Genomic DNA, 52,917 nt, shown 5'->3' on the forward strand with positions numbered 1-52,917 from the left:
GCGCGCGGTCGGGTCGAGGAACTTCTTGCGCAGCCGGATGGACTGCGGCGTGACCTCGACCAGCTCGTCCTCGGCGATCCACTCCAGCGCCGCCTCCAGGCTCAGCTCGCGCGGCGGCGTCAGGATGACGTTCTCGTCGCGGCCGGCGGCGCGGATGTTGGTGAGCTTCTTCTCCTTGCAGATGTTGAAGTCGAGGTCGTTGTCGTGGCTGTGCTCGCCCACGATCATGCCCGGGTACACCTTGTCGCCGGGCCTCACGAACAGCGCCCCGCGCTCCTGCGCGTAGAAGCAGGCGTAGGCGACCACGTCGCCGATCCGGTCGGCCACGATGGCGCCGCTCTTCCGCTTCTCGATCTTGCCCTGCCACGGCTCGTAGCCGTCGAACTGCGAGGACATGATGCCCTCGCCGCGGGTGAGCGTGAGGAAGTCGCCCCGGAAGCCGATCAGGCCGCGGGCGGGCACCCGGAACTGGAGGCGCGTGCGGCCCGAGCCGAGCGGCTGCATGTCCACCATGCGGCCCTTGCGCGAGCCCATGCTCTGGGTGACGCCGCCCACGCCGTCGTCGGGCAGGTCGCACACGAGCAGCTCCATCGGCTCGTGCACCTCGCCCTCGACCGTCTTCAGGATCGGCTCCGGGTTCGAGACGGTGACCTCGTAGCCCTCGCGCCGCATGTTCTCGACGATCACCGCGAGCTGCAGCTCGCCGCGGCCCACCACCTTGAACGCGTCCGGGGTGTCGGTGTCCTCCACGCGGATGGACACGTTGCGGTACGCCTCGCGGTAGAGCCGCTCGCGGATGTTGCGGCTGGTCACGTACTTGCCCTCGCGTCCGGCGAAGGGCCCGTCGTTGACCTTGAAGACCATCGACATGGTGGGCTCCTCCACGCTGATGCGCGGGAGCGCCTCCGGTGCGGCCGGGTCGGCGATGGTGTCGCCGATCCCGATCTCCTCGGCGCCGGCGATGCAGACGATCTCGCCCGGGCCGGCGTCCTTCACCTCGACGCGCTTCAGGCCGTCGTAGGCGTACAGCCGCACGATCTTCGCGGGGACGACCTTGCCCTCCTCGCGCAGCACCGAGATGGCCATGCCCTCGCGCGCCAGGCCGGAGGCGACCCGGCCGATGGCGAGGCGGCCCACGTAGTCGTCGTAGTCGAGGTTGTCCACCAGCATCTGCAGCGTCTCGCGCTCGCCGGCGGGCGGAGGCGGGACGTGGGTGAGGATCGCGTCGAACAGCGGCTTCAGCGACTCCGCCGCGAACGCGCCCTGCACGGTGTGGGCGGCCTTGCCCTCGCGCGCGATCGCGTAGATGACCGGGAAGTCGATCTGCCGCTCGTTCGCGCCGAGGTCGATGTAGAGCGAGTAGACGAGGTCGAGGACCTCCTTCGCGCGCGCGTCCTGCCGGTCCACCTTGTTGACGACCAGCACCGAGGGCAGGCCCATCGAGAGCGCCTTGGAGAGCACGAAGCGGGTCTGCGGGAGCGGCCCCTCGGCCGCGTCCACCAGCAGCAGCACCCCGTCGACCAGGCGCAGCGCGCGCTCCACCTCGCCGCCGAAGTCGGCGTGGCCGGGCGTGTCCACGATGTTGATCTTCACGCCCTGGTACGTGACGGCGGTGTTCTTCGCGAGGATGGTGATGCCCTTCTCGCGCTCGAGGTCGTTCGAGTCCATGACCCGCTCGACCACCTGCTCGTTGGCCCGGAACACGCCGGCCTGGCGCAGCATGAAATCGACGAGGGTGGTCTTGCCGTGGTCGACGTGGGCGACGATCGCCACGTTGCGGATCTGCTCGCGGGGGGTCATTGGGCTCCGGCCTGGAAAGGGCCGGTACGGACGCCGGCCTGCAAAGGGCCGGAACTTATAGTCCTTTGATGCCGCGCGGGCAAGGGGAAGCGCGGCGCGCCGCGGACGAGGCCGGCGCGGGCGCTACATGAAGCCGATCCGGCGGGTCGACGCGAGCACGCGCTCCACCTCGTCGAGCACGCGGAGCGTGCGGCAGGCGGCCAGGAACGCGCGCGCGTCGCGCGCCGGCAGCTCGGTGAGCCGCAGCAGGTCGTCCACGCTCTTGGTGCCGTCGGCGAGCGCGAGGAGCCGCGCCTCCTCCGGCCGCAGCCGCAGCGCGTACAGCTCGAAGGCGGGATCCGGGACCGGGGCGAGGTGCGCCGCGCCGGGCAGGTCCTCGCGCAGCCGCTCGGGGGAGGCGGTGCGGCGGATGCCGTCGAGGATCACCTCGGCCGGATCCAGCCGGAGCGGCACCCGCCCGGCCGGCGGGCGGCCGTGCTGGAACGCGTAGGTGCCGTCGCGCCACTCGAAGGTGGACCAGGCCACGGCGCGCACCAGGCCGGTGAGCAGCTCCACCCGCTGGTCGGGGGTGATGACGCCCGCCTCGACCAGCAGGTCCGAGGTGCGCGCGCCGGGCGGGGCGGCGCGCCGGAGCGCCTCCAGCCGCTCGGCGGTCACGGCGCCGCGGCGCACCGCCACCGCGCCGAAGCGCTCCGCCGCCACATTCGAGGCCGCGTACACCGGCGCGCCGCGCTCGACCACCACGATGCGGCGCACCGGCCCGCGCGCGAGCGTGAGCGCGCCGCTGGCCTGGCCGACGTGCAGGGCCACCAGGAGGCGCGGCACCCGCGTGGCGGAGAGCTCGCCGGCAGACGCCGGCGCCGCCTCGGGCGCGGTGGCGCGGGCGTGCCGCGTCTCGGGCAGCGGGGTGAGGAACGCGTCGTGCGCCGCCGGCGGGGCCGGGCGCGCGGCGGCCGGCGGCAGGTCGAGCGCGGGCAGCGGCGGCGCCGCGAGCGGCGCGGGATCGCCCTCGCCGGGCGGGAGCGGCAGCGCCCCGGTGACCTCGTCGGGCGCCTCCTCCGGCGCGGGCGACGGGCCGTGCTTCCCGAGCCGCCGCGCCACCGCGGCCGCCAGCGCGTCCACGTCGAACGGCTTCTCGAACACCTCGCGCGCGCCGAGCCGGCGCAGCGCCGCCTCGCCCTGCCGCCCCCGGTACACGCCGGACACCACCAGCGCCGGCACGCCCGCGCGCCCGAACGCCGCGAGCAGCTCGCCCGCGCCCACGTCGGCAACCGGCAGGTCCAGCACCGCCGCGCGCGCGCCGCCGCGGGCCAGCGCCTGCAGCGCGGCCCGGCCGCTGCCGACCGCCTCGGCGGCCGCGCCCAGCCGCACCGCCGCGCCCGCGACGAGCCCCGCCAGCGCGGCGTCCTCGGAGAGCACCAGCAGTCGCCTGGGGAAGGGGGAGGGGTTCACGGCCCGCCGAGGCTATCACGGGTGTGGTGGCGTCCGGCCAGGGCGAGGGGTTACCCTCCGCGCGTGCCGCCCGCGCTCCACCACCTCGCCATCCAGTGCGCCGACCTGTCCCGCTGCGAGCGGTTCTACCGGGAGGTGCTGGGCCTGGAGGTGCTGAGGCGCTGGCCGCGCGAGGAGGGCGGGGGCGACCGGAGCGTGTGGCTCGCGCTCGGGGAGGGGCAGTTCCTGGCGCTGGAGCGCGCCGAGGAGGCGCCGGCCCCGCGCCCCTGGCGCGACGGCAAGCCGGGGCTGCACCTGGTGGCGCTGCGCATCGGGCCGGACGAGCGGTGGGCCTGGGAGGACCGGCTGGAGGAGGCGGGCGTGCAGGTGGTCCACCGGACCCGCTGGACCATCTACGTGCTCGACCCCGAGGGGAACCGCATCGGGCTCAGCCACCACCCGCACGACGCCGCGGGTGGGGAGCGGCCGTGACCTTCGACCGCCGCCGGTACGGGAAGGACAACTACACCTACCTGCTCGCCGCGGGCGGGGACGCGGCGCTGGTGGATCCCGGCGATCCGGACGCCGCGCTCGCGCTCGCCGCCGCGCACGGCGTCCGCCCGCGCTGGATCCTCCACACGCACGGCCACGCCGACCACACCGGCGGCACCGCCGCGGTGGCGCGCGCGCTCGGGGCTCGGGTGCTCGGGCACGGCGGCGACGCGGAGCGCTTCCGGCCCGACGTGGACCTGGCCGGCCGCGCCGAGGTGGCGCTCGGGGCGCTCGCGCTGCGGGTGCACCCGGTCCCGGGCCACACGCCGGGCTCGGTGCTGCTGGAGTGGGAGGGGCGGCTGCTGACCGGCGACACGCTGTTCTGGGCCGGGTGCGGCAACTGCCGGCACGGCGGCGATCCCGCCCGGCTGGCGGAGAGCTTCCTCGGCCCCATCGCGCGGCTCGACGGCGCGCTGGAGGTCCACCCCGGCCACGACTACGCCGCGCCCAACCTCGCGTTCGCGCTCGCGCTGGAGCCGGACGGCGCGGCGGCGCGCGCGCGGCTGGCGGAGGTGGAGGCGGCGCACGCCGCCGGGCGCGAGCCCGCGCCCGGCACGCTCGCCGGCGAGCGCGCGGTCAACCCGTTCCTGCGGCTCGACGCGCCCGGCGTGGCCGCCGCGGTGGCGCGCGCCGACCCGGCCGCCGCGGCCGCCGGCCCGGTGCGGCGCTTCGTGGCGCTGCGCGCGCTGCGCGACCGGGCGTGAGGCGTCGTGAGCGTCCCGCCCCCGCGCCCGCTCGACGACGAGCCCCGCCCGGCCGAGGACGAGGGCTCGCCGGTGAACCTCGCGAACGCGCTCACCGCGCTGCGCATCGCGCTCGCGCCCGCGTTCCTGGTCCTCTACGTGGGCGGCGACCGGCCCCGCGCGCTGGCCGCGTTCGCGGCGGCGGCGGCGACCGACGTGCTCGACGGGCTGGTGGCGCGCGCGCTCCGGCAGCGCACCCGGCTCGGCGCGTTCCTCGATCCCATCGCCGACAAGTTCCTGGCCGCGTGCGCGCTGGTGGCGCTGGCCGCCACCGGCCGGCTGCCGGCGTGGCTCCCGGCGCTGGTGGTGGCCCGCGACCTGGCGCAGCTCGCCGGCGCGGCGTTCCTGCGCACCGTCCACCGGGTCATCCCGGTCGCCCCCACCCGCATCGGCAAGTACGCCACCTTCGCGCTCGCCGCGACCGTGCTCACCGCGCTCGCCGGCGACTACGGCGGCTACCCGCGCCGCGCCGTCGAGCCGTACGTGGCCGCCCTGGGGCTGCTGGCGGCGCTGTGCGTGACGGTCTCGTTCGCGCAGTACTTCCTGTTCTTCCTGCGCGCCGCGCGCGCGCCCGGCCGTTGACACCGATTCCCGTTCGGCTATAACCGCGCCTCATCGAAGGGCGCGTGGCTCAGTGGTAGAGCACCTGCTTGACACGCAGGGGGTCGCTGGTTCGATCCCAGCCGTGCCCACATCGCGGGCGTCCCCCGCCACCGAGGGCCAGCCGCCAGGCTGGCCTTTTTTTTCGACCGCAGATAGGCATACCGACATGTCCGACCTCGTGAAGGTGACGCTCCCGGATGGCAGCCAGAAGGAGGCGCCGCGGGGCACCCCGGTGATCGACTTCGTGAAGGGGCAGATCGGCCCGGGCCTCGCGAAGGCGGCCTACTTCGCCAGGCTGGACGGCGAGCCGGTGGACCTCTCCCGCGCCATCGAGCGCGACGCGCGGCTGGAGATCGTCACCACGAGGAACCCGGAGGCGCTCGAGGTCGCGCGCCACGACGCGGCGCACGTGATGGCGAGCGTGGTGCAGAAGCTCTACCCCGGCACCCAGGTCACCATCGGCCCGGCCATCGAGGACGGCTTCTACTACGACTTCGCGCGCGAGACCCCGTTCACGCCCGAGGATCTCGAGCGGATCGAGAAGGCGACCAACGAGGCGATCAAGGCCGACCTGCCGTTCGTCCGCTCCGAGATCTCGATGGAGGCCGCGCTGGCGCTCTTCGAGGGCATGGGCGAGCGCTACAAGGTCGAGATCGTGAAGGACATCGCCGCGAAGGGCGCGAAGACGCTCACGCTCTACAAGCACGGCGACTGGGTGGACTTCTGCCTCGGGCCGCACGGGCCGTCCACCGGGCGCATCGGCGTCGTGAAGCTGCTGAACGTGGCCGGCGCGTACTGGCGCGGCGACGCGAAGAACGCGATGCTCCAGCGCATCTACGGCACCGCCTTCTTCGACAAGAAGGAGCTGGACGCGCACCTCGCGAAGCTCGAGGAGGTGAAGAAGCGCGACCACCGCCGCCTCGGCCCGCAGCTCGGGCTGTTCACGTTCCACGAGTTCGCGCCCGGCGCGCCGTTCTGGCTGCCCGCCGGCACCGTCCTCTACAACGTGCTCGAGGACGCGATGCGCCGCCTGGTGCTGAAGAACGGCTACCAGGAGGTGAAGACGCCGCTGCTGTTCAACAAGCGGCTGTGGGAGACCTCCGGGCACTGGGGCAAGTACCGGGAGAACATGTTCCTGGTGGTCGACAGCGAGTCGGATCCGGCGCTCCCGCTGGAGGACCGGTGCAGCTTCTCGCTGAAGCCCATGAACTGCCCGTCGCACCACCTCATCTACAGGATGGACAAGCGCTCGTACCGCGAGCTGCCGGTCCGCTACTTCACCACCGACGCGCTCCACCGCAACGAGGCGTCCGGCTCGCTGGGTGGCCTCACCCGCGTGCGCCAGTTCGAGCAGGACGACGCGCACATCTACCTGCGCGAGGAGCAGGTCACCGACGAGGTGCTGCGGATCTTCGAGCTGATGAAGGTCGTCTACGGCGCGTTCGGCCTGGGCTTCGAGGCCACCTTCTCCACCCGGCCCGAGCAGCGCATCGGCGACGACGCGCTCTGGGACCGCGCCGAGGCGCTGCTGCGGAAGTCGCTCGACGCGACCGGGCTGAAGTGGACGCTCAACGCGGGCGACGGCGCGTTCTACGGCCCGAAGATCGACATGCTGGTGACGGACTCGCTGGGCCGGAAGTGGCAGACCTGCACCATCCAGCTCGACTACGCCGCGCCCGAGCGCTTCGACCTCACCTTCGTGGGCGAGGACAACAAGGAGCACCGGCCGGTGGTGATCCACCGCGCCATCTACGGCTCCTTCGAGCGCTTCGTCGCGATCCTGGTCGAGCACTACGCCGGCGCGTTCCCGGCCTGGCTCGCGCCGGTGCAGGCGCGGGTGGTGACCGTCTCGGATCGCTTCGAGGCGTGGGCGCGCGAGGCGGGGGAGGCGCTGCAGGCGCGCGGCTGGCGCGTCGAGGTGGACGCGTCGTCGGACAAGCTCGGCGCGAAGATCCGCAACGCGCAGCTCGCCAAGATCCCGTTCACGCTGGTGGTCGGCGAGAAGGAGGTCGAGGCGAAGGGCGTCTCGCCGCGCCGGCACGGCGGCGAGGACCTGAAGACGATGCCGCTCGAGACGTTCGCCGAGCTGATGGCGCGCGAGGCGACGGCGCCCTTCTGATCCGACGAGGGCTGCGCCCTCGCCCGCCGAGCGGAGCTCGGTGGGGCCCACTGCTGCTGCGCGGGGCCCGTGACCTCGCGCGCCCGCGTTCGCGGGCACGCGCGAGGTCCCCGCGGAGAGGGGTTGCACCCCTCCCCAGCCTGCGGCGGGGGCCCTCCCGCTGCGCGTGTCGATGGGCGACGCCCGCCAGGGTGCGGTCGAACGCCCATTTACGGGTGTTCGATGGGTACACATCGCCGGACGTTTCTGGTACCCTTCGCGGTTCCCGTTTCAGCCGAGCCGGTCAGACCGAGTCAAGGTCCCGGAAGGAGAGACGAAACCGTGAGCGACGCAGGCCAAAGGGTCACCATCTTCGACACCACCCTCCGCGACGGGGAGCAGTCGCCGGGGGCGTCGATGAACCTGGGGCAGAAGCTCCAGGTGGCGCGGGCCCTTCGGGATCTGGGCGTGGACGTGATCGAGGCCGGCTTCGCGGCCGCCTCCCCCGGCGATCTGGAGGCGATCCAGGCGGTCGGCCGGCAGGTCGAGGGGCCGATCGTCGCGAGCCTGTCGCGCTGCAACAAGGGCGACATCGAGGCGTCCTGGAAGGCGCTCGCCGACGCGCCGCGGCGCCGCTGCCACGTCTTCCTCGCCACCTCGCCCATCCACCGCGACTTCAAGCTGAAGCTCGCGAAGGACGAGATCATCAAGCGCTCCGTGGACGGCGTGAAGCTCGCCCGCGAGAAGTTCGACGACGTCGAGTTCTCCGCCGAGGACTCCGCCCGCACCGAGCTCGAGTTCCTGGCCGAGGTGGTCGAGCGGGTCATCGAGGCGGGCGTCGGCACCGTGAACATCCCGGACACGGTCGGCTACGCGCTCCCCTCGACCTACGCCGAGACCATCCGCTACCTGCGCAAGCACGTCCGCGGCATCGAGAAGGCGGTGATCTCGGTGCACTGCCACAACGACCTGGGCATGGCGGTCGCGAACAGCCTGGCCGGCGTGCTCGAGGGCGCGCGCCAGGTCGAGTGCACCATCAACGGCATCGGCGAGCGCGCCGGGAACGCCTCCCTCGAGGAGATCGTCATGGCGTTCAAGACGCGCCACGACGTCCTCGGGGTGACCACCGGCGTCCAGACCGAGCGGCTCTTCCCCACCAGCCGCCTGGTGTCGCAGGTGACCGGGCTGCACGTGCAGCGGAACAAGGCCATCGTGGGCCAGAACGCGTTCGCGCACGAGGCCGGCATCCACCAGCACGGGATGCTCACCAACCGCGAGACCTACGAGATCATGCGGCCCGAGGAGGTCGGCTTCGCCCGCAGCCAGCTCGTGCTCGGCAAGCACTCCGGGCGCCACGCGCTGAAGGACCGGCTGCTCGCGCTCGGCTACCAGCTCGACGAGGCGCAGATCGACAAGGTCTTCGCCGACTTCAAGGTGCTGGCCGACAAGAAGAAGGACATCTACGACGCCGACATCGAGGCGCTCGTGGTCCACGGGCAGATCCTGGGGAAGGGGAGCGTGGCCTGGGAGCTGGAGGCGCTCTCCACCACCTCCGGCACCGGCACGCTGCCCTGCGCCTCCGTGGCGCTCCGCTCCGCCGCCGGCGAGCGGATCCAGGAGGCCGCGGCCGGCGACGGCCCGGTGGACGCGGTGTACCGCGCCATCGAGAAGGTCACCGGCATCAGCCTCAAGCTCCGCGACTACCAGATCGCGAGCGTGTCCCGCGGAGAGGACGCGCAGGGCGAGGTCTCCATCGAGGTCGAGCACCCGACCGGCGTGTACCGCGGCCGCGCGCTCTCCACCGACATCATCGAGGGCAGCGCGCGGGCGTTCCTCGACGTGGTCAACCGGATCGCCCTGAAGATGCCACCGCCCACCGAGAGCGAGGCCCGCGCGGAGATGGGGACGCCCTGATGTCGAAGCGCAGCGACGGCAGCCAGCCGAGGACCATCGTCGACAAGGTCTGGGACGCGCACGTGGTCCGCGCGGAGACCCCGGACGCGCCCGCGATCCTCTACATCGACCTGCACCTCGTGCACGAGGTGACGAGCCCGCAGGCGTTCACGGTGCTCCGGGAGCGCGGCCTGAAGCTCCGCCGCCCCGAGCGCACGCTCGCCACCATGGACCACTCCATCCCGACGCTGCCCCGCGGCGCGGATGGGCGGTGGCCGTTCGTGGACGCGCAGGCGGCGGCGCAGGTCTCGCAGATGGAGCGCAACTGCGCCGACTTCGGCGTCGAGCTTCACGGGCTCGGCGACGACGCGCAGGGCGTGGTCCACGTGTTCGGCCCGGAGATGGGCGCCACCCAGCCCGGCATGACGGTGGTGTGCGGCGACAGCCACACCGCCACGCACGGCGCGTTCGGCGCCCTCGCGTTCGGCATCGGCACCTCCGAGGTCGGCCACGTGCTCGCCTCGCAGTGCCTGCTGCAGCGCCGCCCCCGCACGCTGGCGGTGCGGGTGGACGGGGAGCTCGGCCCCGGCCTCTCCGCCAAGGACCTGATCCTCGCGATCATCGCGAAGCTCGGGGTCGGCGGCGGCACCGGCCACGTCATCGAGTATCTCGGCCCCGCGGTCCGCGCGCTCTCGATGGAGGGCCGCATGACCCTCTGCAACATGTCGATCGAGGCGGGCGCCCGCGCCGGCCTGGTCGCGCCGGACGACACCACCTTCGAGTGGCTGGCCGGCCGGCCCCGCGCGCCGAAGGGCGCCGCGTGGGACGAGGCGGTGGCCCGCTGGCGCGCGCTGCCGTCGGACGACGGCGCCACCTACGATCGCGAGCTCCGCCTGGACGCCGCCGCGCTCGAGCCGATGATCACGTTCGGCACGAACCCGGGGCAGGGCATCGCCGTCACCGGCCTGGTGCCGGACCCGGTCGCCGAGCGGGACGCCTCCGCGCGCGCCACCCTCGAGGCCGCGCTCCGCTACATGGGGCTCGTCCCCGGCAAGCCCATCGCCGGCCAGAAGGTGGACGTGGTGTTCATCGGCTCCTGCACGAACGGCCGCATCGAGGACATGCGCGAGGCGGCCCGGGTGCTGAAGGGGCGCAAGGTGCGGACCCGCACGCTGGTGGTGCCCGGCTCGCACCGGGTGAAGAAGGACGCCGAGGCCGAGGGCATCGACCGCATCGTGCGCGAGGCCGGCGCCGAGTGGCGCGAGCCGGGCTGCTCGATGTGCATCGCCATGAACGGCGACAACCTCCAGGCCGGCCAGTACTGCGTCTCGACGTCGAACCGCAACTTCGAGGGGCGCCAGGGCCCCGGCGGGCGGACGCTCCTCGCCAGCCCGCTCACCGCCGCGGCCGCCGCGGTGACGGGCGCCGTCGCCGATCCCCGCCGCGTGCTGGAGGGCCGGTGATGGAACCGATCCGCGTCATCGAGAGCCGCACCGTCGTCCTCCCCCGCGAGAACGTCGACACCGACCAGATCATCCCGGCCCGCTTCCTCAAGGTCACCGACAAGAAGGGGCTCGGCAAGGCGCTGTTCTCCGACTGGCGCTACGCCGCCGACGGCGCGCCCAGGCCCGACTTCGTCATGAACCGGCCGGAGGCCCAGGGCTGCTCGATCCTGGTGGCCGGCGACAACTTCGGCTGCGGCTCGTCGCGCGAGCACGCGCCCTGGGCGCTGGTGGACGCCGGCGTCCGCGCGGTGATCTCCACCCGCATCGCGGACATCTTCCGCAACAACGCGCTCAAGAACGGCCTCGTCCCGGTGGTGCTCGACGCGGCCAGCCACGCGAAGCTGCTCGCCGCCCCCGGCGCCAGCGTCCGCGTGGACGTCGAGGCGCAGACCGTCACGCTGCCCGACGGGTCCACCGCGCAGTTCCCGCTGGACGGGTTCGCGCGCTACTGCCTGCTGAACGGCGTGGACGAGCTCGGCTTCCTGCTCGCGCAGGAGGCGGACATCGCCGCGTTCGAAGGGGGCCGCCGGTGAGCGAGGGCGCCAAGCGCCTCGCCGTTCCCGGCGGCGCCGCCGCGTCCGCGCCGTCGCGCGGCTCCGCGGGCCGCGGCATCCGCGCCGTGGCCGTATGACGCGCACGGTCCGCGCCGTCGCCGCCCCCCCGGGCGGCGACGCCGGGTCGTGCGTCGGCGTTCCGCTTCGACGACAGCGCAGCTCCCTCGAACACTCGTGAATCGAAGGTGACGGCATGGCCAAGGAGAAGATGACGGGCGCGAAGGCGGTCCTGCGCGCCCTGGACGCGGAGGGGGTCGAGGTCCTCTTCGGCATCCCGGGCGGCGCGATCCTCCCGCTCTACGACGCGCTGTACGGGGTCGAGCGGCCCAAGCACGTGCTGGTGCGCCACGAGCAGGTGGGCGGGCACGCCGCGGAGGGCTACGCCCACGCCACCGGCAAGGTGGGCGTGTGCATGGGCACCTCCGGCCCCGGCGCGACCAACCTCGTGACCGCGATCGCCGACGCGTACATGGACTCGGTGCCCATGGTCGCGATCACCGCGAACGTGTCCTCGAGCCTCATCGGCACCGACGCGTTCCAGGAGGCGGACATCACCGGCATCACCATGCCGATCACCAAGCACAACTGGCTGGTGACCGACGTGCGCGAGCTGCCCCGCATCCTCAAGGAGGCGTTCTACGTGGCCCGCACCGGCCGGCCCGGCCCGGTGCTGGTGGACATCCCCAAGGACGTCCTCAACGCCGAGCTCGAGTTCGAGTGGCCGGAGACGGTGGAGATCCCCGGCTACCACCCGCCGGTCCGCGAGGAGCCGCGGCTCAAGGACGCCGCGCAGCTCATGCGCGCGTCCAGCCGGCCGGTGGTGTACCTGGGCGGCGGCGTCCGTACCGCCGACGCGCACAAGGAGGTCTTCGCCTTCGCCGAGTTCCTCGGCGCGCCGGTGGTGACGACGCTCCACGGCAAGGGCGCGTTCCCGGAGACCAGCCCGCTGTGCCTGGGCATGTTCGGCATGCACGGCTCGCGGTTCGCGAACTACACGGTGCAGGCGTCCGACCTGATCATCGCGCTCGGCGCCCGCTTCGACGACCGCGTCACCGGCAAGCTCTCCACGTTCGCCCCCGAGGCGAAGGTGATCCACCTCGACGTGGACCCGGCGGAGATCTCGAAGCTGGTGACCGCGACGGTGCCGCTGGTGGGCGACCTGAAGCGCCTGCTGCCGCAGCTCCACGAGGAGGCGCGGCGCGCGTTCGCCGACCACGGGCGCCCGGACCTCGCGCCCTGGCGGAAGCGGGTGAACGACTGGCGCGAGAAGCACCCGCTCCGCTACCGCCAGGATCCCAAGCAGCCGCTGCTCCCGCAGTACGTCATCGACACGCTCTGGAAGAAGACCGGCGGCAAGGCCATCGTCACCACCGGCGTGGGCGAGCACCAGATGTTCGCGGCGCAGTGGTGGAAGACCGCCGAGCCCCGGACGTTCGTCACCTCCGGCGGCCTCGGGACCATGGGCTTCTGCCTCCCGTCCGCGATCGGCATCCAGCTCGGCCGCCCGGACGCGCTGGTGATCGGCATCGACGGCGACGGCTCGTTCCAGATGACGCTGCAGGATCTCGCCACCGCGTCGGAGCTCCGGCTGCCCATCAAGATCTTCGTCCTGAACAACCTGTTCCTGGGGATGGTCCGCCAGTGGCAGGAGCTGTTCTACGAGGAGAAGTACGCGGAGACGCCGCTCGCCGACCTCCCGGACCTGGTGAAGCTCGCCGACGCCTACGGGTGCCTCGGCCTGCGCGCCCGGACCCCGGAGGAGCTGGACCAGGTCATCGACCGCGCGCTCGCGAACCAGGACGGCCCCACCATCGTGGACGTCCGGATCCGGCGCGAGGAGAAGGTGTACCCGATGGTGCCGGCCGGTGCCCCCCTCAACGACATGATCGACGGTGAGTGACATGGAACGGACCGAGACCCCGCAGCCGAACGGCTCCACCCACACCATCAGCCTCCTCGTCGAGAACAAGCCGGGCGTGCTGCACCGGATCGCCGGGCTGTTCTCGCGGCGCGGCTACAACATCGCGAGCCTCACCGTGGGCCCGACCGAGCGGGCCGAGTACTCGCGCATGACCATCGTGGTCCGGCTCTCCTCGAGCCCGGTGGACCAGGTGGTCCGGCAGGTCCAGAAGCTGGTCCCGGTGGTGGAGGTGCGCGAGCTCTCGCCCCAGGACCTGATCGAGCGCGAGCTGCTGCTCGCGAAGATCCGCACGCCGGAGCGGAACCACGCCGAGCTCCGGGCGCTGGCCGAGACCTACGAGGCGGTGATCGTGGACGTCTCTCCCGACGCGCTGGTGGTGGAGGCGAGCGGCACCGCCGGCAAGCTCGACGCGCTGGAGGAGCGGCTCCGCCCCTTCGGCATCCAGGAACTCTGCCGCTCGGGGCGCATCGCGCTCGAGCGGGGCTTCAAGACGCTGGCTCCCCCCTCACTGAAGTAGAGGAACGAACATGGCGACCATCTATTACGACAAGGACGCGAACCTCGACCTCCTGAAGAAGCGGAAGGTCGCGATCATCGGCTACGGCTCGCAGGGCCACGCCCACGCGCTCAACCTGCGCGACTCCGGCGTGGACGTGCGGGTGGGCCTGGCGGCCGGCTCGAAGTCGAAGGCCAAGGCCGAGGGCGCCGGGCTGCGCGTCCTCTCGGTCGCGGAGGCCTCGAAGGAGGCCGACGTGATCATGGTCCTCATCCCGGACCAGACGCAGAAGAAGGTCTACGACGAGGAGATCGCGCCGCACCTGTCCAAGGGCAAGGCGCTGCTCTTCGCGCACGGCTTCAACATCCACTTCGTGCAGGTTCGCCCGCCGCCCGACGTGGACGTGCTCCTGGTCGCGCCGAAGGGCCCGGGCCACATGGTCCGCCGCCAGTACCAGGACGGCCGCGGCATCCCCGGCCTCGTCGCGGTCCACCAGGACGCGACCGGCCAGGCCAAGGCCGTCGGCCTCGCCTACGCCCGCGGCATCGGCTGCACCCGCGCCGGCGTGCTCGAGACCACGTTCAAGGAGGAGACCGAGACCGACCTGTTCGGCGAGCAGGCCGTGCTGTGCGGCGGCGCGGCGGCGCTGGTGAAGAACGGGTTCGAGGTGCTGGTCGAGGCCGGCTACCAGCCGGAGAGCGCCTACTTCGAGTGCCTCCACGAGCTGAAGCTCATCGTGGACCTCATGTACGAGGGCGGCCTGGCCTGGATGCGCCACTCCATCTCCGACACGGCGGAGTACGGCGACTACACCCGCGGTCCGCGGGTGGTGGACGGCCGTTCCAAGGACGAGATGCGGAAGATCCTCAAGGAGATCCAGGGCGGCCACTTCGCCAAGGAGTTCATCCTCGAGAACCAGGCGGGCGGTCCCACCATGGCCCGCTACCGCGCCGCCGAGGCCGCTCATCCCATCGAGGAGGTGGGCAAGCGCCTCCGCGACATGATGAGCTGGATCCGCGAGGCGAAGAAGGACTCGTCGGACCCGGGCAGCCGCTAGGACCCGTCGCGCCGTCCCCTTCCCGCACGAGGGGAAGGGGACGCGCGCGCACGGGCGCACGGCCGCGTTGACATTGCGGCCGAAATCCTTATTCTACAGCGTCTTTTTCCGAGGGCCGGAGGAGCATGGCGATCCAGCACAGAGATCCGCGGGGCGGCGGCGGCAGCCGCGATGCGCGCACCAACCGCCGCATCAAGGCCCGCGAGGTACGCGTCATCGGGGCCGAGGGCGAGCAGCTCGGCGTGCTCCCGATCGACCAGGCGCTGGCGCGCGCGCAGGAGCTGGGCATGGACCTCGTCGAGGTCAGCCCGATGGCGAAGCCGCCCGTCTGCAAGATCATGGACTACGGCCGCTTCAAGTACCTCGAGAAGAAGAAGCAGAACGAGGCCAAGAAGAAGCAGGTCGTGGTGCAGCTCAAGGAAGTGAAGCTCCGCCCGCGCACGGAGGAGCACGACTACGACACCAAGATCAAGAAGGTGCGCGCGTTCCTCGGCGAGGCGAACAAGGCGCGCATCACCGTGATGTTCCGCGGGCGCGAGATGTCCCACCGCGAGCTGGGCCAGAAGGTCCTGCAGCGGGTGATCGAGGATCTGCGCGACGTGGCGGTCATCGAGTCGGCGCCCCGCATGGAAGGGCGCCAGATGTTCATGATCCTCGCGCCGAACCCGAAGATGCTCCAGTCCCAGCGCGACAAGGCCAAGGCCGCGGCCGCCGCGGCGCCCGCCGCTGCCCCCGCCGCCGGCGCGCCCGCGCCGGCCCCGGCTCCCGCCGCCCCGGCGCCCGCGCCGACCGCCGCGGACCCGGCGGCACAGAGATAGACAGCACCGCCGCGCGCAGGCGCGGCGCACGACGCAGCAGCGAACAGGAAGCGACAGGACCCATGCCCAAGCTGAAGACCAAGAGCGGCGCCAAGAAGCGCTTCGTGCCGAAGAAGAGCGGCAAGGTGAAGTTCCGCCGCGCCGGCGTCCGCCACCTCGCCACGTTCGGCAAGACCAAGAAGCAGAAGCGCCACCTGCGCGGGACCGATCACCTCACGCCGATGGACGAGAAGAAGATCAAGGAGTGCTTCCCGTACGCCCGCTAGGGCCGGAGAAGCCGTAACGCCCAAGCGGGGTTCCGAAGCGTACCCGGCCCGTCACGCAGCGTGACGGGCCGACGTGCCTCCCGCCGGCAAGGAGAAGGAAGATGCGCGTCAAGAAGGGATTCAAGGCCCGTCGCCGTCGCAATCGCGTCCTCAAGCTCGCGAAGGGCTTCCGTGGCCGTCGCAAGAACTGCTACCGCCGCGCGAACCAGGCGGTGGAGCGCGCCCTCAACTACTCGACCCGCGATCGCCGGCTGAAGCGGCGCGAGTTCCGGGCGCTCTGGATCGTCCGCATCAACGCGGCCGCCCGCCAGAACGGCACCACCTACTCGAAGCTGGTCGCCGCGCTCCGCAAGGCCGGCATCGAGATCGACCGCAAGATCCTCGCCGATCTCGCGCTCGCCCTCCCGGGCGACTTCGCCGCCATCGTCAAGACCGCCCAGGCGTAGGGGAGGGGTCCGATGGCCGACCTGCTCTCGCAGCTCGAGGCGCTCGCACGGAGCGCCCGTGAAGCCATCGCCTCCGCCGCGGACGAGAAGGGGCTCGAGGAGCTCCGCGTCCGCTTCCTCGGCAAGAAGGGCGAGCTGTCCCAGGTCCTCCGGGGCATGGGGCAGCTCCCCGCCGAGGAGCGCCCGCGCGTCGGCGAGGTCGCGAACCGCGTCCGCGACGAGGTCGAGGCGCTGCTCGCCGGCGCCGCGCGCGGCGTCGCCGCGCGCGCGCTCGAGGCCGAGCTCGCCGGCCCGCCCATGGACGTGACGCTGTCCGGCCGCCGGCTCCTGCCGCGCGGGCACCGGCACCCCGTCACGCGCGCCACCGAGGACATCTCCGCCATCTTCGCGCGCCTCGGCTACGAGGTCGCGAGCGGGCCGGAGATCGAGCTCGACTGGTACAACTTCGAGGCGCTCAACATCCCGCCGGACCACCCCGCGCGCGACATGCAGGACACGTTCTACGTGGACGAGTCCACCCTGTCGCCGGGCGGGCGCACCGGCGTTGCGCCGGGCGGGCCCGCGAGGCCGGGGGCGGTGCTGCTCCGCACGCACACCTCGCCGGTGCAGATCCGCGCCATGAAGCGGATCGGCGGACCGCCCATCCGCATCATCTGCCCGGGCCGCGTCTACCGGTCGGACTACGACCAGACCCACTCGCCCATGTTCCACCAGATCGAGGGGCTGTGCGTGGACGAGGGCATCACCTTCGCCGACCTGAAGGGCACCCTGGCGGCGTTCGCCCGCGCCTACTTCGGCCCGGGCACCCGCACGCGCTTCCGGCCCAGCTACTTCCCGTTCACCGAGCCGAGCGCCGAGGTGGACGTGTCGTGCTCGATCTGCGGCGGCACCGGGCGCAAGGACGGCAAGCGCTGCGGCACGTGCAAGGAGACCGGCTGGCTGGAGGTGCTCGGCGCCGGCATGGTCCACCCGCGCGTGCTCGAGAACGGCGGCGTGGATCCGCGCCGCTTCACCGGCTTCGCCTTCGGCATGGGGGTCGAGCGCATGGCGATGCTCCGCTACGGCATCGACGACCTGCGCCTGTACTTCGAGAACGACCTCCGCTTCCTCGAACAGTTCTGAGAACGCCGTGCGCATCTCGCTCAAGTGGCTATCGGAGTACGTGGACCTGCCCGCGCCCGAGGAGCTGGCGCGGCGCCTCACCGCCGTGGGCTTCGAGATCGAGGCGGTGGAGCGCACCGGCGCGGGGCTGAAGGGCGTGGTGGCGGCGCGCATCGCCGCCTCCGAGCCGCACCCCAACGCCGAGAAGCTCTCGGTGACCCGGGTCGACGCGGGCGGCGGCGAGCCGCTGCAGGTGGTGTGCGGCGCGAAGAACTACCAGGTGGGCGACGTGGTCCCGCTCGCCACGGTGGGCGCCGAGCTGCCCGGCGGCACGAAGATCTCCAAGGCGAAGCTGCGCGGGGTGGAGTCCTTCGGGATGCTCTGCTCGGCGCGCGAGCTCGGGCTCTCCGCCGACGCGACCGGCCTGCTCATCCTCCCGCCCGGCACGGTCCCGGGCACGCCCATCGGCGAGGCGCTCGGCCTCGACGACGTGCTGTTCGAGGTGAACGTCACCCCGAACCGGCCGGACGCGCTCTCGCACGTGGGCATCGCCCGCGAGGTGGCGGCGCTGCTGGGCCAGAAGGTCCGGCTGCCGAGGCCGGGGCTGGTGGAGGGCGGCGGCGCCGCGGCCGACGCGGTGAAGGTCCGGATCGAGGCGCCGGAGAAGTGCGCCCGCTACGCCGCGCGCGTGGTGGAGGGCGTGAAGATCGGCCCGTCCCCGACCTGGCTCGCGCAGCGGCTGGAGCGCTGCGGCATCCGCTCCATCTCCAACGTGGTGGACGCGACGAACTACGTGCTGCTCGAGCTCGGGCACCCGCTGCACGCGTTCGACCTCGACGAGGTGGCCGGCCACGAGATCGTGGTCCGCACCGCGCGGCCGGGCGAGCGGATCACCACGCTCGACGGGAAGGACCGGGCGCTCGAGCCGGACGACCTGCTCATCGCCGATCGCGACCGCGGCAGCGCGCTCGCGGGCGTGATGGGCGGCGGCGACTCGGAGATCTCCGGCGGCACCACCCGCGTGCTGCTGGAGTCGGCCTGGTTCGCGCCGAGCGGCGTGCGCCGGACCTCGCGCCGTCACGGCCTGAAGAGCGAGGCGTCCTACCGCTTCGAGCGCGGCGCCGACCCGGGGATGGTGATCCCGGCGCTGGATCGCTGCGCGGCGCTCATCGCCGGGCTGTCCGGCGGGACGGTGCGCGCCGGGGTGGTGGACGCGAAGGCGCGCGAGGTCGCCTCGCCCGAGGTGCGCATGCGCTGGGATCGCCCGGCGCAGGTGCTGGGCATGCCGGTGAGCCGCGAGGACGCCCGCCGCATCCTGCTCTCGCTGGGCTTCGAGGAGCGCGCCAGCGACGGCGACGCGGTGAGCTTCGGCGTGCCGAGCTGGCGCGTGGACGTCTCGATCGAGGAGGACCTGGTCGAGGAGATCGTCCGGACGCTGGGCTACGACGCCATCCCCGAGACGCTCCCCGGCCCCGCCGTGCGCACGCCGGCCGAGTCCGCCGAGGCGCAGGGGGTGGGCCGCGCCCGCGCCGCGCTGGAGGCGGCCGGGTTCAGCGAGGCGGTGAACTTCAGCTTCGTGGCGGCGCGCGACCTCGAGCCGCTCGCCGGCGGGCTCGCCGCCGGCGGCATCGCGCTCCGGAACCCCATCAGCGCCGACCTGGCGGTGATGCGCACCAGCCTGGTGCCGTCGCTGCTCCGCAACGCCGCGCACAACCGGCGGCAGCGGGTCGAGGACGTGCGCCTGTACGAGATCGCCCGCGCCTACGGCCCGCGCGCGGCCGGGGCCGCCGGGGACTCGCCCGGCCACGAGGCCACCGAGGTCGCCGGCGTCCTGCTGGGGCGGCGCAGCCCGGTGGGCTGGGCGGTGGGCGGCGACGTCGCCGACTTCCACGACGCCAAGGCGGCGGTGCAGGGGCTGCTGGAGGCGCTCGGGGTGGAGGCGTCCTGGTCCGCACCGGGGCCCGGCTGGCTGCACCCGCGCACCTCGGCGGCGCTCCGCGCGCCGGGCGGCGCGGCGCTGGGCGAGCTCGGCGAGCTGCACCCCCGGGTCGCCGAGGCGTTCGAGCTCCCGCGCGGCGTGCTCGCGTTCCGGCTCTCGCTGGACGCGCTGCTCGCGGCCGCGCGGCTGGTGCCGCAGTACCGGCCCATCCCGAGGCTCCCGGCGGTGCTCCGCGACGTGGCGGTGGTGGTGGAGGATGCGGTGACCGCCGCCGCCGTGGAGGTGCTGGTGCGCGAGGAGCCGCTCGTCGAGGCGGTGATCCTGTTCGACGTGTACAAGGGCGCGCCGCTGCCGGCGGGGCGCAAGAACCTCGCGCTCGCCATCACCTACCGCGCGCCGGACCGCACGCTCACCGACGCCGAGGCGGACGCCGCGCACGCGCGCATCGTGGCGCGGCTGCGCGAGCGCGTCGGGGCGGAGCTCCGGGGATAGCGTGACGCCCGCGGGCCGGCGCGCCTGGGCAGCGGCGGCGTTCGCGCTCGCGGCGGCGTTCGCGTCGTGGAACCCGCTCGCCGCGCCGTTCGGGCTGGTGGTCGGGCTCGTCTCCCTCGTGCTCTGCATCCGCGCGCTGGTCCAGGGCGGCGCCCGCCGCGTCGCCGCCGCGGGGCTGGTGCTGGCGACGATCGCCGTGGCGGCGAGCGGGGTGGTGCTGGCGCTCACCGCCGGCGTCGGGCGCGACCCGGCCGGCGAGCCGGTGGTCCCTGGCCCGGGCGCGGACGAGGTGCGCCGCACGCTGGACGCGGCGGGCGAGCCCACCCGGCCCGCGCGCGAGCGCGCTCGCGACGAGCTCGAGGCGGCCGGCGGCGCGAAGCCGCCGGCCGAGCGCGGCGGATCGCCCGCGGGGCGCTAGCGAAGGTTTGACACGTTGGGGCAAATAGGCTAACGAATTCGGGACTTAGCCGACGCCGCCCGCGGGGATGGGAGCGACACCGTGACCAAGGCCGACATCATCGAGAGCGTCTACGAGAAGGTGGGCTTCTCCAAGAAGGAGGCCGCCGAGATCGTCGAGATGGTCTTCGACACCATCAAGGAGACGCTCGAACGCGGCGAGAAGATCAAGATCAGCGGCTTCGGCAACTTCATCGTGCGGGACAAGAAGTCCCGCGTCGGCCGCAACCCGCAGACCGGCGAGGAGATCGAGATCAGCGCGCGCCGCGTGCTGACGTTCCGCCCGAGCCAGGTGCTGAAGAACGCGCTCAACGGCGAGGTCTCCGACGAGACCACCGAGGGCGCGGACGACGACGACGACGAGGAGGGCGAGGGCGACGAGTAGCGCCCCCGCCCCCGGTCGCCAGCCCCTCAGATACCGTTGACGCGGCCGGCGGCCGCCGCCGGCGCGTCCACGCCGTTCACCGGCGCGACCGCGTCGGGCTGCCGCACCGGGACCGCGCCGATGAGCCGGTAGAGCGTCTTGCGGTCGATGCCCAGGATCTCGGCCGCGCGCGTCTTGTTCCCGCCGGTGGCGCGCAGGACCTCGCGCGCGTAGCGCCGCTCGATCTCCGACAGCGTGGGCCGGCGCGCCGGCTGGCCATCGGCCGACGGCGCGGCCCGGGCGGCCTCGAGGAGCGCGGCGGCGAGGTCCGCAGAGATGGTGACGTCGAACCCGGACGCGACGAGCAGCTGCGAGAGCTGCTGGCGGCGCTCCGGATCGGCCTCGATGACGATCGTGCGGTTGCGTTCCACGTGGCTTCCCTCCCCGCTGACAAGACGGCCACCGCGGAGGACCGTTACGCCCCCGCCTGTCCTGCTGCGAGGGGACGCGCAGCCCCGGCCGGTGCGTGCAGGTGGGCCCGTTGCGCCGTGCGCTCCGCGGAAGGGGGCGAACGGACGGGCGATTCCCCGGCGGGGCGGGCGGGCGCGCCGTAGATCCCGGCCCGTGAGACACCGCGTCGGACGCCTCCAGGACCTGCCCGACGGGCACGGGTGGCTGGTCGAGATCGAGGGCCTGGAGATCGCCCTGTTCCGGCGCGGCGAGCGCGTGCACGCGCTCGACAACGTCTGCCCCCACCGCGGCGCGGCGCTCGCGTTCGGCGACGTGCGCGGCGAGGTGGTGTACTGCCCGCTCCACGCCTGGCCCTTCCAGCTGGCCACCGGCGCCTGCCCGGAGTTCCCCGAGGCGTCGGTGCGCACGTTCCCCGTGCACGTCGGCGAGGGCGGGGACCTCGAAGTGGAGCTATAACGAGGACACCGATGGCGCCCATCGACTACACCGACCGCCGGCGCATGCGGCTCGACGTCGAGTTCTACTTCGCCGCCGCGCACCGCCTGCCGCGCTACGAGGGCCCGTGCTTCCGCATGCACGGCCACAACTACCGGTTCTTCGTCGCCCTGGAGGGCGAGGTCGATCCCGCGACCGGGATGATCGCCGACTTCGGGGACGTGAAGCGGATCGTGCAGGAGCACGTGCTCGCGCGCGTGGACCACCGCACGCTGAACGACGTCCTCGACAACCCCACCGCCGAGAACATCGCCCGCTGGGTGTGGGAGGTGCTCGAGCCGCACCTGCCCGGCCTGTGCGAGATCCGGCTCTACGAGATCCCGGACTCGTGCGTGACGTACCGGGGGCCGGGTGGCCGCTAGGCTCCGCGCCCTGCGGCCGGCCCGCCCGCGCGCCTCGGCCCCGGCCGCCGCCGAGGCGACCGCCCGCTTCCTCGACGCGCTGGGGCTGCCGCCGGAGGTGCGGGCCTCGCCCGAGCTGGCCGGCACCCCGCGCCGCGTGGCGGAGGCCTGGCTCGAGGACCTGGTGGACGGCTACCGGATCGAGCCGGCCGAGGTGCTGGCCGACGCCATGCCGAGCGCCGGCCGCGCGCTGGTGACGCTCACCGGCATCGACTTCCACTCCGTCTGCCCGCACCACCTGCTGCCCTCGCGCGGCGTCGCGCACGTCGCGTACCTGCCCGGCGGCAGGGTGGTGGGCTTCGGGCAGCTGGTGCGCCTGGTGGACTGCCTCGCGCACCGGCTGGTGCTCGCGGAGGACCTGGCGCAGTCGGTGGCCGACGCGCTGGTGGAGCACCTCGGCGCGCGCGGCGCGGGGTGCGTGCTCGACGCCGAGCACCTGTGCCTGACCGTGCGCGGCGAGCGGCGCGCCCGCGCCCGCGCGCACGCCGAGGGCTTCGCCGGGGCGCTGGCGCGGAGCGGCGTGGCCCGGCGCAGCTTCGCCCAGGCCATCGCGCGCGCGGACGGCCCGCGGCCGGCCCGCCGCGGCGCGCGGCGCGGGCGGGTCCGCGGGGCGGGCCCGAGGGCGCGATGACCGCCGGGCGGACCGCCATCGTCACCGGCGGCGGCCGCGGCATCGGCGCGGCGGTGGCGCGGGCGCTCACCGCGCGCGGCCTGCGCGTCACGGTGTTCGCCCGGACCGAGGCGCAGGTGCGCGCGGTGGTGGCGGAGGGTGGGGCGGCGCGGGCGGTGGCTGGCGACGTGCGCAGCGCGGCCGCGGTGGAGCGGCTGGTGGCCGGCCACGAGGCGGCGCTCGGACCGGTCGACGTGCTGGTGAACGGCGCCGGGATCCTGGCCCGCGGGCTCGCCGAGCACACCGCGCCGGAGACGTTCCGCGAGGTGCTGGACGTCAACCTGGTCGGGCCGTTCCTGTGCGCGCGCGCGGCCATCCCGGGCATGAAGGCGCGGGGGAGGGGACGGATCGTGAACGTCGCCTCCATCTCCGGCACCATCGGCACCGCCGAGGCGGCCGCCTACAACGCGTCGAAGTGGGGGCTCATCGGGCTCACCCGCTGCCTGGCGGAGGAGCTGCGCGACCACGGCGTGCAGTGCGTGGCGGTGTCGCCGGGCTCCACCGACACCGAGATGCTGGCCCGCACGCCGTTCCCGCCGCGGATGAGCGCGGACGAGGTCGCGCGCGTGGTCGTGTTCGCGGCGCTGGACGCGCCCGACGCCATCACCGGCGCCAACCTGGAGGTGTACGGATGACCGCCGCCCGCGACGCCGCGCTGCGCGAGCTCGAGGCCGCGTTCCCGCGCGAGCGGCTGGTGCGCGATCCCGGGCGGCTGGAGGCCTACGGGCGGGACGAGTCCGACCTGGGCGCGCGGCCGCCGGACGCGGCGGTGCTGGTGGAGTCCGCCGAGGAGATCCGCGCGATCTTCGCCATCGCGAGCCGGCACCGCGTGCCGGTGATCCCGGTCGCGGCGCGCAGCGGCAAGTCCGGCGGCGTGCTGGCGCTGCACGGCGGGATCGCCGTCTCGCTCGAGCGCATGAACCGGATCCTGGAGATCTCGCCGGAGGACCTGGTGGCGCGGGTGCAGCCGGCGGTGGTGACCGGCGTGCTCCAGGCCGAGGTGGAGCGGCACGGGCTGTTCTACCCGCCCGACCCGAACTCGCTGGAGATGTGCACCATCGGCGGGAACGTGGCGGAGAACGCCGGCGGCCCGCGCGCGCTGAAGTACGGCGTCACCCGCGAGTACGTGCTGGGCCTCACCGCCGTGCTCCCCACCGGCGAGATCCTGCGGCTGGGCAAGCGCAGCATCAAGGGCGTGGCCGGCTACGACCTCACCGCGCTGCTGGTGGGCAGCGAGGGGACGCTCGGGATCGTGACCGAGGCGACGCTGAAGCTGCTGCCCCGCCCGCGCCACGTGGCCACCGCGCTGGTGGTGTTCGCCTCGGTGGCGGAGGCGGCGCGCGCGGTGAACGAGGTGCTGCAGGGCGGCATCCTGCCCCGCTGCCTGGAGCTGCTCGACGACGTCTCGCTGGCCGCCGCCGCGAAGACCTCGCCCTACCGCTTCCCGCCCGGCGCCGGCGCGGCGCTGCTGGTGGAGACCGACGGCAACGACGAGGAGCAGGTGTTCGCCGAGATCGTGCGGCTGGCCGAGAAGGTCCAGGTGCACGCGCAGGGCGACGTGATCGTGGCGCAGAACGAGGCGCAGCGGCGCGACGTGTGGGAGACGCGCCGTTACCTGTCGGTGAACCTGAAGGCGCTGCACCCGCTGAAGCTCTCCGAGGACGTCGCGGTCCCGCGCTCGAGGATCCCGGAGATGATCGCGCGGGCCAAGGCGGTGGGCGGACGGCTCGGGCTCACCGTCGCGACCTACGGCCACGCCGGCGACGGGAACCTGCACTGCAACGTCCTGTTCGACCGGCCCGAGGAGCGCCCGAAGGTGGACGAGGCGGTGGCGGCCATCCTGCGCGACGCGGTGGACCTGGGGGGCACCATCACCGGCGAGCATGGCGTCGGCGTCGCCAAGCGCGACTTCCTCGAGTACGAGCAGGGCGCCGAGGTGGTCGCGCTGGAGCGCCGGCTCAAGGCCGCGTTCGACCCGCTCGGCATCCTGAACCCGGGGAAGATCTTCCCGGAGCGCTGACGCCATCGAGGCACGGTCGGTGCGGGCCATGCGCCGGCGATCGCGCCGCGCCGCGTGCCCCTTGGAGTCGCCGGGAGCGAGGCCCGTCGGGGTTGACCCCGCGCAAGTCGCTGAGGTGGCTCGGTTCTTTGCGCCAGATCGCCGCACCGCAGGTATTGGGGACGGGTCCGGTCCACAATAAACCGAGTCGTTTCGCGGCGTTGGCTCATCAGGTCGGCTTGACAAGCCATGCCGCGGTCCGGCATAGCTGTGGCCCCATTTTAGATCCCCGTCAGGAATTGGCGGGGCGCGCCGAGGGTACATCCAGCGGCGCGGCGGGATCCGGCAGGCGCACGCACGGTCACAGCAGGCAGGCACCTCACAGGGAGACGAAGGGCGACATGTCCACACAGACGGCCAAGCACAAGGTCGAGCAGGTCGAAACCGTCACGATCCGCTTCGTCGGCGACTCGGGCGACGGCATGCAGCTCACCGGCACCGAGTTCACCAAGGCCAACGCGCTGGCCGGCAACGACCTCGCGACCTTCCCCGATTACCCCGCCGAGATCCGCGCCCCCGCGGGCTCGCTGTTCGGCGTCTCCGGCTTCCAGCTCTCGTTCGGCGCGAACGAGGTCCTCACCCCGGGCGACCAGCCGGACGTGCTCGTCGCGATGAACCCGGCCGCGCTCAAGACGAACCTGGCCGATCTACGCCACGGCGGCATGCTGATCGTGAACGCGGGCGCCTTCACCGAGTCGAACCTCGAGAAGGCGAACTACAAGTCGAACCCGCTCGAGGACGCCGCGCTGCAGTCGAACTACCGGGTCGTCCTCGTGGACATGAACAAGCTCACCGAGGCGGCGCTGGAGGGGACGGGCCTGTCGTCGAAGGAGGTCGCGCGCTGCAAGAACTTCTTCGCGCTCGGCCTGATGTACTGGCTCTACAGCCGCCCGATCGATCCGCAGCTCGCGTCGATCAAGCGGAAGTTCGCGAAGAAGCCCGAGTTCGCGGACGCGAACGCCAAGGTCTTCATGGCGGGCCACGTGTTCGGCGAGACCTCCGAGCTCTTCCACGAGCGGTACCAGGTGCCGGCCTCGAAGCTCGCGCCGGGCACCTACCGCAACGTGACCGGCAACTTCGCCACCGCGCTCGGCTTCGCCACGGTGGCGCAGCTGACCGGGCGCACGGTGTTCCTGGGCAGCTACCCCATCACGCCCGCCACCGAGATCCTGCAGGAGATGGCGAAGTTCAAGGAGTACGGCGTCGTCACCTACCAGGCCGAGGACGAGATCGCCGGCATCGGCTCGGCCATCGGCGCGGCCTTCGGCGGCGCGCTCGCCTGCACCAGCACCTCCGGCCCGGGCCTCGCGCTCAAGTCCGAGATGATGGGCCTCGCGGTGATCACCGAGCTCCCGCTCGTGATCGTGGACGTGCAGCGCGGCGGCCCCTCCACCGGCATGCCCACCAAGACCGAGCAGGCCGACCTGCTCCAGGCGCTGTTCGGGCGCCACGGCGAGTCGCCCATGCCGGTCATCGCGGCGCAGAGCGCGGCCGACTGCTTCTGGTCGGCCATCGAGGCGATGAAGATCGCGACGAAGTGGATGACGCCGGTGCTGCTGCTCACCGACGGCTACCTCGCGAACGGCTCCGAGCCGTTCCGCGTCCCGTCCCCGGACGAGCTGCCCAAGCTCACGGTGAAGTACCAGACCGAGAAGAACTACGCGAACGGCACGCAGTACATGCCGTACCTGCGCGACGACAAGCTCATCCGCCCCTGGGCCATCCCGGGCACGGCCGGCCTCGAGCACCGCGTCGGCGGCCTGGAGAAGGACGCGCTCTCGGGCATGGTGTCGTACGACGGCAACAACCACGAGAAGATGGTCCTCACCCGCGCCCAGAAGGTCCGGAACGTGGTCGAGGACGTGCCGGACGTCGAGGTGTACGGCGAGAAGCGCGGGGAGCTGCTGCTCGTGTCCTGGGGCGGCACGTTCGGCTCGGTCCGCGGCGCCGCCGAGGCGCTGCAGGCGGCCGGGAAGAAGGTCTCCCACGTCCACCTGCGCTGGCTGAACCCGCTGCCGAAGAACCTCGGCGAGGTGCTGCGGAGCTTCAAGAAGGTGCTCGTGCCCGAGGTGAACGGCGGGCAGCTGGCCTTCTACCTGCGCGGCATGTTCCCGGGCGTCGATCCGCTCCAGTACAACCGGATCAACGGCAAGCCGATCAAGATCCACGACCTGGTCGCCAAGGTCACCGAGGCCCTGTAGGCCGCCCGGAAAGGAACGAGGAACACATGAGCACGAACGGTCAGACGGTCACCGCGGCGCTGCCGGTCTACACCAAGAAGGACTTCGAGTCGGGCGTCGATCCGCGCTGGTGCCCGGGCTGCGGCGACTACTCCATCATCAACCAGATCCAGAAGACGCTGCCCTCGGTCGGCGTGAAGCGCGAGAACATCGTCTTCGTGTCCGGCATCGGCTGCAGCTCGCGCTTCCCGTACTACATGAACAACTACGGGATGCACACGCTGCACGGCCGCGCGCCGTCCTTCGCCTCGGGGCTGAAGGTCTCCCGGCCCGAGCTGCAGGTGTGGATCATGACCGGCGACGGCGACGCGCTCGCCATCGGCGGCAACCACTTCATCCACGCGATGCGGCGCAACCTGGACATGAAGCTGGTCATGTTCAACAACCGCATCTACGGCCTGACCAAGGGTCAGGTCTCGCCGACGTCGGAGCTGCACAAGAAGACCAAGTCCACGCCGGACGGCTCGCCGGACTACCCGTTCAACCCGCCGCTGCTCGCGCTCGGCGCCGGGGCGACGTTCGTGGCGCGCGCCATCGACGTGGAGGGCGTGCACATGGGCGGCGTGCTGAAGGCGGCGGCCGAGCACAAGGGCAGCACGTTCGTCGAGGTCTTCCAGAACTGCCCGGTGTTCAACGACGGCGCCTACACCTTCATCACCGAGAAGGCGAACAAGGCCGAGGCGCAGCTCCGCATGGAGCAGGGCAAGCCGCTCCTGTTCGGCAAGGACAACAAGAAGGGCATCCGCATCAACCACCAGCGCGGCGAGCTCGAGGTCGTCGTCCTCGGCGAGAACGGCGTCACCGAGAAGGACATCCTGGTGCACGACGCGACCCGCGAGGATCCGACCATCGCGTTCATGCTGGCGGGCCTGGCGGACAAGGCCGGGTTCCCGACGCCCATCGGCATCTTCCGCAACGTCCAGAAGGCCACCTGCGAGGAGATGACCTGGGAGATGATCGACGCCGCCAAGGCGAAGCCGGGCGCGGGGCAGCTCGGCAAGCTGCTCGCCGGCAACGACACCTGGACCATCAAGTAGGCCAGGGCCGACCCGATCCGTGGAACGAGGAGGCCGGCGCCCGCCCGGGCGCCGGCCTTCGTGCGTCCGGCGCCCGCGCGCGCCGCGGCGGACGTGGACCGATCCGGTGCACGAAGCCGCGCGGCGAAAAGCGCTGTATCCGCGGCGGCGAGCGGGCGGCGCGGGCCGCCGTCGTTCACGGTGGGTGAGCGCGCCGGAAAATCGATTGAATGGGTGCATTTTGTCCGAGATTCGCGGAAATCGTCGGGAATTTGCCAAAGATTGATCGCGGTCCAATGACGGCACGCCCCGGTCTGGTACGAGAGCGCTCTCTCTCAAACGCCCGGCCGACCGGGCACCGAGGACCGGAGCATGAGTGCGACTTCGCCTGCCGCGAAGAAGGACAAGAAGTTTCGCGGCGTCGTGGTGATCAACCGCGAGACTTGCAAGGGGTGCGCGTTCTGCGTGGAGTTCTGCCCGCTGGGCGCGCTCGAGCTGGAGAGCGACTACAACGCCAAGGGCTACCACCCGCCGTTCCTGGCGAAGCCGGAGCTGTGCAACGGCTGCGACATGTGCGGTCACTTCTGCCCCGATTTCTCGATCTACGGCTACCGCGAGAAGCTCGAGCAGGTTGCGGCCTAGGAGGCCCGAAGAGACATGTCCAACGCGAACTCGTCCGGCACCCTCACCGGCAGCCACTACCTGGACGGCGACCACGCCTGCAGCGAGGGCGCCATCGCCGCCGGCTGCCGCTTCGCCTCCGGCTACCCCATCACGCCCTCGACCGAGGTGGTCGAGCGCCTCTCCGCGCGCTTCCCCCGCGTGGGCGGCCGCTTCATCCAGCTCGAGGACGAGCTGGGCGCCTCCATCGCGCTGCTCGGCGCGGTCTGGGGCGGCGCCAAGGCCTGCACCGTCACCTCCGGCCCGGGCTTCTCGCTGATGATGGAGCACATCGGCTACGCCGCCATCACCGAGACCCCCTGCGTCTACATCAACGTGCAGCGCGCCGGCCCGTCCACCGGCCTGCCCACGCAGCCGGCCCAGGGCGACATGATGCAGGCCCGCTTCGGCTCGCACGGCGACTACCGCCTCATCGCGCTCTGCCCGAACTCCCCGCAGGAGTGCTTCGACCTCACCGTCGAGGCGTTCAACCTGGCCGAGGAGTTCCGCGTCCCGGTGCTGGTGATGCTCGACGAGGTGGTCGGGCACATGACCGAGAAGGTGGTCATCCCGCCCGCCGAGCAGATCAAGGTCAGCGAGCGCCGCTACACCAAGAAGAAGCCGGGCGAGGGCTTCAAGCTGTTCGAGGCCCAGAACGGCAGCATGGTCCCGGAGATGGTGAAGGCGGGCGACGGCTACCGGATCCACGTGACCGGCCTCACCCACGACGAGCGCGGCTACCCGGCCATGAACGTGCCGACGCACGAGAAGATGCAGCTCCGGCTGCAGGACAAGATCGTCGAGAACGCCGATCGCATCGTGCGCTGGGAGGAGAAGGACCTCGACGGCGCCGACGTGGTGGTGGTGAGCTTCGGCATCACCTCCCGCGTGGCGGAGCGCGCCATCAAGGCGGCGCGCGAGCAGGGCGTCAAGGTCGGCTCGTTCCGGCTCATCACCGCCTGGCCGTTCCCCGAGAAGCAGATCGCGGAGCTGTCGAAGAAGGTGAAGGCGTTCGTCGTGCCCGAGCTCAACCTCGGCCAGATGGCCCTCGAGGTGGAGCGGGTGGTGGCGGGCCGCACCAAGGTCGTGCCGGTGCCGCACGTCGGCGGCACGGTCCACAACCCCGAGACCATCCTGAACAAGATCCTGGAGTCCGTGCGATGAGCGAGCCTGTCAAGCCCAACCCGACCTCGAAGTACCTCCGGACCGAGCGGCTGCCGTCCATCTGGTGCCCCGGCTGCGGCATCGGCACCACGGTGAACTGCTTCACCCGCGCGCTCGACGGCTCCGGCTTCGACCTCGACAAGGTCGCCATCGTCTCCGGCATCGGCTGCACCGGCCGCGTGGCGGGCTACCTGAACCTCGACTCGTTCCACACCACGCACGGCCGCGCCATCCCGTTCGCGACCGGCCTGCAGATGGCGAACCCGGACCTGAAGGTGGTGGTCTACTCCGGCGACGGCGACCTGTCGGCCATCGGCGGCAACCACCTCATCCACGCCGCCCGCCGCAACGTGGACATGCTGGTCGTGTGCGTGAACAACTTCACGTACGGCATGACCGGCGGCCAGGTCACGCCCACCACGTTCCAGACCGCGGTGGCCTCCACCACGCCGTACGGCGCCTACGAGGAGACGTTCAACCTGCCGCGCCTGGTGGACTCCTGCGGTGGGGTCTACGTGGCGCGCTGGACCTCCTACCACGTGAAGCAGCTCGCCAAGTCGATGGGCGAGGCCCTCAACAAGAAGGGCTTCCGCTTCATCGAGATCCTCTCGCCCTGCCCGACGCTCTACCTGCGCCGCAACAAGCTCGGCGAGGGGCTCGACGAGATGAAGTTCTACAAGGAGAAGAGCGTCATCAAGAACGGCGCGCCCACCACCGAGACCGACCTCGACTACCGCAAGGAGATCGTCGTCGGGACCTTCGTGAACCGTGAGCGCCCCACCAACGTCGAGGCGATGGAGGCCCGCATGAGCGAGGTCCTCGGCGCCAAGTACGTTCCCTACGAGTCCCCCGGCAAGAAGCCGGCCTGGGCGTGAGCGGGAGAGACGACATGGGTCCCACGGAGATCAAGATCGGCGGGCTGGGCGGCCAGGGCGTCATCCTGGGCGGCATCATCATCGGGAAGGCCGCCGCGCTGTTCGACGACAAGCACTCCTGCCTGACGCAGGCGTTCGGCCCCGAGGCGCGCGGGTCGGCCTGCAGCGCGCAGGTGGTGGTGGACGCGGAGCCGATCCTCTACCCGTACGTCCACAACCCGCACCTCATGGTGGCGATGTCCCAGGACGCGTTCGCCAAGTTCTCGCCCGAGCTGCGCAAGGACGGGACGCTCATCATCGAGGAGGACCTGGTGAAGCCCACCGGGCTGCCCTCGACGGTGAAGGTGTACGCCGTGCCGGCCACGCGCATCGCGGAGGAGCTGGGCAAGAAGATGGTGCTGAACATCGTGATGGTGGGCTTCTTCACTGCCATCACCGGGCTCGTCTCCGAGCGGGCCGCCCGCGAGGCGGTGAAGGACTCGGTCCCGCCTGCCACCATCGACCTCAACATGAAGGCGTTCGAGCGCGGCTTCGCCTACGGCAAGCAGCTGCTCGCCGGCCCCAGGAACTAGGGGACGCCTCCGCCGCACCGGCGCGCCGGGCCTTCGCGGGCCCGGCGCGTTCCTTTTCAGCGGCCCGCGGTCGCGGCCGCGGCGCACGCCGTCGCGCCGCGCAGGCTCGTCCGGCACGCCTCCAGCCCGGGCGCGGCCTCGAGGCACCGGGCGCAGGCGACCACCGCCTCGCCGCAGCGGTCCAGCCGCACCAGGGCATTGCAGAGCCCGTGCAGCGCCTCGGGGTACGCGGGGGCGAGCTCGGCGGCGCGCCGGTAGCCGCGCTCCGCCGCCGCCCACCGCGCCTCCAGGTAGTCCACGAGCGCGAGCTCGTGGTGCGCGGATGCGCGTCCGGGGTCGGTCTCGAGCAGGTGCAGGAGCTCCCGCCGCGCGGCGGCCAGCCCGGCGGCGCGGTCCGCGCCCGGCGCGAGCGCCCGCCGGAGCAGCGCGCGCGCCAGGTTCTGGCGCGCGTCGGCGAGGTCCGGGTCGAGCCGCAGCGCCTCCCGCAGCGCGCCCTCGGCCGCCCGCGCGTCGCCCCCGGCGAGCAGCGCCTCGCCCAGGTTGGCGTGGGCCTCCGGGAAGTCGGAGCGCAGCCGCAGGGCCCGCTCCAGGCGCCGCCGCGCCTCGGGCAGGTCGCCGCGAACGCGCGCCACCACCGCCAGCCCGTTCTCGGCCTCCGGAAAATCGGGGTCGAACGCGAGCGCGTGCTCGAACGCCACCTCGGCGCGCTCGGGATCGCCGTCCGCGAGGTGGCGGTACCCGCGCTCGACCTCCTCGGCGGCGCGGGGGTGGAGGCGCGGCACGGCGGCGCAGGCGGAGGCGAGCAGCGCCGCGGCGAGGGCGGCGCCCAGGGCGGGACGGTCGCTGCGGCGCAGGGGAGGGGTGGGCATGCCCGCGTCCCCTGCGCCCCCCGTGCCGGCGCAGCACCCTGCGTGAACGGCCGCCGCGCGCGTCCCGCCCGCGCGGGACGGGTCCGCGGGGCGGCCGGGGCGTCCGTCGCTCGCCCCGGGTTGCGCCAATTGACACTATATCGACGGTCACATACGTTCGCGCCGCGTAGGCAGCCGTCCCCGAGGGTTCGCTCCCATGGCGCGAAAGAAGATCTCCACGACGGTCTACATCACCCCGGAGCAGGACGAGCGGCTGAAGCTGCTCCACGCCCGCACCAAGGTGCCGGTCGCCGAGTACATCCGGCAGGGCATCGACCTCGTGCTGGAGAAGTACCGCGGGGCCCTGCCCGGCCAGCTGACGCTCGAGGACGTGGGCGAGGCGAAGAAATAGATTGCGAGCGGCATGAGCGAACAGCGAGCGGTCATCCTCGGCGCGGCCGGGTTCATCGGCAGCCACCTCACGGATCGTTTCCTCGCGGAGGGGTGGCGCGTCACCGGCGTCGACAACCTCATCACGGGTACGCTGCGCAACCTCGAGCACCTCGGCCGGGAGCCGCGCTTCGACTTCCTCCAGGCCGACGTCTGCGCGCCGCTCGCCATCTCGGGCCGGGTGGACGCGGTGCTGGACTTCGCCTCCCCGGCGTCGCCGGTGGACTACCTCCGGCATCCGTTCGAGACGCTCCACGTCGGCTCGGTCGGGGTCGAGAACGCGCTCGAGCTGGCGCGCCGCAGCGGCGCCCCGTTCGTGCTCTCGTCCACCTCCGAGGTGTACGGTGACCCGCTCGAGCACCCGCAGCGCGAGAGCTACTGGGGGAACGTGAACCCGGTCGGCCCGCGCGCGGTGTACGACGAGGCCAAGCGCTTCGCCGAGGCCATCACCGTCGCGTACCGCCGCTACCGCGAGGTGCAGGTCCGCATCGCGCGCATCTTCAACACCTACGGGCCGCGCATGCGGCTCGACGACGGCCGGGTGGTGCCGACGTTCGTGGCGCAGGCGCTCCGCGGCGAGCCCATCACCGTGTTCGGCGACGGCTCGCAGACGCGCAGCTTCTGCTACGTGGACGACAACGTGGAGGCGATCTGGCGGCTGCTCCACGGCGACTGCCAGGACCCGGTGAACGTGGGCGACGACCACGAGATGACCGTGCTCGAGTTCGCGCAGGCCGTGCAGCGGCTGGTGGGTCGAACGGTGCCCATCGAGCACCGGCCGCTCCCGCAGGACGACCCGCGGGTGCGGCGCCCCGATCTCACGCGGGCGAGGGAGCGGCTCGGCTGGGCGCCGCGGATCGGGTTCGAGGAAGGGATGCGCCGGACCATCGACTGGTTCCGCGCGCACGTCTGACCGGCGAGGGCGGGGGACACACCATGGGCAAGCGCATCCTCATCACCGGCGGGGCCGGGTTCATCGGCTCCACCATCGCAGACCTGTTCGTGCAGGCGGGCTGGGACGTCGCGGTCCTCGACGATCTCTCCAGCGGCAAGCGCGAGAACGTGCCGCAGGGCGCGCGCTTCTACCCGGTGGACGTGCGCAGCGCCGCCGCGGCCGAGGCGGTCCGCAAGGAGCGGCCGCAGGTGATCTGCCACCACGCCGCGCAGATCGACGTGCGGCGCTCCATGGCGGACCCGCGCTTCGACGCCGACGTCAACGTGGGCGGCCTGCTCAACCTCATGCAGGCAGCGGCCGCGGCGGGCTCGGTGGAGCACGTCCTGTTCGCCTCCTCCGGCGGCGCCACCTACGGCGACACGGCGGTGATCCCCACGCCCGAGACGCACCCGCAGGCGCCGGTCTCGCACTACGGGGCGGCGAAGGCCGCGAGCGAGCTGTACCTGGGCGTCTACCGGGCGGCCCTGGGCATCCCGGTGGCGGCGCTGCGCTACGCGAACGTGTACGGGCCGCGCCAGGACCCGCACGGCGAGGCGGGCGTGGTGGCGATCTTCTGCGGGCGGCTGCTCGAGGGACGTCCCTGCACCGTGTACGGCGACGGCGGCCAGACCCGCGACTACGTGTTCGTGGGCGACGTGGCGCGCGCGAACCTGCTCGCGGCGGAGCGGCGCCACGACGGGCCGCTCAACGTCGGCACCGGCGTGGAGACCGACGTGAACGCGCTCTACGCGCACCTGGCGCGCGCCGCCGGCGTGGATCGCCCCGCGGAGCACGCGCCGGCGCGGCCGGGCGAGCAGCGCCGGTCGTGCATCGACCCGTCGCTCGCCGCGCGGGCGATCGGCTGGCGGCCCGAGGTGCCGCTGGCGGACGGCCTGGCCCGCACGCTGGAGTGGTTCCGGGCGCCCCGCGGATGAGCGGCTAGCGCGGCTCGCCGGGGCCGGCCGCCTCTGCGGCCGCGGGCTCCGGGGCCGCCGCCGCGGCCGCGGGCACCGGCTCCGCCCGCGGCACCGCCGCGACCGGCACGTCGTCCACGACGTCCGGCGGCTCCTCGCGGTCGTCGCGCGGCGCCGGGCCGGCCAGGATCCGCTCCAGCTCGGCGCTCGCCGACAGGTGCTGCTCGGCGGTGAGCCGGCCGGCCGCGCGCATCCGGTCGAGCAGCCGCCGCGAGCGGCGCTTCAGCCACGTGGACGGGCTGGAGAGGTCCACCCGGCGCGGCGCCGGCAGCATGCTGGCGAGCACGGCCGCCTGCGCCGGGGTGAGCGCCGCGGCGCTGGTGCCGAAGCGCGCCCGCGCGCCCGCCTCCACGCCGAAGACGCCGTCGCCCAGCTCGACCACGTTCAGGTAGAGCCCGAGGATGCGGCGCTTGGGGAGCTCGCGCTCCAGCTTCACGGCCAGCAGCGCCTCCTTGAGCTTGCGCCACAGGCTCTTCTCGGTGCCCAGCCACAGGTTCTTGGCGAGCTGCTGCGTGATGGTGGACGCGCCGCGGGCGAAGCTGCGCTGCTCGAGGTCGTGCGCGGCGGCGTCGCGGGTGGCCTCCCAGTCGATGCCCTCGTGGCCGTAGAAGTTGGCGTCCTCGGAGAGCAGCACCGCCTGGACCATGGAGCGCGAGACGCGGTCGAGCGGCACCCAGGCCTGGCGCGGCCGGAACGCGCGCCGCTTCTCCTTCGCCTCGGCGCGCCGCTGCTCGATGAGCGCGGTGGTGCGCGGGTTGTCGCGGGCGAGCGGGGCGGGGTCGGGGAGGGCGGCCCAGAGGAGCGTGAGCCCCGCGACCGCGATCGCGACCGCGGCGGCGGCGAAGAGGAGGGCGCGCGGGACGCGCCGGCGGCTCCGGGGGGCTGGCATGCGGCGCACCTTAGCACCTGGACGGGAGGCGCGAGAGGGGGCGCCCGGCGCGCGCGCGGCGCCGATTCCGGCCCGCCGGACCGGCGGGCGCCCCCGCGCGCCCGCGCGCGGACCGCGCCGAGGTTATCCAATGGTGAACGTCGTCCCGCTCGGGACCCGTTCGGCGCCTTGACACATACGGGGCGGATTCATAAGTCCCGGCCACCGCATCTCGAACGGAATTCACTGCCCGGCCCAGGGGCCGACGGAGGCAATCATGGCAGACGTGAAGCGCTACACCCCGCACGACTTCTCCAAGGTCCGCGGCCTCACCGGCATCTCGGACAAGCAGATCGAGGAGCACCTCAAGCTGTACGAGGGCTACGTGAAGCGCACCAACGCGCTCACCGAGAAGCTCCAGGGGCTGTGCAACGAGGGGAAGGCCGCGGGCGCCGATCCGGTGTTCGCGGAGCTCACCCGCCGCCTCGGCTTCGAGTACTCCGGCATGGTGAACCACGAGTACTACTTCGCGAACCTCGCCCCGGGCGCGCAGGCCGAGCCGCCGGCCGGCGGCAAGCTCCGCAAGGCCATCGAGGCGTCGTTCGGCAAGTACGAGACGTGGCTCGCCGACTTCCGCGCCATCGCCACCATGCCGGGCATCGGCTGGGCCATGACGTTCCAGGATCCGAACACCGGCTGGCTCTCCAACCACTGGCTCACGCTGCACGAGAACAACGTGCCGGTGGGCTTCCGGCCGGTGCTGGCGCTGGATGGCTGGGAGCACGCGTTCATGCGCGACTACCTCGCCACCGAGCGCGCGAAGTACGTGGACGCGTTCTTCAAGAACGTGAACTGGGAGGCCGTCGAGAAGCGGATCGCGTAGCGCGATCCCCCGGCGTCCCCGCGGCCCGGATCGCGCGAGCGGTCCGGGCCGTCGTGCGTCCGGGCCCGCGCTGACCTCGCGTCAGCCCGCGAACCGGGGCGCGCGAAGCCACGCGGCGCGGAGGGCCGGCGGGGAGGCCCGGGGAGTTTGACGGTGCGCCGCGCCCCCGCCTACCCTCCGCCCGTGCCCGCTCCCCACGCGCCCGCCCGCCTCGCCGCGCTCCGCCGCCGCCTGCTGGCGTGGTGGGACGCCGGCCACCGGCCGCTGCCGTGGCGCCAGCCGCAGCGCGGCGCGGACCCGTACCGCGTCTGGCTCGCGGAGGTGATGCTGCAGCAGACGCAGGTGGTGACGGCCACGCCGTACTGGCTGCGCTTCGTGGAGCGCTGGCCCACGCTCGAGGCGCTCGCGGCCGCGCGCGACGAGGACGTGCTCGCCGCCTGGAGCGGCCTCGGCTACTACGCCCGCTGCCGCAACCTGCTCGCCGCCGCGCGCGAGGCGCTGCGCCGCCACGGCGGCCTGCCGTCCGGCTACGACGCGCTGCGCGCGCTGCCCGGGTTCGGGCCGTACACCGCCGGTGCAGTGGCCTCGATCGCGTTCGCCGCGCCCGTGCCGGCGGTGGACGGCAACGTCACGCGCGTGCTGTCGCGGCTGTTCCTGGTCGAGGGCGATCCCGCCGCGCGCGCCGCCCGCGCGCGCGTGGCCGCGCTCGCCGCGGCGCTGGTGGACCGCGAGCGGCCGGGCGACCTCAACCAGGCGCTCATGGAGCTGGGCGCGACGGTGTGTCGGCCGAGCCCGGACTGCGCGCGCTGCCCGGTGGCGGCGCGGTGCGCGGCGCGGGCCGCCGGCCGCGCGGCGGAGCTCCCGCCGCCGCGGCGTCGCCCGGACAAGGTGCGCCTCGTCCTCGCCTGCGCCGTGGTGGTGCGCGAGGGGAGGGTGGCGCTGGTGCGCCGGCCCGCGGGCGGGCTGTTCGCCGGCCTGGCGGCGTTCCCCGCCGCGGAGGTCGGGCCGGGCGCCGAGGCCGGCGCCGCGCTGGAGCGCGAGGCCCGCGAGCGCCACGGCCTGCGGCTGCGCGCCGGCGAGGAGCTGGGCCGGGTCGAGCGGGTGCTCACGCATCGCCTGCTCGAGCTCCGCGCGCTCCGCTGCTCCCTCGCACGGCCGCCGCCGGAGGAGGGGATCCGCTGGATCCCTGCGGACGAGCTGGACGGCGCCGGCCTCCCCGCGGCCATGCGGGCGCTGGCCGGGGTGGTCTGCGACGTGCTCGGGCAGGCGCCGCCGCCGTCCGGGGGAGCCCGCGACCGGGGGCGCGCGCGGGCCCGCGCGAATTCGCTCGCACCCCCGCGCGATTTCGTGTAGAAGCGCGGCCTTCCGGGCGTCATCCGGGAGGTTGCAGCGCGCGTCAAGACCCGAGTTCGGGAACCGCTTGACACGTGTGGGCTCCTCCGTATAATTCGCCGCCCTTACGACGGGATTTGTCCTCCGACGCCCCCGTGCCGAACGCCGGGGCGTTTCTGTTGAGAAAAAGAGCTCGCACACGATGCCGACGATCAGCCAGCTGGTGCGCAGGGGCCGCGAGAGGCTCCAGGTGAAGAAGAAGGCCCCGGCCCTCAAGGAGTCGCCGCAGAAGCGCGGCGTCTGCACGCGCGTCTACACGACGACGCCCAAGAAGCCGAACTCGGCGCTCCGCAAGGTCGCCCGCGTGCGCCTCACCAACGGCTTCGAGGTGACGAGCTACATCCCCGGCGTCGGCCACAACCTGCAGGAGCACTCGGTGGTGCTCATCCGCGGGGGCCGCGTGAAGGATCTCCCGGGCGTTCGCTACCACATCATCCGCGGGACCCTCGACGCCGTGGGCGTGCAGGGCCGCAAGCAGGGCCGCTCGAAGTACGGCGCCAAGCGCGCGAGCTAGCCTCGCGGACAAGGAAACGGTTCGATGCCTCGTCGTCGTGAAGTCGAGAAGCGGAAGATCCTCCCCGATCCCAAGTTCCAGGACCGGATCGTGGCGAAGTTCGTCAACAACCTGATGCGCAAGGGCAAGAAGTCCACCGGCGAGCGCATCATCTACGGCGCCTTCGATCAGGTCGAGGCGAAGCTGAAGGACGATCCGCTCAAGGTGTTCAAGAAGGCGCTCGACAACGTGAAGCCGGTCGTCGAGGTGAAGAGCCGCCGCGTCGGCGGCGCGACGTACCAGGTGCCGGTCGAGGTCCGCCAGGACCGCCGCACCGCGCTCGCGATGCGCTGGCTCATCGAGTACTCCCGCGGCCGTGGCGAGAAGACCATGGTGGAGAAGCTCGCGGGCGAGATCATGGATGCGGCCTCGAACCGCGGGAACGCGGTGAAGAAGCGCGAGGACACGCACAAGATGGCCGAGGCCAACAAGGCCTTCGCCCACTACCGCTGGTAAGGGAGAGGTTAGAAGGGATCGAGGAGAGCAGGGGGCCGGCTCGGCCGGCAGGGTTCAGGGAACCCGCTTCGCTCTTTGACAGCTCGGTCGTTGGTCACGGCGCCGCCCAGGGCGGCCCGGTTCTGCGTACGCACGACGGTTCAGGAAGGTCCAGATGCCCCGCACCACCCCACTCGAGCGCTATCGCAACTTCGGCATCATGGCCCACATCGATGCCGGCAAGACGACCACGACCGAGCGGATCCTCTTCTACACCGGCGTCACGCACAAGATCGGCGAGGTCCATGAGGGCACCACCGTCATGGACTGGATGGAGCAGGAGCGCGAGCGCGGCATCACCATCACGTCCGCCGCGACGACCGCGTTCTGGCGCGACCACCGCCTGAACATCATCGACACCCCCGGCCACGTCGACTTCACCATCGAGGTGGAGCGGTCGCTGCGCGTGCTCGACGGCGCGTGCGCGGTGTTCGACGCAGTGCAGGGCGTGCAGCCGCAGTCCGAGACGGTCTGGCGGCAGGCGGACAAGTACGAGGTCCCCCGCATCTGCTTCATCAACAAGATGGACCGCGTCGGCGCGGACTACTTCCACGCCGTCGACACGATCCGCGAGAAGCTGGGCGCCCGTCCGCTCCCGCTGCACGTGCCCATCGGCGCCGAGGACAAGTTCCGCGGCATGGTCGATCTCCTGAAGATGAAGGGGATCACCTTCGACGACGAGACCATGGGCGCGAAGTACCAGGAGGTCGAGATCCCGGCCGACCTGGCCGAGCAGGCGAAGGAGTACCGCGCCAAGCTCGAGGAGACCGTCGCCGAGATCGACGACGAGCTGATGGCGAAGTACCTGGACGGCAAGGCGCTCTCCAACGACGAGCTGATGCGCGGCATCCGCCGCGGCACCCTGGAGATGAAGTTCTTCCCGGTGCTCTGCGGGACGGCGTTCAAGAACAAGGGCGTCCAGCAGATCCTCGACGCGGTGGTGGACTTCCTCCCGAGCCCGGTCGACATCCCCGCCATGAAGGGCGTGGACGCGAAGGGCAACGACGTCGTCCGCAAGACCTCGGACGCGGAGCCGTTCTCGGCGCTGGCGTTCAAGATCATGAACGACCCGTTCGTCGGGAACCTCACGTTCTTCCGCGTGTACTCGGGCAAGCTCGAGGCCGGGTCCTACGTCTACAACTCGACGAAGGACAAGAAGGAGCGCATCGGCCGGCTCCTGCAGATGCACGCGAACAAGCGCGAGGAGATCAAGGAGGTCTACGCCGGCGACATCGCCGCCGCCGTGGGCCTGCGCGCCAGCACCACCGGCGACACGCTCTGCGCCGAGGACTCCCCGGTCATCCTGGAGCGGATGGAGTTCCCGGAGCCGGTGATCCACATCGCCATCGAGCCGAAGACCAAGGGCGACCAGGACAAGATGGGCGTCGCCCTGCAGCGGCTCCAGATGGAGGACCCGTCCTTCCGCGTCCACACCGACGAGGAGACCGGCCAGACCATCATCGGCGGCATGGGCGAGCTCCACCTCGAGATCCTGGTGGACCGCATGTTCCGCGAGTTCAAGGTCGAGGCGAACGTCGGCAAGCCGCAGGTGGCCTACCGCGAGACCATCACCAAGACGGTCGAGGCCGAGGGCCGCTACATCCGGCAGACCGGCGGCCGCGGCCAGTACGGTCACTGCTGGCTGCGCCTCCACCCGCAGGAGCCGGGCAAGGGCTTCGAGTTCGACAACGTCATCGTGGGCGGCGTGATCCCGAAGGAGTTCATCTCGCCGATCCAGAAGGGCATCGAGGAGGCCATGACCTCCGGCGTGCTCGCCGGCTACCCCATGGTCGACCTCAAGGTCGAGGTGTTCGACGGCAGCTATCACGACGTCGACTCGTCCGAGATGGCGTTCAAGATCGCCGGCTCGATGGGCTTCAAGGAGGGCGCCGCCAAGGCCTCGCCCGTCCTGCTCGAGCCGATCATGGCGGTCGAGGTCACCACGCCCGACGACTACATGGGCGACGTCATCGGCGACCTGAACTCGCGTCGCGGCAAGATTCATGCGATGAACCCCCGCGCGGGCGTCCAGGTCATCGAGGCGCACGTCCCGCTGGCGGAGATGTTCGGCTACGCGACGGACCTTCGGTCGAAGACCCAGGGCCGCGCCACCTACAGCATGCAGTTCGCGCACTACGCGCAGGTCCCCACGAGCATCGCGGAGACCATCGTCACCAAGGCGAAGGGCGTCGCCGCCGGCGCGAAGTAGCGCCGCGTACGTCAACGGAAGAGAGGAAGCCATGGCCAAGGAGAAGTTCGAGCGCAGCAAGCCGCACGTGAACGTCGGGACGATCGGGCACGTGGACCACGGCAAGACGACGCTGACGGCGGCGATCACGAAGGTGCTGGCGCAGAAGGGCGGGGCGCAGTTCCTGGCGTACGACCAGATCGACAAGGCGCCGGAGGAGCGGGAGCGCGGCATCACGATCGCGACGGCGCACGTGGAGTACCAGACGGAGAAGCGGCACTACGCGCACGTCGACTGCCCGGGGCACGCGGACTACGTGAAGAACATGATCACCGGGGCGGCGCAGATGGACGGCGCGATCCTGGTGGTGTCGGCGGCGGACGGTCCGATGCCGCAGACGCGGGAGCACATCCTGCTGGCCCGTCAGGTGGGCGTGCCGTACATCGTGGTCTTCCTGAACAAGGTGGACATGGTGGACGACAAGGAGCTCCTGGACCTGGTGGAGCTGGAGGTCCGGGAGCTGCTGAGCGAGTACGACTTCCCGGGCAACGAGATCCCGATCGTGAAGGGGTCGGCGCTGAAGGCGCTCGAGGGCGACAAGGGCGAGCTCGGGGAGCAGGCGATCTTCAAGCTGATGGACGCGGTGGACGCGTACATTCCGACGCCGCAGCGCGCGACGGACAAGCCGTTCCTGATGCCGGTCGAGGACGTGTTCTCGATCTCGGGCCGCGGGACGGTGGCGACGGGCCGCGTGGAGCGCGGGATCGTGAAGGTGGGCGAGGAGATCGAGGTCGTCGGGCTGAAGGCGACGGCGAAGACGGTGGTGACCGGCGTCGAGATGTTCCGCAAGCTGCTGGACGAGGGGCGCGCGGGCGACAACATCGGGGCGCTGCTGCGCGGCCTGAAGCGCGAGGAGGTGGAGCGCGGTCAGGTGCTGGCGAAGCCGGGGTCGATCACGCCGCACACGAAGTTCAAGGCCGAGGTGTACGTGCTGACGAAGGAGGAGGGTGGTCGTCACACCCCGTTCTTCAACGGCTACCGGCCGCAGTTCTACTTCCGGACGACGGACGTGACGGGGTCGGTGCAGCTGCCGCAGGGAGTCGAGATGGTGATGCCGGGCGACAACATCGGGATGGAGGTGGAGCTGATCACCCCCATCGCGATGGAGAAGGAGCTCCGCTTCGCCATCCGCGAGGGCGGCCGCACGGTCGGCGCGGGCGTGGTGGCCGAGGTCATCCAGTAGCGAAGCACGCCGAGCGAACGGCGGCGGGTGGCCCGCCCGGATGGACGGGCCCCTCGTCGCGCTGCGCCGGACACGCAGACAAAAGGCTTTTCAATGGCGACTCAGAAGATTCGGATCCGGCTCAAGGCCTACGACTACAAGCTGCTCGATCAGTCGGCCGGCGAGATCGTGGAGACCGCGAAGCGGACCGGCGCCAAGGTCGCCGGCCCGATCCCGCTCCCCACCCGGATCAACAAGTTCACCGTCCTCCGCAGCCCGCACGTCGACAAGAAGTCGCGTGAGCAGTTCGAGATCCGCACGCACAAGCGGCTGCTCGACATCCTCGAGCCGACGCCGCAGACGCTCGACGCGCTCATGAAGCTCGACCTCTCGGCCGGCGTGGACGTGGAGATCAAGTAGTCGAGGACATCATGGCCAAGTTCGACGTCTACGACCTGTCGAAGAAGAAGGTGGGCGAGCTCGACCTCGCCGACGCCGTCTTCGCCGGCGAGGTGAACGAGCACCTCTTCTACGAGGTGGTGAAGGCGAAGCTCGCCTCCGATCGCTCGGGCACCCACGCGGTGAAGAACCGGTCCCTCGTCTCCGGCGGCGGCAAGAAGCCCTGGAAGCAGAAGCACACCGGTCGCGCCCGCCAGGGCTCGACGCGCGCGTCCCAGTGGGTGGGCGGCGGCAAGGCCATGGGGCCGAAGCCGCGCGACTACTCCTACGACGTGCCGAAGAAGGTGCGGAAGGCCGCGCTGCGTTCGGCCCTCGCGCTCCGCTCCAAGGACCAGAAGCTGGTCATCGTGCAGGAGTGGAAGCCCGGGGCGCCGAAGACCGCCGCCGCCGCCAAGGTCCTCTCCGCGCTCGGCGCGAAGAAGGCCCTGGTGGTGGACGACGCCGCGAACCTCGCCCTCGCGAAGAGCGTCCGGAACCTGCACGGCTCCGACTTCCTCGCGGTGGAGGGGCTCAACGTGTACGACATCCTGCGGCACGACGCCCTGGTGCTGACCGCGGACACCGCCAAGAAGCTGGAGGCCAGCCTGTCATGAACCTCGCTGTCCAGGACGTGGTGAAGCGCCCGCTCATCACCGAGAAGGCGGAGCGGGCCCGCGAGGCGAACCGTCAGTACGCCTTCGAGGTCCACCGCGACGCCACCAAGATCCAGGTGAAGCAGGCGGTGGAGAAGCTCTTCAACGTGCACGTGCTCGACGTGCGGACCGCCATCGCGCGCGGGAAGAACAAGCGCGTCGGCCGCAACGTCGGCCGCCGGCCCAACTGGAAGAAGGCCTACGTGACCCTCAAGGAAGGCGACACCATCGCCCTCTTCGAGGGGACATAAGCCGGACGGGAGACGCACATGGCCCTCAAGGAATACAAGCCCACCAGCCCGGCCCGGCGCCACATGACCGTGGCGGACTTCGCCGAGATCACCAAGGCGAAGCCCGAGAAGCGGCTCACCAAGCCGGTCCGCAAGAGCGGCGGCCGCAACGCCCACGGCAAGGTCACCACCCGCCACATCGGCGGCGGCCACAAGCGCCGCTACCGCCTCATCGACTGGCGGCGCGACAAGGACGGCGTGCCGGCCAAGGTCGCGGCGATCGAGTACGACCCGAACCGCACCGCGCGCATCGCGCTGCTCCACTACCTGGACGGCGAGAAGCGGTACATCCTCGCCCCGGTGGGCGTGGCGGTCGGCGACACGCTGCTGTCCGGCGCGGACGTGGACATCCGCCCGGGCAACGCGCTGCCGGTCCGCACCATCCCGCTCGGCACCGTGATCCACAACGTGGAGACGGCGCCGGGCTCGGGCGCGAAGATGATCCGCACCGCGGGCTCCTTCGGCCAGCTCATGGCGAAGGAGGGCGGCTACGCCCAGATCCGCCTGCCGTCCGGCGAGGTCCGCAAGGTCCTGCAGGACTGCAAGGCGACCATCGGCCAGCTCGGCAACGTGGAGAGCTCGTCGGTGCGCGTCGGCAAGGCCGGCAAGAGCCGCTGGCTGGGCATCCGCCCGACCGTCCGCGGCCTCGCCATGAACCCGGTCGACCACCCGCACGGCGGCGGCGAGGGCAAGTCGGGGCAGGGCAACCCGCACCCGGTCAGCCCGTGGGGACAGAAGACCAAGGGCCTCAAGACCCGCAACAACCGCCGCACCGACAAGTTCATCGTCACGCGGCGCCGCCCCGGCGTGCGCAACACGCAGCGCTAGGCGGGAAGGGATAGCCACTCATGGCGCGTTCGATCAAGAAGGGCCCGTTCGCCGACAAGCACCTCACCAAGAAGGTCGAGGACGCGAACAAGGGCAACAAGAAGTCGGTCATCAAGACCTGGTCGCGGCGGAGCACCATCCTGCCGGACTTCGTCGGGCACACGTTCGCCGTCCACAACGGGCGGAAGTTCGTGCCGGTGTTCGTGACCGAGAACATGGTCGGGCACAAGCTGGGCGAGTTCGCGCCCACCCGCACCTTCCACGGCCACTCGGCCGAGAAGAAGGCCGCGGCGGCACCGGCCCCGGCGAAGAAGTAGCGAGGAACTGGACATGGCCGAGACCCAGACCACGACGCCGAAGAAGAAGGCCGAACGCCGCGCTCCGCCGCCGGCGCGCGCCCGCAAGAACCGCCCCGCCGCCCCGGCGCCGGGGCCGCACGCCTCCCTCAGCTACCTGCGCGTCGCGCCGCGCAAGGTGCGCATCGTCGCGGACGAGGTCCGCGGGATGAAGGTCGGCGACGCGCTCGCGATGCTGAAGTACACGCCGCAGTCCGCCGCCAAGCCGCTCGCGAAGCTGCTGCGGTCGGCGGTCGCGAACGCCGAGCAGGGCGGCGGCCGCGTGGACGTGGACGCGCTGTTCGTGAAGACGCTGACCGTGGACCAGGGCCCGAAGATGCGCCGCTTCATGGCGCGCGCGATGGGCCGGGCGTTCCGGGTCGAGAAGAAGACCAGCCACGTGTACGTGGAGCTCGGTACCGCCGCGCGCGGCTAGGAACCCGAGAGGAGAGATCAATGGGACAGAAAGTTCATCCTATCGGGTTCCGCCTCGGAGTGATCCGCTCCTGGGACTCGAAGTGGTACGAAGAGAAGAACTACGCGAAGTGGCTGCACGAGGACATCAAGCTCCGTGAGTTCGTGAAGGAGAAGCTCGGCCAGGCCGGCATCTCCCGGATCGAGATCGAGCGGGCGGCCAACAAGGTCAAGATCAACGTCCACACCGCGCGCCCGGGCATCGTCATCGGCAAGCGCGGCGCCGGGATCGAGACCATCAAGAAGGACCTCCAGGGCCTGACCGACAACGAGGTCTACCTGAACGTCGTCGAGGTCCGGAAGGCCGAGACCGACGCGCAGCTCGTCGCCGAGAACATCGCGACGCAGCTCGAGCGCCGCATCGCGTTCCGCCGCGCCATGAAGAAGTCGGTGCAGACCGCGCTGAAGTTCGGCGCGAAGGGCATCCGCGTGGCGTGCTCGGGCCGCCTGGGCGGCTCCGAGATGGCCCGGTACGAGTGGTACCGCGAGGGCCGCGTGCCGCTGCACACGCTGCGCGCGGACATCGACTACGGGTTCGCCGAGGCGAAGACGACCTACGGCAAGATCGGGTGCAAGGTCTGGATCATGCGCGGCGAGGTCCTCCCGCAGTCCGCGGCCGCGCGCGCTCCGCGCACCACCGGCGGCGCCCGGCCGTAAGGCCGCGCCTCAGGCACACCTAGGAGAAGGACATGCTTCAGCCGGCGCGAACGAAGTACCGGAAGATGCAGAAGGGCCGCATGCGCGGCAAGGCGTACCGCGGCTCGGACCTCGCCCAGGGCGAGTACGGCCTCCAGGCCACCGAGTGCGGCCGGCTCACGTCCCGCCAGATCGAGGCGGCCCGCGTGGCCATCACCCGCTACGTGAAGCGCGGCGGCAAGCTCTGGATCCGCGTCTTCCCGGACAAGCCCATCACCAAGAAGCCCGCCGAGACGCGCATGGGCACCGGCAAGGGCAACGTGGAGTTCTACGTCGCCGTCATCAAGCCGGGCCGCGTGCTGTACGAGCTGGCCGGCGTGGACGACGCCTCCGCGAAGAAGGCGTTCCACCTCGCCGCCCACAAGCTGCCCGTCGCCACGAAGATGGTGAAGCGCGGCGAGACGCTGTAAGGAGCGACGACCATGGCGACCGTCAAGGAGCTGCGAGAGCTCTCGGTTCAGGAGCTCGAGGCCCGCGCCGCGGAGCTCAAGCAGACGCTCTTCGACCTGAAGAGCAAGGCGAACACCGGCGTGCTCGACTCGACCGCCGACCTCAGCAAGACGAAGCGCGACATCGCGCGCTGCCTCACCGTGGCCCGCGAGAAGGCCCTCGCCTCGGCCGTGGCCGGGAAGGCGAAGGAGTGACCGACATGGAGCGCGGCAACCGGAAGTCCCGCATCGGCGTGGTGGTCTCGAACAAGATGACGAAGACCGTCGTCGTGAAGGTCGAGCGCCGGGTGGCGGACCCGAAGTACGGCAAGATCGTGACCAAGGCCGAGAAGTACAAGGCGCACGACGAGGACCAGGCGTGCCAGATCGGCGACCGCGTGCGGATCGTCGAGACGCGCCCGATCTCGAAGGACAAGCGCTGGCGCGTGGCCGAGACGATCGAGAAGGCGGAGGCCTAGGCCATGATCCAGCAGCAGACCATGCTCGACGTCGCCGACAACTCCGGCGCGAAGCGGGTGATGTGCATCAAGGTGCTCGGCGGCACCCGGCGGAAGTACGCCTCCATCGGCGACGTGATCGTCGTCTCGATCAAGGAGGCGATCCCGCAGGCCAAGGTGAAGAAGGGCGAGGTCGCCCGCGCCGTCATCGTCCGCACCGCCCGCGAGGTGAAGCGCCCCGACGGCAGCTACATCCGCTTCGACGGGAACTCGGCGGTCCTCATCAACAAGGACCTCGAGCCCATCGGTACCCGCATCTTCGGCCCGGTCGCCCGCGAGCTCCGCGCCCGCAAGTTCATGAAGATCATCAGCCTCGCGCCGGAGGTCCTCTAGGTCATGGCGGAAATTCGCAAGGGCGACACCGTCAAGGTCATCGCCGGCAAGGAGAAGGGCAAGTCGGGCCGGGTGCTCGAGGTGCTGCGCGAGGATGGGCGCGTGCGCGTCGAGAAGCTCATGACCGTCAAGCGGCACCAGAAGAAGGGCCGCAGCCAGGCGAACCCGGAGGGCGGGATCCTGGAGATGGCCGGCACGATCGCCATCTCGAGCGTGATGGTGGTGGGCAAGGACGAGAAGCCGGTGCGGCGCGAGAAGATCGGCCGCGAGCTGGGCGCCAAGGAGAAGGCCCGGCTGCAGAAGCGCAAGACCGCCGCGAAGTAGGTCGCGGCGGGATCGAAACACGACGCATCGCCCGGCACGCGAAGAGGCCGGCCGAAGGCAAGGAGACACACGATGGCAGCGCGTTTGAAGGAGCGGTACGACAAGCAGCTTCGTGCCGAGCTGATGAAGGAGCTCGGGTTCGCGAACCCGATGCAGGCCCCCCGCCTCGAGAAGATCGTGGTGAACATGGGCCTGGGCGAGGCGATCAACAACGGCAAGATCATCGACGCGTCCGTCGAGCAGCTCGCCGCGATCACCGGCCAGAAGCCGGTCGTGACCCGCGCCCGCAAGTCGATCGCCAACTTCAAGCTGCGCCAGGGCCAGTCCATCGGCGCCATGGTCACGCTGCGCGGCGACCGGATGTACGAGTTCTTCGACCGCCTGGTCTCGATCGCGCTGCCGCGCGTCCGCGACTTCAAGGGCGTGTCGCCGAAGGCCTTCGACGGGAAGGGCAACTACACGCTCGGCGTCCGCGAGCAGATCATCTTCCCGGAGATCAACTACGACAAGGTCGAGAAGATCAAGGGCCTCAACATCACGGTGGTGACCACCGCCCGGAACGACGAAGAGGGCCGAGCGCTGCTGCGCCACCTCGGCATGCCGTTCCGTCAGTAGAGGGAGATTCCATGGCGAAGCTTTCCAAGATGGCGCAGGCCACGCGCAAGCTGAAGTTCCCGGTGCGGCAGTACAACCGCTGCCCGCTCTGCGGCCGCCCGAGGGCCTTCCTGCGCAAGTTCCAGATGTGCCGCATCTGCTTCCGCAAGCGCGCGCTGCAGGGCGAGATCACCGGCGTCATCAAGTCGAGCTGGTAGGAGAGATCGATCGATGAGCTTCACCGATCCCATTGGCGACATGCTGACGCGCATCCGGAACGCTTCCTCCGCGCGTCATGAGAAGGTGCTGGTGCCGGCCTCGCGGCTCAAGGTCCGCATCGCCGAGGTCCTCCGCGAGGAGGGCTTCATCAAGGACTTCGTCCTCCACGAGGACGGCGTCCAGGGCGCCATCACCATCGTCCTCAAGTACAGCGCCGACCGCGAGCCGGCCATCAGCGACATCAAGCGCGTCTCGAAGCCCGGGCTCCGCCGCTACGTCGCGACCGACTCCATCCCCCGCGTCCTCAACGGGATGGGGGTCGCGATCCTCTCCACGTCCAAGGGCGTGATGGTGGATCGCGAGGCCCGCAAGCAGAAGGTCGGCGGCGAGCTGATCTGCACCGTCTGGTAAGGAAGACCGCCATGTCTCGTGTCGGCAAGCTGCCCGTCAAGATCCCGGAGAAGGTCAAGGTCTCCGTGGACGGCAACGTCGTGAAGGTCGAGGGGCCGAAGGGGAAGATGCACTTCCCGACGAACCCCCTCGTCAGCGTCCAGGTGGACAAGGGCGAGGTGAAGGTCGCCCGCCAGGACGAGTCCCACGTCGCGAAGGGCCTGCACGGCCTGACGCGCACGCTGGTGAAGAACGCCCTCGAGGGCGTGGTGAAGGGGTACGAGAAGGGCCTCGAGATCAACGGGGTCGGCTTCAAGGCCGAGGTGAAGGGGAAGGAGATCCACTTCACGCTGGGCTTCTCGCACCCGGTCGTCTTCAAGCTCCCCGACGGCGTCACCGCCGAGGTGGACGCGAAGCAGACCAAGCTCACCATCCGCTCGGTGGACAAGCACCTGCTCGGCCTGACCGCCGCGAAGGTGCGCGCCCTCCGCCCGCCGGAGCCGTACAAGGGCAAGGGCATCAAGTACGCGGACGAGACCATCCGTCGCAAGGAAGGCAAGACCGGCGCGGCGTAGCGCGCCCGTCCCCACACCCACTCATGCGGCGGCCGGGTCGGCGCCGCCGCAAGGAGGAACGTCATGGCGAAGCACGTCACCACGCGCGAGAAGCGCAGGGCCCGCATCCGCCGGAAGATCTCCGGCACCGAGCTGCGGCCGCGGCTCACGATCTACAAGAGCCTCAAGCACATGTACGCCCAGCTGGTCGACGACGTGGCGGGCAAGACGCTCGTCTCGGTCGCGACCACCTCGAAGTCCCTCAAGGGCGAGCTCGGCGACGAGGACAAGACGGCCGCCGCCAAGAAGGTGGGCGAGGCCCTCGCCAAGGCGGCCAAGGCGAAGGGGATCGAGCAGGTCGTGTTCGACCGCAACGGCTTCGACTATCACGGCCGCGTCGAGGCGGTGGCCGCCGCCGCGCGCGAAGCCGGGCTCAAGTTCTAGGCGACGGAAAGGTCTCGAATGGCTACCACCCCCATCAACGCGAACGAGCTCGAGCTCCAGGATCGCGTCGTCCACATCAACCGCGTCGCCAAGGTCGTGAAGGGCGGCCGCCGGTTCAGCTTCTCGGCGCTCGTCGTCGTCGGCGACGGCGCGGGCCACGTCGGGGTCGGCCTCGGCAAGGCGAACGAGGTCCCGGAGGCCATCCGCAAGGGCGGCGACCAGGCCAAGAAGAACCTGTTCAAGGTGCCGCTCGTCGGGACCACCATCCCGCACGAGGTGCTCGGCCACTTCGGCTCCGGGCGCGTGCTGCTGAAGCCCGCGGGCGAGGGCACCGGCGTCATCGCCGGCGGCGCCGTCCGCGCCGTCCTCGAGGCGGCCGGCGTCCGCAACGTGCTCACCAAGAGCCAGGGCTCCCGCAACCCCCACAACGTCCTCAAGGCGACCGTCGCCGGCCTGAAGCGGCTGCGTTCGATCGAGGACAGCGCCCGGCTCCGCGGCAAGCAGGCCGCCGAGATCACCGGGGCGTAGGAAGGAACCACCATGGCTGCCATCAAGGTCAAGCTCGTCCGCGGGCTCGCGGGCTGCCCCTGGCCGCACCGGGTCATCGTCGAGGGCCTGGGTCTCAAGAAGCGTGAGTCGACGAAGCTCCTCCCCGACACGCCCCAGACGCTGGGGATGATCGCGAAGGTCTCCTACCTCGTGGAGTGGGAGCGGGTGGACGCTGCGCCGCCGCCTGGCCGGAAGGCCAGGAAGGCCGCGGCCCGTTCGTGACAGTCACGCGCCGCGTGCTAAAAGGAGAACCTTCATGTCGCTGAACCAGCTCAAGGCGCCCCGGGGCGCCAACCGCGCCAAGAAGCGCGTCGGCCGTGGCCAGGGCTCCGGCCTCGGCAAGACCGCCGGCCGCGGCGGAAAGGGCCAGAAGGCCCGTTCCGGCAACATGCACTTCGAGGGCTTCGAGGGCGGCCAGATGCCGCTCCAGCGGCGCCTCCCGAAGTTCGGCTTCCACAACATCTTCCGGCGCGAGCTCGAGGAGGTGAAGGTGGGTGACCTCCAGGGCCTCTCCGGCGTCGTGGACCCGGCCGCCCTGAAGTCCGCCGGCCTGGTGCGCGGCAACCGCGACGGGGTGGTGGTCCTGGCGGGCGGCGAGCTCTCGAGCGCGCTGACGGTCAAGGTCCACCGCGTCACCGCCGGCGCGCGCGCCACCATCGAGAAGGCGGGCGGGAAGGTCGAGCTGATCCCCGCGCCGCAGACCATGCACCAGAAGGCGAAGGCCGCGAAGAAGGCGGCGGCGCAGGCGAAGTAGGGGTCCCGGCGCGCCCGCCGTCCACGGCGGGCCGCCCGGACGGTGGGCGGGCGGTCGGCCGTCCGGCAGGGCGAAGGGGAAAGGGAACCGCATGGCGGCAGCGAGCGGGCTGTTCAACATCTTCCGGATCGCCGAGCTCCGGAAGCGGCTGGTCTTCACCCTCGGGATGCTGGCCGTCTACCGGCTCGGCATCTTCGTCACCACCCCCGGCGTGGACCGGCGGGCGATGCAGGACGTGGTCGCCCAGCAGGGCAGCCTGCTCGGCCTGCTCAACTTCTTCTCCGGCGGCGCCTTCGAGCAGCTCTCGATCTTCGCGCTCGGCATCATGCCGTACGTGTCGGCGTCCATCATCCTGCAGCTCCTGACGGTGGTGGTCCCGTCGCTCGAGAAGATGCAGAAGGAAGGCGAGCTGGGGCGGCGCAAGATCACGCAGTACACGCGCTACGGCACGGTGATCCTCTCCGCGATCCAGGGCTACGGCATCGCCACCTACCTCGAGTCGCTGCGCGCCGGGAACGGCGTGGCGGTGGTGGGTGATCCGGGCTGGGGCTTCCGCCTGCTCACCATGGTGTCGCTCGCCGCCGGCACCGCGTTCATCATGTGGATGGGCGAGCAGATCACCGAGCGCGGCGTCGGCAACGGCATCTCGCTCATCATCTTCGCGGGCATCGTGGCCCGCGTCCCGGCCGCCATCTACACCACGGTCCGGCAGCTCGGCGCCTCCGGCTCGCAGCTCAGCGGCCTGGGCCTGCTCGTGCTCACCGCGCTGATGGTGGTGGTGATCGGGGCGATCGTCTACGTGGAGCGCGGCCAGCGCCGCATCCCGATCCAGTACGCGAAGCGCATGGTGGGCCGGAAGCTCTACGGCGGCCAGTCCACGCACCTGCCGCTGAAGGTGAACACCTCCGGCGTCATCCCGCCCATCTTCGCGTCGTCGCTGCTGCTGCTGCCGGCCACCATGGCGGGCTGGTTCCCGTTCCTGCAGCGGATGTCGAACGCCATCCAGGCGGGGAGCTGGATCTACAACACCATCTACGTCGCGCTGATCATCTTCTTCGCGTACTTCTACACCGCGGTGACGTTCAACCCGGTCGACGTGGCCGACAACCTCAAGAAGTACGGCGGCTACATCCCCGGCATCCGCCCGGGCAAGAAGACCGCCGACTACATCGACTTCGTGCTGTCCCGCATCACCTTCGGCGGCGCCATCTACCTGGCCGCCATCTGCGTGCTGCCGACGATCATCACGAACGAGTTCGGGGTGAACTTCTACTTCGGCGGCACCTCGCTGCTCATCGTGGTGGGCGTGGCGCTCGACACCGTGCAGCAGATCGAGGGGCACCTCATCACCCGGCACTACGAAGGCTTCACCGGCCCGCGGGGCCCGCGCATCCGCGGGCGGCGCATGACGACGGGGCAGGCGGTCGGCGCGTGACACGCCGCAGGGGCCTCGCCGCGGCGGGGCCCCTCGCGCATCCGGAGGCGACGCGATGATCCTCATCCTCCTCGGCCCGCCCGGCGCGGGCAAGGGCACGCAGGCCAAGCTCCTCTCCTCGGAGCTCGGCATCCCGCACATCTCGACCGGCGACATGTTCCGCGACCACAAGGCGCGCGGGACCGAGATCGGCAAGCAGGTCCAGGCCATCATGGACGCCGGCGGGCTCGTCACCGACGACATCACCAACGCCATGGTGAAGGAGCGGCTCTCCCGCCCCGACGTGGCGCCGGGCTTCATCCTCGACGGCTACCCGCGCACGGTGGTGCAGGCGGAGTACCTCGACGGCCTGCTGCGCTCGCTGGGCCGGTCCATCGACCGCGCGCTCTCGTACGAGGTCCCCGAGGAGCTCGTGGTCGAGCGGATCAGCGGCCGCCGGAGCTGCCCGAGGTGCGGGGCGGTCTACCACGTGTCGCAGAACCCGCCGCACCGCGCCGGCTTCTGCGACCGCGACGACGCCGCCCTGGTGCAGCGCGAGGACGACAAGCCGGAGAACGTCCGCAAGCGCATGCAGGAGTACGGCACCAAGACCGAGCCGCTGAAGCGCTACTACCGCGATCGCGGCGAGCTGTCGGACGTCGAGGGCGTCGGCACGCCCGAGGGCATCCTCGCCGTGACGAAGAAGGTCCTGGGCCG

The 52,917-nt window shown here is 71.6% G+C and carries 64 protein-coding genes and 1 tRNA gene (2 of these 65 running past the window's edge); 60 read left to right on the forward strand and 5 right to left on the reverse strand.

The features are described from left to right. Both typA and A2CP1_RS09925 read right to left on the reverse strand, forming a co-directional pair. A protein-coding gene (gene typA, locus A2CP1_RS09920) for a translational GTPase TypA (protein ID WP_012633217.1) crosses the window boundary here: on the reverse strand, positions 1 to 1,800 show its 5' portion. Its footprint begins 48 nt before the window's first position; 1,800 of the gene's 1,848 nt are visible here — the first part of the coding sequence; its start codon is at positions 1,798 to 1,800; its stop codon lies beyond the left edge, outside the window. Positions 1,801 to 1,923: 123 nt separating this feature from the next. Further along, on the reverse strand, positions 1,924 to 3,252 hold the full coding sequence (locus tag A2CP1_RS09925) for a DUF4388 domain-containing protein (protein ID WP_041450491.1): 1,329 nt from the start codon (positions 3,250 to 3,252) through the stop codon (positions 1,924 to 1,926). A 63-nt stretch (positions 3,253 to 3,315) separates the two neighbouring features. Here A2CP1_RS09925 and A2CP1_RS09930 point away from each other — a divergent pair, with 63 nt between their 5' ends. The 18 genes from A2CP1_RS09930 (at position 3,316) to A2CP1_RS10015 (ending at position 20,556) form a co-directional block, all read left to right on the forward strand. Then, positions 3,316 to 3,723 carry a VOC family protein gene (locus A2CP1_RS09930; RefSeq protein ID WP_280959890.1) on the forward strand — a complete coding sequence of 136 codons (408 nt, stop codon included), beginning with the start codon at positions 3,316 to 3,318 and terminating at the stop codon, positions 3,721 to 3,723. After that, positions 3,720 to 4,487 carry a hydroxyacylglutathione hydrolase C-terminal domain-containing protein gene (locus tag A2CP1_RS09935; protein ID WP_012633220.1) on the forward strand — a complete coding sequence of 256 codons (768 nt, stop codon included), beginning with the start codon at positions 3,720 to 3,722 and terminating at the stop codon, positions 4,485 to 4,487. Before A2CP1_RS09930 ends, A2CP1_RS09935 begins: the two co-directional genes overlap by 4 nt. Before the next feature lie 6 nt (positions 4,488 to 4,493). Continuing rightward, entirely contained in the window at positions 4,494 to 5,108 is a 615-nt protein-coding gene (locus tag A2CP1_RS09940) for a CDP-alcohol phosphatidyltransferase family protein (RefSeq protein WP_012633221.1), read from the forward strand. A 38-nt stretch (positions 5,109 to 5,146) separates the two neighbouring features. Beyond that, positions 5,147 to 5,218: transfer RNA gene (locus tag A2CP1_RS09945), tRNA-Val, on the forward strand. A 77-nt stretch (positions 5,219 to 5,295) separates the two neighbouring features. Next, positions 5,296 to 7,248: a threonine--tRNA ligase gene (thrS, locus tag A2CP1_RS09950; protein ID WP_012633222.1), complete on the forward strand. Its 1,953-nt coding sequence runs from the start codon at positions 5,296 to 5,298 to the stop codon at positions 7,246 to 7,248. 321 nt (positions 7,249 to 7,569) lie between these two features. Next, the gene (locus A2CP1_RS09955; protein WP_012633223.1) at positions 7,570 to 9,141 is read left to right on the forward strand and encodes a 2-isopropylmalate synthase; all 1,572 of its coding nucleotides are present in this window, start codon (positions 7,570 to 7,572) and stop codon (positions 9,139 to 9,141) included. After that, entirely contained in the window at positions 9,141 to 10,583 is a 1,443-nt protein-coding gene (leuC, locus tag A2CP1_RS09960; protein WP_012633224.1) for a 3-isopropylmalate dehydratase large subunit, read from the forward strand. The genes A2CP1_RS09955 and leuC overlap by 1 nt, the downstream gene beginning before the upstream one ends. Further along, complete coding sequence (leuD, locus tag A2CP1_RS09965) at positions 10,583 to 11,158, forward strand: 3-isopropylmalate dehydratase small subunit (protein ID WP_012633225.1); 576 nt, start codon at positions 10,583 to 10,585, stop codon at positions 11,156 to 11,158. The genes leuC and leuD overlap by 1 nt, the downstream gene beginning before the upstream one ends. A 214-nt stretch (positions 11,159 to 11,372) precedes the next feature. Next, entirely contained in the window at positions 11,373 to 13,079 is a 1,707-nt protein-coding gene (gene ilvB, locus A2CP1_RS09970) for a biosynthetic-type acetolactate synthase large subunit (RefSeq protein WP_012633226.1), read from the forward strand. A gap of 1 nt (position 13,080) precedes the next feature. Beyond that, positions 13,081 to 13,617, forward strand: a complete 537-nt coding sequence (gene ilvN / locus A2CP1_RS09975) for an acetolactate synthase small subunit (RefSeq protein WP_012633227.1) — start codon at positions 13,081 to 13,083, stop codon at positions 13,615 to 13,617. Positions 13,618 to 13,627: 10 nt separating this feature from the next. After that, entirely contained in the window at positions 13,628 to 14,653 is a 1,026-nt protein-coding gene (gene ilvC / locus A2CP1_RS09980; protein ID WP_011421029.1) for a ketol-acid reductoisomerase, read from the forward strand. A 125-nt stretch (positions 14,654 to 14,778) separates the two neighbouring features. Further along, complete coding sequence (gene infC, locus A2CP1_RS09985; protein ID WP_012633228.1) at positions 14,779 to 15,471, forward strand: translation initiation factor IF-3; 693 nt, start codon at positions 14,779 to 14,781, stop codon at positions 15,469 to 15,471. A gap of 62 nt (positions 15,472 to 15,533) precedes the next feature. Then, complete coding sequence (gene rpmI, locus A2CP1_RS09990; protein WP_012525946.1) at positions 15,534 to 15,737, forward strand: 50S ribosomal protein L35; 204 nt, start codon at positions 15,534 to 15,536, stop codon at positions 15,735 to 15,737. 101 nt (positions 15,738 to 15,838) lie between these two features. After that, a complete protein-coding gene (rplT, locus tag A2CP1_RS09995; protein ID WP_012525947.1) occupies positions 15,839 to 16,183 on the forward strand; it encodes a 50S ribosomal protein L20 in 345 nt (114 codons plus the stop codon). 12 nt (positions 16,184 to 16,195) lie between these two features. Then, positions 16,196 to 17,305, forward strand: coding sequence for a phenylalanine--tRNA ligase subunit alpha (gene pheS, locus A2CP1_RS10000; RefSeq protein WP_012633229.1), 1,110 nt, complete (start codon positions 16,196 to 16,198; stop codon positions 17,303 to 17,305). A gap of 7 nt (positions 17,306 to 17,312) precedes the next feature. Further along, on the forward strand, positions 17,313 to 19,715 hold the full coding sequence (pheT, locus tag A2CP1_RS10005) for a phenylalanine--tRNA ligase subunit beta (protein WP_012633230.1): 2,403 nt from the start codon (positions 17,313 to 17,315) through the stop codon (positions 19,713 to 19,715). Between the two features lies 1 nt (position 19,716). Beyond that, positions 19,717 to 20,133: a hypothetical protein gene (locus A2CP1_RS10010; RefSeq protein ID WP_012633231.1), complete on the forward strand. Its 417-nt coding sequence runs from the start codon at positions 19,717 to 19,719 to the stop codon at positions 20,131 to 20,133. Positions 20,134 to 20,214: 81 nt separating this feature from the next. Further along, the gene (locus tag A2CP1_RS10015) at positions 20,215 to 20,556 is read left to right on the forward strand and encodes an integration host factor subunit alpha (RefSeq protein WP_012525951.1); all 342 of its coding nucleotides are present in this window, start codon (positions 20,215 to 20,217) and stop codon (positions 20,554 to 20,556) included. A gap of 26 nt (positions 20,557 to 20,582) precedes the next feature. Here the strand turns inward: A2CP1_RS10015 and A2CP1_RS10020 are convergent, their stop codons facing one another. After that, complete coding sequence (locus A2CP1_RS10020; protein WP_012633232.1) at positions 20,583 to 20,966, reverse strand: helix-turn-helix domain-containing protein; 384 nt, start codon at positions 20,964 to 20,966, stop codon at positions 20,583 to 20,585. A 193-nt stretch (positions 20,967 to 21,159) separates the two neighbouring features. Here A2CP1_RS10020 and A2CP1_RS10025 point away from each other — a divergent pair, with 193 nt between their 5' ends. From A2CP1_RS10025 to A2CP1_RS10075, 11 genes are all read left to right on the forward strand, one after another. After that, positions 21,160 to 21,462: a Rieske (2Fe-2S) protein gene (locus A2CP1_RS10025; protein ID WP_012633233.1), complete on the forward strand. Its 303-nt coding sequence runs from the start codon at positions 21,160 to 21,162 to the stop codon at positions 21,460 to 21,462. Positions 21,463 to 21,473: 11 nt separating this feature from the next. Then, positions 21,474 to 21,863, forward strand: coding sequence for a 6-carboxytetrahydropterin synthase QueD (queD, locus tag A2CP1_RS10030; protein WP_012633234.1), 390 nt, complete (start codon positions 21,474 to 21,476; stop codon positions 21,861 to 21,863). Then, positions 21,853 to 22,533 carry a GTP cyclohydrolase I FolE gene (folE, locus tag A2CP1_RS10035; protein ID WP_012633235.1) on the forward strand — a complete coding sequence of 227 codons (681 nt, stop codon included), beginning with the start codon at positions 21,853 to 21,855 and terminating at the stop codon, positions 22,531 to 22,533. The genes queD and folE overlap by 11 nt, the downstream gene beginning before the upstream one ends. After that, positions 22,530 to 23,207, forward strand: a complete 678-nt coding sequence (locus tag A2CP1_RS10040) for an SDR family NAD(P)-dependent oxidoreductase (protein ID WP_012633236.1) — start codon at positions 22,530 to 22,532, stop codon at positions 23,205 to 23,207. The genes folE and A2CP1_RS10040 overlap by 4 nt, the downstream gene beginning before the upstream one ends. Next, on the forward strand, positions 23,204 to 24,592 hold the full coding sequence (locus A2CP1_RS10045; protein ID WP_012633237.1) for an FAD-binding oxidoreductase: 1,389 nt from the start codon (positions 23,204 to 23,206) through the stop codon (positions 24,590 to 24,592). The genes A2CP1_RS10040 and A2CP1_RS10045 overlap by 4 nt, the downstream gene beginning before the upstream one ends. A gap of 380 nt (positions 24,593 to 24,972) precedes the next feature. Continuing rightward, positions 24,973 to 26,832 (forward strand): 2-oxoacid:acceptor oxidoreductase subunit alpha, encoded by a 1,860-nt coding sequence (locus A2CP1_RS10050; protein WP_012633238.1) that lies wholly within the window; start codon positions 24,973 to 24,975, stop codon positions 26,830 to 26,832. Between the two features lie 26 nt (positions 26,833 to 26,858). After that, positions 26,859 to 27,908 (forward strand): 2-oxoacid:ferredoxin oxidoreductase subunit beta, encoded by a 1,050-nt coding sequence (locus A2CP1_RS10055; RefSeq protein ID WP_012633239.1) that lies wholly within the window; start codon positions 26,859 to 26,861, stop codon positions 27,906 to 27,908. A 351-nt stretch (positions 27,909 to 28,259) separates the two neighbouring features. Then, the gene (locus tag A2CP1_RS10060) at positions 28,260 to 28,529 is read left to right on the forward strand and encodes a 4Fe-4S dicluster domain-containing protein (RefSeq protein WP_012525960.1); all 270 of its coding nucleotides are present in this window, start codon (positions 28,260 to 28,262) and stop codon (positions 28,527 to 28,529) included. Between the two features lie 15 nt (positions 28,530 to 28,544). Further along, positions 28,545 to 29,711 carry a 2-oxoacid:acceptor oxidoreductase subunit alpha gene (locus A2CP1_RS10065; protein ID WP_012633240.1) on the forward strand — a complete coding sequence of 389 codons (1,167 nt, stop codon included), beginning with the start codon at positions 28,545 to 28,547 and terminating at the stop codon, positions 29,709 to 29,711. Then, the gene (locus tag A2CP1_RS10070) at positions 29,708 to 30,586 is read left to right on the forward strand and encodes a 2-oxoacid:ferredoxin oxidoreductase subunit beta (RefSeq protein ID WP_012525962.1); all 879 of its coding nucleotides are present in this window, start codon (positions 29,708 to 29,710) and stop codon (positions 30,584 to 30,586) included. Before A2CP1_RS10065 ends, A2CP1_RS10070 begins: the two co-directional genes overlap by 4 nt. A gap of 14 nt (positions 30,587 to 30,600) precedes the next feature. Further along, positions 30,601 to 31,158 (forward strand): 2-oxoacid:acceptor oxidoreductase family protein, encoded by a 558-nt coding sequence (locus tag A2CP1_RS10075; RefSeq protein ID WP_012633241.1) that lies wholly within the window; start codon positions 30,601 to 30,603, stop codon positions 31,156 to 31,158. 56 nt (positions 31,159 to 31,214) lie between these two features. Here the strand turns inward: A2CP1_RS10075 and A2CP1_RS10080 are convergent, their stop codons facing one another. Continuing rightward, a complete protein-coding gene (locus tag A2CP1_RS10080; protein ID WP_012633242.1) occupies positions 31,215 to 32,027 on the reverse strand; it encodes a tetratricopeptide repeat protein in 813 nt (270 codons plus the stop codon). Between the two features lie 196 nt (positions 32,028 to 32,223). On the opposite strand from A2CP1_RS10080, the gene A2CP1_RS10085 reads away from it, so the two are divergent. The 3 genes from A2CP1_RS10085 to A2CP1_RS10095 are packed head-to-tail and all read left to right on the forward strand — an operon-like array spanning position 32,224 to position 34,325. Next, entirely contained in the window at positions 32,224 to 32,418 is a 195-nt protein-coding gene (locus A2CP1_RS10085; RefSeq protein WP_012633243.1) for a ribbon-helix-helix domain-containing protein, read from the forward strand. 12 nt (positions 32,419 to 32,430) lie between these two features. Next, complete coding sequence (locus A2CP1_RS10090; RefSeq protein WP_012525966.1) at positions 32,431 to 33,369, forward strand: UDP-glucuronic acid decarboxylase family protein; 939 nt, start codon at positions 32,431 to 32,433, stop codon at positions 33,367 to 33,369. Positions 33,370 to 33,392: 23 nt separating this feature from the next. Beyond that, complete coding sequence (locus A2CP1_RS10095; protein WP_012633244.1) at positions 33,393 to 34,325, forward strand: NAD-dependent epimerase/dehydratase family protein; 933 nt, start codon at positions 33,393 to 33,395, stop codon at positions 34,323 to 34,325. A gap of 4 nt (positions 34,326 to 34,329) precedes the next feature. Here the strand turns inward: A2CP1_RS10095 and mtgA are convergent, their stop codons facing one another. Then, complete coding sequence (mtgA, locus tag A2CP1_RS10100) at positions 34,330 to 35,253, reverse strand: monofunctional biosynthetic peptidoglycan transglycosylase (protein ID WP_012633245.1); 924 nt, start codon at positions 35,251 to 35,253, stop codon at positions 34,330 to 34,332. 256 nt (positions 35,254 to 35,509) lie between these two features. Between mtgA and A2CP1_RS10105 the strand changes: the two genes are divergently transcribed. The 28 genes from A2CP1_RS10105 to A2CP1_RS10240 all read left to right on the forward strand — a co-directional run. Further along, complete coding sequence (locus A2CP1_RS10105) at positions 35,510 to 36,115, forward strand: superoxide dismutase (protein WP_012525969.1); 606 nt, start codon at positions 35,510 to 35,512, stop codon at positions 36,113 to 36,115. A gap of 147 nt (positions 36,116 to 36,262) precedes the next feature. Beyond that, positions 36,263 to 37,468, forward strand: coding sequence for an A/G-specific adenine glycosylase (mutY, locus tag A2CP1_RS10110; RefSeq protein WP_012633246.1), 1,206 nt, complete (start codon positions 36,263 to 36,265; stop codon positions 37,466 to 37,468). Positions 37,469 to 37,649: 181 nt separating this feature from the next. After that, complete coding sequence (gene rpsL / locus A2CP1_RS10115; RefSeq protein ID WP_011421003.1) at positions 37,650 to 38,021, forward strand: 30S ribosomal protein S12; 372 nt, start codon at positions 37,650 to 37,652, stop codon at positions 38,019 to 38,021. Between the two features lie 24 nt (positions 38,022 to 38,045). Next, positions 38,046 to 38,516, forward strand: a complete 471-nt coding sequence (gene rpsG / locus A2CP1_RS10120) for a 30S ribosomal protein S7 (protein WP_012525971.1) — start codon at positions 38,046 to 38,048, stop codon at positions 38,514 to 38,516. A 154-nt stretch (positions 38,517 to 38,670) separates the two neighbouring features. Beyond that, positions 38,671 to 40,764 (forward strand): elongation factor G, encoded by a 2,094-nt coding sequence (gene fusA, locus A2CP1_RS10125; protein ID WP_012633247.1) that lies wholly within the window; start codon positions 38,671 to 38,673, stop codon positions 40,762 to 40,764. 31 nt (positions 40,765 to 40,795) lie between these two features. Next, a complete protein-coding gene (gene tuf / locus A2CP1_RS10130) occupies positions 40,796 to 41,986 on the forward strand; it encodes an elongation factor Tu (RefSeq protein ID WP_012525973.1) in 1,191 nt (396 codons plus the stop codon). Between the two features lie 93 nt (positions 41,987 to 42,079). Next, positions 42,080 to 42,385, forward strand: coding sequence for a 30S ribosomal protein S10 (gene rpsJ / locus A2CP1_RS10135; RefSeq protein WP_011421000.1), 306 nt, complete (start codon positions 42,080 to 42,082; stop codon positions 42,383 to 42,385). Positions 42,386 to 42,396: 11 nt separating this feature from the next. Continuing rightward, positions 42,397 to 43,017, forward strand: a complete 621-nt coding sequence (rplD, locus tag A2CP1_RS10140) for a 50S ribosomal protein L4 (protein WP_012633248.1) — start codon at positions 42,397 to 42,399, stop codon at positions 43,015 to 43,017. Next, complete coding sequence (locus A2CP1_RS10145) at positions 43,014 to 43,307, forward strand: 50S ribosomal protein L23 (RefSeq protein ID WP_012525975.1); 294 nt, start codon at positions 43,014 to 43,016, stop codon at positions 43,305 to 43,307. Before rplD ends, A2CP1_RS10145 begins: the two co-directional genes overlap by 4 nt. A gap of 18 nt (positions 43,308 to 43,325) precedes the next feature. Beyond that, entirely contained in the window at positions 43,326 to 44,174 is an 849-nt protein-coding gene (gene rplB / locus A2CP1_RS10150) for a 50S ribosomal protein L2 (RefSeq protein ID WP_012525976.1), read from the forward strand. 20 nt (positions 44,175 to 44,194) lie between these two features. Further along, positions 44,195 to 44,491, forward strand: coding sequence for a 30S ribosomal protein S19 (rpsS, locus tag A2CP1_RS10155; protein ID WP_012525977.1), 297 nt, complete (start codon positions 44,195 to 44,197; stop codon positions 44,489 to 44,491). 13 nt (positions 44,492 to 44,504) lie between these two features. Beyond that, positions 44,505 to 44,945, forward strand: coding sequence for a 50S ribosomal protein L22 (gene rplV / locus A2CP1_RS10160; protein WP_011420995.1), 441 nt, complete (start codon positions 44,505 to 44,507; stop codon positions 44,943 to 44,945). A gap of 20 nt (positions 44,946 to 44,965) precedes the next feature. Continuing rightward, the gene (rpsC, locus tag A2CP1_RS10165; RefSeq protein WP_012525978.1) at positions 44,966 to 45,640 is read left to right on the forward strand and encodes a 30S ribosomal protein S3; all 675 of its coding nucleotides are present in this window, start codon (positions 44,966 to 44,968) and stop codon (positions 45,638 to 45,640) included. 32 nt (positions 45,641 to 45,672) lie between these two features. Further along, entirely contained in the window at positions 45,673 to 46,089 is a 417-nt protein-coding gene (gene rplP, locus A2CP1_RS10170) for a 50S ribosomal protein L16 (RefSeq protein WP_012525979.1), read from the forward strand. A gap of 12 nt (positions 46,090 to 46,101) precedes the next feature. Then, on the forward strand, positions 46,102 to 46,323 hold the full coding sequence (gene rpmC, locus A2CP1_RS10175; RefSeq protein ID WP_011420992.1) for a 50S ribosomal protein L29: 222 nt from the start codon (positions 46,102 to 46,104) through the stop codon (positions 46,321 to 46,323). Positions 46,324 to 46,328: 5 nt separating this feature from the next. Beyond that, positions 46,329 to 46,586 (forward strand): 30S ribosomal protein S17, encoded by a 258-nt coding sequence (rpsQ, locus tag A2CP1_RS10180; RefSeq protein WP_011420991.1) that lies wholly within the window; start codon positions 46,329 to 46,331, stop codon positions 46,584 to 46,586. Between the two features lie 3 nt (positions 46,587 to 46,589). Then, positions 46,590 to 46,958 (forward strand): 50S ribosomal protein L14, encoded by a 369-nt coding sequence (rplN, locus tag A2CP1_RS10185; protein WP_011420990.1) that lies wholly within the window; start codon positions 46,590 to 46,592, stop codon positions 46,956 to 46,958. A gap of 3 nt (positions 46,959 to 46,961) precedes the next feature. Further along, a complete protein-coding gene (gene rplX / locus A2CP1_RS10190) occupies positions 46,962 to 47,282 on the forward strand; it encodes a 50S ribosomal protein L24 (protein WP_012633249.1) in 321 nt (106 codons plus the stop codon). A 72-nt stretch (positions 47,283 to 47,354) separates the two neighbouring features. Next, positions 47,355 to 47,897, forward strand: a complete 543-nt coding sequence (rplE, locus tag A2CP1_RS10195; RefSeq protein WP_011420988.1) for a 50S ribosomal protein L5 — start codon at positions 47,355 to 47,357, stop codon at positions 47,895 to 47,897. A gap of 11 nt (positions 47,898 to 47,908) precedes the next feature. Then, positions 47,909 to 48,094: a type Z 30S ribosomal protein S14 gene (locus A2CP1_RS10200; protein WP_011420987.1), complete on the forward strand. Its 186-nt coding sequence runs from the start codon at positions 47,909 to 47,911 to the stop codon at positions 48,092 to 48,094. A gap of 13 nt (positions 48,095 to 48,107) precedes the next feature. Beyond that, positions 48,108 to 48,506, forward strand: a complete 399-nt coding sequence (gene rpsH, locus A2CP1_RS10205) for a 30S ribosomal protein S8 (RefSeq protein ID WP_012525981.1) — start codon at positions 48,108 to 48,110, stop codon at positions 48,504 to 48,506. Positions 48,507 to 48,517: 11 nt separating this feature from the next. Next, on the forward strand, positions 48,518 to 49,060 hold the full coding sequence (rplF, locus tag A2CP1_RS10210) for a 50S ribosomal protein L6 (protein WP_012633250.1): 543 nt from the start codon (positions 48,518 to 48,520) through the stop codon (positions 49,058 to 49,060). Positions 49,061 to 49,123: 63 nt separating this feature from the next. Further along, complete coding sequence (gene rplR / locus A2CP1_RS10215) at positions 49,124 to 49,483, forward strand: 50S ribosomal protein L18 (protein WP_012525983.1); 360 nt, start codon at positions 49,124 to 49,126, stop codon at positions 49,481 to 49,483. 18 nt (positions 49,484 to 49,501) lie between these two features. Then, on the forward strand, positions 49,502 to 50,011 hold the full coding sequence (gene rpsE / locus A2CP1_RS10220) for a 30S ribosomal protein S5 (protein WP_012525984.1): 510 nt from the start codon (positions 49,502 to 49,504) through the stop codon (positions 50,009 to 50,011). Between the two features lie 12 nt (positions 50,012 to 50,023). Further along, entirely contained in the window at positions 50,024 to 50,254 is a 231-nt protein-coding gene (gene rpmD / locus A2CP1_RS10225; protein WP_011420982.1) for a 50S ribosomal protein L30, read from the forward strand. A 34-nt stretch (positions 50,255 to 50,288) separates the two neighbouring features. After that, on the forward strand, positions 50,289 to 50,786 hold the full coding sequence (gene rplO, locus A2CP1_RS10230; RefSeq protein WP_012525985.1) for a 50S ribosomal protein L15: 498 nt from the start codon (positions 50,289 to 50,291) through the stop codon (positions 50,784 to 50,786). A gap of 91 nt (positions 50,787 to 50,877) precedes the next feature. Continuing rightward, positions 50,878 to 52,221 carry a preprotein translocase subunit SecY gene (secY, locus tag A2CP1_RS10235; RefSeq protein WP_012633251.1) on the forward strand — a complete coding sequence of 448 codons (1,344 nt, stop codon included), beginning with the start codon at positions 50,878 to 50,880 and terminating at the stop codon, positions 52,219 to 52,221. Positions 52,222 to 52,276: 55 nt separating this feature from the next. Beyond that, positions 52,277 to 52,917: the 5' portion of an adenylate kinase gene (locus tag A2CP1_RS10240; protein WP_012633252.1), read on the forward strand. It continues 4 nt past the right edge of the window; only the first 641 of its 645 coding nucleotides appear in the window; the start codon lies at positions 52,277 to 52,279; its stop codon lies beyond the right edge, outside the window.

The sequence above is a fragment of the Anaeromyxobacter dehalogenans 2CP-1 genome, assembly GCF_000022145.1.
Classification (GTDB): domain Bacteria; phylum Myxococcota; class Myxococcia; order Myxococcales; family Anaeromyxobacteraceae; genus Anaeromyxobacter; species Anaeromyxobacter dehalogenans.

Excerpts from the sequence above, each read along its gene's own strand:
- A2CP1_RS10095 (WP_012633244.1), top strand. The coding sequence starts at position 33,393 with ATGGGCAAGCGCATCCTCATCACCGGCGGGGCCGGGTTCATCGGCTCC.
- rplN (WP_011420990.1), top strand. The coding sequence starts at position 46,590 with ATGATCCAGCAGCAGACCATGCTCGACGTCGCCGACAACTCCGGCGCG.
- A2CP1_RS10055 (WP_012633239.1), top strand. The coding sequence starts at position 26,859 with ATGAGCACGAACGGTCAGACGGTCACCGCGGCGCTGCCGGTCTACACC.
- secY (WP_012633251.1), top strand. The coding sequence starts at position 50,878 with ATGGCGGCAGCGAGCGGGCTGTTCAACATCTTCCGGATCGCCGAGCTC.
- rpmC (WP_011420992.1), top strand. The coding sequence starts at position 46,102 with ATGGCGACCGTCAAGGAGCTGCGAGAGCTCTCGGTTCAGGAGCTCGAG.
- rplO (WP_012525985.1), top strand. The coding sequence starts at position 50,289 with ATGTCGCTGAACCAGCTCAAGGCGCCCCGGGGCGCCAACCGCGCCAAG.
- A2CP1_RS10085 (WP_012633243.1), top strand. The coding sequence starts at position 32,224 with ATGGCGCGAAAGAAGATCTCCACGACGGTCTACATCACCCCGGAGCAG.
- rplE (WP_011420988.1), top strand. The coding sequence starts at position 47,355 with ATGGCAGCGCGTTTGAAGGAGCGGTACGACAAGCAGCTTCGTGCCGAG.
- queD (WP_012633234.1), top strand. The coding sequence starts at position 21,474 with ATGGCGCCCATCGACTACACCGACCGCCGGCGCATGCGGCTCGACGTC.
- rpsS (WP_012525977.1), top strand. The coding sequence starts at position 44,195 with ATGGCGCGTTCGATCAAGAAGGGCCCGTTCGCCGACAAGCACCTCACC.
- A2CP1_RS10060 (WP_012525960.1), top strand. The coding sequence starts at position 28,260 with ATGAGTGCGACTTCGCCTGCCGCGAAGAAGGACAAGAAGTTTCGCGGC.
- A2CP1_RS10040 (WP_012633236.1), top strand. The coding sequence starts at position 22,530 with ATGACCGCCGGGCGGACCGCCATCGTCACCGGCGGCGGCCGCGGCATC.
- ilvC (WP_011421029.1), top strand. The coding sequence starts at position 13,628 with ATGGCGACCATCTATTACGACAAGGACGCGAACCTCGACCTCCTGAAG.
- A2CP1_RS10145 (WP_012525975.1), top strand. The coding sequence starts at position 43,014 with ATGAACCTCGCTGTCCAGGACGTGGTGAAGCGCCCGCTCATCACCGAG.
- tuf (WP_012525973.1), top strand. The coding sequence starts at position 40,796 with ATGGCCAAGGAGAAGTTCGAGCGCAGCAAGCCGCACGTGAACGTCGGG.
- rplT (WP_012525947.1), top strand. The coding sequence starts at position 15,839 with ATGCGCGTCAAGAAGGGATTCAAGGCCCGTCGCCGTCGCAATCGCGTC.
- thrS (WP_012633222.1), top strand. The coding sequence starts at position 5,296 with ATGTCCGACCTCGTGAAGGTGACGCTCCCGGATGGCAGCCAGAAGGAG.
- rpsE (WP_012525984.1), top strand. The coding sequence starts at position 49,502 with ATGGCTACCACCCCCATCAACGCGAACGAGCTCGAGCTCCAGGATCGC.
- A2CP1_RS10080 (WP_012633242.1), bottom strand. The coding sequence starts at position 32,027 with ATGCCCACCCCTCCCCTGCGCCGCAGCGACCGTCCCGCCCTGGGCGCC.
- leuC (WP_012633224.1), top strand. The coding sequence starts at position 9,141 with ATGTCGAAGCGCAGCGACGGCAGCCAGCCGAGGACCATCGTCGACAAG.
- rplP (WP_012525979.1), top strand. The coding sequence starts at position 45,673 with ATGCTTCAGCCGGCGCGAACGAAGTACCGGAAGATGCAGAAGGGCCGC.
- infC (WP_012633228.1), top strand. The coding sequence starts at position 14,779 with ATGGCGATCCAGCACAGAGATCCGCGGGGCGGCGGCGGCAGCCGCGAT.
- rplD (WP_012633248.1), top strand. The coding sequence starts at position 42,397 with ATGGCCAAGTTCGACGTCTACGACCTGTCGAAGAAGAAGGTGGGCGAG.
- rplV (WP_011420995.1), top strand. The coding sequence starts at position 44,505 with ATGGCCGAGACCCAGACCACGACGCCGAAGAAGAAGGCCGAACGCCGC.
- rplR (WP_012525983.1), top strand. The coding sequence starts at position 49,124 with ATGGCGAAGCACGTCACCACGCGCGAGAAGCGCAGGGCCCGCATCCGC.
- A2CP1_RS10200 (WP_011420987.1), top strand. The coding sequence starts at position 47,909 with ATGGCGAAGCTTTCCAAGATGGCGCAGGCCACGCGCAAGCTGAAGTTC.
- A2CP1_RS10070 (WP_012525962.1), top strand. The coding sequence starts at position 29,708 with ATGAGCGAGCCTGTCAAGCCCAACCCGACCTCGAAGTACCTCCGGACC.
- rpmI (WP_012525946.1), top strand. The coding sequence starts at position 15,534 with ATGCCCAAGCTGAAGACCAAGAGCGGCGCCAAGAAGCGCTTCGTGCCG.
- rpsG (WP_012525971.1), top strand. The coding sequence starts at position 38,046 with ATGCCTCGTCGTCGTGAAGTCGAGAAGCGGAAGATCCTCCCCGATCCC.
- fusA (WP_012633247.1), top strand. The coding sequence starts at position 38,671 with ATGCCCCGCACCACCCCACTCGAGCGCTATCGCAACTTCGGCATCATG.
- A2CP1_RS10105 (WP_012525969.1), top strand. The coding sequence starts at position 35,510 with ATGGCAGACGTGAAGCGCTACACCCCGCACGACTTCTCCAAGGTCCGC.
- rpsL (WP_011421003.1), top strand. The coding sequence starts at position 37,650 with ATGCCGACGATCAGCCAGCTGGTGCGCAGGGGCCGCGAGAGGCTCCAG.
- rpsQ (WP_011420991.1), top strand. The coding sequence starts at position 46,329 with ATGGAGCGCGGCAACCGGAAGTCCCGCATCGGCGTGGTGGTCTCGAAC.
- rplB (WP_012525976.1), top strand. The coding sequence starts at position 43,326 with ATGGCCCTCAAGGAATACAAGCCCACCAGCCCGGCCCGGCGCCACATG.
- rplF (WP_012633250.1), top strand. The coding sequence starts at position 48,518 with ATGTCTCGTGTCGGCAAGCTGCCCGTCAAGATCCCGGAGAAGGTCAAG.
- rplX (WP_012633249.1), top strand. The coding sequence starts at position 46,962 with ATGGCGGAAATTCGCAAGGGCGACACCGTCAAGGTCATCGCCGGCAAG.
- ilvN (WP_012633227.1), top strand. The coding sequence starts at position 13,081 with ATGGAACGGACCGAGACCCCGCAGCCGAACGGCTCCACCCACACCATC.
- mtgA (WP_012633245.1), bottom strand. The coding sequence starts at position 35,253 with ATGCCAGCCCCCCGGAGCCGCCGGCGCGTCCCGCGCGCCCTCCTCTTC.
- A2CP1_RS10090 (WP_012525966.1), top strand. The coding sequence starts at position 32,431 with ATGAGCGAACAGCGAGCGGTCATCCTCGGCGCGGCCGGGTTCATCGGC.
- rpsC (WP_012525978.1), top strand. The coding sequence starts at position 44,966 with ATGGGACAGAAAGTTCATCCTATCGGGTTCCGCCTCGGAGTGATCCGC.
- ilvB (WP_012633226.1), top strand. The coding sequence starts at position 11,373 with ATGGCCAAGGAGAAGATGACGGGCGCGAAGGCGGTCCTGCGCGCCCTG.
- pheS (WP_012633229.1), top strand. The coding sequence starts at position 16,196 with ATGGCCGACCTGCTCTCGCAGCTCGAGGCGCTCGCACGGAGCGCCCGT.
- leuD (WP_012633225.1), top strand. The coding sequence starts at position 10,583 with ATGGAACCGATCCGCGTCATCGAGAGCCGCACCGTCGTCCTCCCCCGC.
- A2CP1_RS10065 (WP_012633240.1), top strand. The coding sequence starts at position 28,545 with ATGTCCAACGCGAACTCGTCCGGCACCCTCACCGGCAGCCACTACCTG.
- A2CP1_RS10045 (WP_012633237.1), top strand. The coding sequence starts at position 23,204 with ATGACCGCCGCCCGCGACGCCGCGCTGCGCGAGCTCGAGGCCGCGTTC.
- A2CP1_RS10075 (WP_012633241.1), top strand. The coding sequence starts at position 30,601 with ATGGGTCCCACGGAGATCAAGATCGGCGGGCTGGGCGGCCAGGGCGTC.
- rpsJ (WP_011421000.1), top strand. The coding sequence starts at position 42,080 with ATGGCGACTCAGAAGATTCGGATCCGGCTCAAGGCCTACGACTACAAG.
- rpsH (WP_012525981.1), top strand. The coding sequence starts at position 48,108 with ATGAGCTTCACCGATCCCATTGGCGACATGCTGACGCGCATCCGGAAC.
- rpmD (WP_011420982.1), top strand. The coding sequence starts at position 50,024 with ATGGCTGCCATCAAGGTCAAGCTCGTCCGCGGGCTCGCGGGCTGCCCC.
- A2CP1_RS10050 (WP_012633238.1), top strand. The coding sequence starts at position 24,973 with ATGTCCACACAGACGGCCAAGCACAAGGTCGAGCAGGTCGAAACCGTC.